This is a genomic window from Streptomyces sp. NPDC023723, assembly GCF_040639815.1.
In the GTDB taxonomy this organism is placed as follows: domain Bacteria; phylum Actinomycetota; class Actinomycetes; order Streptomycetales; family Streptomycetaceae; genus Streptomyces.
This window is the reverse complement of the sequence record NZ_JBFAAP010000005.1, coordinates 1-57,671: the sequence shown is the minus strand read 5'-3', so window position 1 is coordinate 57,671 and position 57,671 is coordinate 1. Positions and strand designations below refer to the sequence as shown.

The 57,671-nt window shown below is 72.1% G+C and carries 18 protein-coding genes (1 of these 18 running past the window's edge); 1 reads left to right on the top strand and 17 read right to left on the bottom strand.

The features are described 5' to 3' along the window. The 17 genes from AB0G32_RS08470 to AB0G32_RS08390 all read right to left on the bottom strand — a co-directional run. Positions 1 to 9,397 carry the 5' portion of an amino acid adenylation domain-containing protein gene (locus AB0G32_RS08470; protein WP_361160032.1) on the bottom strand. Its footprint begins 3,389 nt before the window's first position, so the window shows 9,397 of its 12,786 coding nt (coding positions 1-9,397); it begins with the start codon at positions 9,395 to 9,397; its stop codon lies off the left edge, out of view. Between the two features lie 156 nt (positions 9,398 to 9,553). Continuing rightward, a complete protein-coding gene (locus tag AB0G32_RS08465; RefSeq protein ID WP_361160029.1) occupies positions 9,554 to 14,101 on the bottom strand; it encodes an amino acid adenylation domain-containing protein in 4,548 nt (1,515 codons plus the stop codon). Beyond that, entirely contained in the window at positions 14,098 to 35,520 is a 21,423-nt protein-coding gene (locus AB0G32_RS08460; RefSeq protein ID WP_361160026.1) for a non-ribosomal peptide synthase/polyketide synthase, read from the bottom strand. Before AB0G32_RS08460 ends, AB0G32_RS08465 begins: the two co-directional genes overlap by 4 nt. A gap of 180 nt (positions 35,521 to 35,700) precedes the next feature. Then, positions 35,701 to 37,959 (bottom strand): ABC transporter ATP-binding protein, encoded by a 2,259-nt coding sequence (locus AB0G32_RS08455; RefSeq protein ID WP_361160534.1) that lies wholly within the window; start codon positions 37,957 to 37,959, stop codon positions 35,701 to 35,703. A gap of 48 nt (positions 37,960 to 38,007) precedes the next feature. Further along, positions 38,008 to 38,229 (bottom strand): MbtH family protein, encoded by a 222-nt coding sequence (locus AB0G32_RS08450; RefSeq protein WP_361160023.1) that lies wholly within the window; start codon positions 38,227 to 38,229, stop codon positions 38,008 to 38,010. A gap of 136 nt (positions 38,230 to 38,365) precedes the next feature. Next, positions 38,366 to 39,655, bottom strand: coding sequence for an ATP-binding protein (locus AB0G32_RS08445; protein WP_361160020.1), 1,290 nt, complete (start codon positions 39,653 to 39,655; stop codon positions 38,366 to 38,368). Between the two features lies 1 nt (position 39,656). Further along, complete coding sequence (locus AB0G32_RS08440; RefSeq protein WP_361160017.1) at positions 39,657 to 40,310, bottom strand: response regulator transcription factor; 654 nt, start codon at positions 40,308 to 40,310, stop codon at positions 39,657 to 39,659. 130 nt (positions 40,311 to 40,440) lie between these two features. Beyond that, on the bottom strand, positions 40,441 to 41,244 hold the full coding sequence (locus AB0G32_RS08435; protein WP_361160014.1) for an alpha/beta fold hydrolase: 804 nt from the start codon (positions 41,242 to 41,244) through the stop codon (positions 40,441 to 40,443). Between the two features lie 13 nt (positions 41,245 to 41,257). Beyond that, complete coding sequence (locus AB0G32_RS08430) at positions 41,258 to 42,136, bottom strand: hypothetical protein (protein WP_361160011.1); 879 nt, start codon at positions 42,134 to 42,136, stop codon at positions 41,258 to 41,260. Then, positions 42,133 to 43,419 (bottom strand): (3,5-dihydroxyphenyl)acetyl-CoA 1,2-dioxygenase DpgC, encoded by a 1,287-nt coding sequence (gene dpgC / locus AB0G32_RS08425; protein WP_361160008.1) that lies wholly within the window; start codon positions 43,417 to 43,419, stop codon positions 42,133 to 42,135. Before dpgC ends, AB0G32_RS08430 begins: the two co-directional genes overlap by 4 nt. Further along, positions 43,416 to 44,087: an enoyl-CoA-hydratase DpgB gene (gene dpgB / locus AB0G32_RS08420; RefSeq protein ID WP_361160006.1), complete on the bottom strand. Its 672-nt coding sequence runs from the start codon at positions 44,085 to 44,087 to the stop codon at positions 43,416 to 43,418. The genes dpgC and dpgB overlap by 4 nt, the downstream gene beginning before the upstream one ends. A gap of 5 nt (positions 44,088 to 44,092) precedes the next feature. After that, positions 44,093 to 45,211: a 3,5-dihydroxyphenylacetyl-CoA synthase DpgA gene (dpgA, locus tag AB0G32_RS08415; protein ID WP_361160004.1), complete on the bottom strand. Its 1,119-nt coding sequence runs from the start codon at positions 45,209 to 45,211 to the stop codon at positions 44,093 to 44,095. Between the two features lie 55 nt (positions 45,212 to 45,266). Then, on the bottom strand, positions 45,267 to 47,609 hold the full coding sequence (locus tag AB0G32_RS08410; protein ID WP_361160001.1) for an aminotransferase class I/II-fold pyridoxal phosphate-dependent enzyme: 2,343 nt from the start codon (positions 47,607 to 47,609) through the stop codon (positions 45,267 to 45,269). A gap of 289 nt (positions 47,610 to 47,898) precedes the next feature. Further along, a complete protein-coding gene (locus AB0G32_RS08405; RefSeq protein WP_361159999.1) occupies positions 47,899 to 48,891 on the bottom strand; it encodes a ParB N-terminal domain-containing protein in 993 nt (330 codons plus the stop codon). A 641-nt stretch (positions 48,892 to 49,532) separates the two neighbouring features. Beyond that, positions 49,533 to 50,180 carry an LmbU family transcriptional regulator gene (locus AB0G32_RS08400; RefSeq protein WP_361159996.1) on the bottom strand — a complete coding sequence of 216 codons (648 nt, stop codon included), beginning with the start codon at positions 50,178 to 50,180 and terminating at the stop codon, positions 49,533 to 49,535. A 694-nt stretch (positions 50,181 to 50,874) separates the two neighbouring features. Further along, positions 50,875 to 53,178 carry a peroxidase family protein gene (locus AB0G32_RS08395; protein ID WP_361159994.1) on the bottom strand — a complete coding sequence of 768 codons (2,304 nt, stop codon included), beginning with the start codon at positions 53,176 to 53,178 and terminating at the stop codon, positions 50,875 to 50,877. A 625-nt stretch (positions 53,179 to 53,803) separates the two neighbouring features. After that, positions 53,804 to 54,754, bottom strand: a complete 951-nt coding sequence (locus tag AB0G32_RS08390) for a LysR family transcriptional regulator (protein ID WP_361159991.1) — start codon at positions 54,752 to 54,754, stop codon at positions 53,804 to 53,806. A 204-nt stretch (positions 54,755 to 54,958) separates the two neighbouring features. Between AB0G32_RS08390 and AB0G32_RS08385 the strand changes: the two genes are divergently transcribed. Next, positions 54,959 to 57,295 carry an FdhF/YdeP family oxidoreductase gene (locus AB0G32_RS08385; RefSeq protein WP_361159989.1) on the top strand — a complete coding sequence of 779 codons (2,337 nt, stop codon included), beginning with the start codon at positions 54,959 to 54,961 and terminating at the stop codon, positions 57,293 to 57,295. The last annotated feature ends 376 nt before the right edge of the window (positions 57,296 to 57,671 follow it).

The following is a 57,671-nucleotide window of genomic DNA, read 5'->3' as shown; positions in this document are numbered from 1 at the left end:
CCGGGCTGCGGCCGGGCTGCTGTTCGGCGGCCCAGATCCGCTGCTGGCGCACGGAGGCCGGGATCTCGTCGGGCCGTTGCTCCACCGCCCGCAGCGGCGGGCGCAGCTTGGCGCCCAGCAGCCGTTCCACACCGACCGGTGTGGCGGAGCCGAAGAACTGCCGGATGCTCAGCTCGGCGCCCAGCTCGGTGCGGATGCGGCCCGCGAGCCGCATGGCCAGGGCCGAGTTGCCGCCCAGGTCGAAGAAGTTGTCGTCGGGGCCGACCCGGGTCAGGCCGAGCACCTCGGCGAACAGCGCGCACAGGGTCTTCTGGAGCTCTCCGTGCGCCGCCTTCGCCGAGACCAGGTCGGCGTAGTTCGGCGCGGGCAGCGCGGACCTGTGCAGCTTCCCGTTGGGGGTGAGCGGCAGTTCGTCCAGGACCATCATGGTGGCCGGGACCATGTACTCGGGCAGCCGCTCGGCGGCGAAGGCACGCAGCGCAGCGGTGTCCAGCCCGTCGGAGGCGGCGGTGGGAACGGTGTAGGCGACGATACGGGGATCGCCGGGCCGGTCCTCACGGACGACGACCGCGGCCTGGGCAACGTCGGGGTGGGCGGCGACTACGGACTCCACCTCGCCGAGTTCGATCCGGAACCCGCGGATTTTCACCTGCTCGTCGGCGCGGCCCGCGAAGTGCAGCAACCCGTCGTCCGACCACCGCGCCAGGTCACCGGTCCGGTACATCCGCTGCCCGGACAGGAACGGGCAGGCCACGAACCTCTCAGCGGTCAGGTCCGCGCGGCCCAGATACCCACGCGCCAGACCGGGACCGGCCAGATACACCTCACCGACCGCACCGACCGGCGCAGGGCGCAGGAACTCGTCCAGCACGAAGACACGGCAGTTGGGCAGAGGCCGGCCGATCGCCGGCGGCGCGTCCTCCGGCGTAACGCCCTCCGCGATCTCCACCGCCGTCGCCATCACCGTGGCCTCGGTCGGACCGTACGTGTTCCACACGCCGGCCCGCGCCCGCCAGCGCGCCGCGAGATCCGCGTTCAGCCGCTCCGCACCCAGCACCCAGGTCTTCACGCCCGGCACCGCCTCCGGGTCCAGGACCCCCAGCAGAGAAGGCACCACACTGGCCACCGTCACCCCGGCATCACGGACCATCCCCGCCAACGCCTGCGCGTCCCTACGCTCCTCGGCCGTCGCGATCGCCAGCGTGCCACCACCGGCCAACGTCACCGCCACATCCAGCACCGACGCATCGAAACTGAACGACGCGAACTGCAACGTCACCTCACCCGGCCCCGCACCCAGCACCGGCCCCATCGCCGCCACCAGATTCGCCAGACCACCATGCGCGACCGCCACACCCTTCGGCCGACCCGTCGACCCCGACGTGTAGATCACATACGCCAACCGGCGCGCGTCGTGAGACACATCGAGTCGCTCACCGGACTCGGCGGCGATCGACTCGGAAGCGTCGGCCAGCCACTCCTCGTCGATAACCAACGCGGCCGCACTGGAGGCGATCATGAATGTCAGCCGGTCGTCCGGGTACTCCGGGTCCAGCGGTACGTACGCCGCCCCGGCCTTCCACACACCAAGCATCGCCACGACCATGTCGACGCCCCGGGGCAACCGCAGCCCCACCCGCGACTCCACACCCACCCCGTGCGTGCGCAGGAACCGGGCCAACCGATTCGCCCGCGCCTCCAACTCCCCGTACGACAGCTCCACCGCGCCACACCGCACCGCCGCGCTCTCCGGCGCCCGCACCGCCCACTCCGCGAACAGTTCCGGCACCAACCCGGCACCCACCGGACGCCCGGTGTCGTTCCACTCCTCGACCACCCGCACCCGCTCATCGGCATCGAGTACGTCGATGTCGCTGAGCCGGGTCTCCGGGTCGGCCGCGATCTGCTCCAGCACCCGCACCAGCCGGTCCCCCAGCGACCGTACGGTCGCCGCGCCGAACAGGTCCGCCGCGTACAGGATGCCGCCGCCCAGACCGTCCGGGGAGCCATCGGCCGCACGCCGCTCCGCCAAGGAGAAGGACAGGTCGAAACGGGCGGGGGGTTCGGCGATCGGGGGCAGCGGGGCGACCCGCAGGCCGGGCAACTCCCACTCCGCCTCGGGTACGTTCTGCAAGGCCAGCATCACCTGGAACAACGGGTTGCGCGACAGCGACCGCGCCGGGTTCAGCTCCTCGACCAGCCGCTCGAACGGCACGTCCTGATGCGCGTACGCCGCCAGATCCGCCTCCCGCACCCGCCGCAGCACCTCGGCGAACGACGGATCACCGGTCAAGTCGGCACGCAGCACGAGCGTGTTGACGAAGAACCCGGACAGTCCCTCCAACTGGGCATCACCACGACCGGCGATACCCGTGCCCACCGGAATGTCGGACCCGGCCCCCATCCGCGACAGCAGCACCGACAGCGCCGCGTGCACCACCATGAACATCGTCGCCCGGCCGCGGCCGGCCACCTCGACGAGCCGCTCGTGCGTCCGCGCGTCGACCTCGACGTCGACCGTGCCGCTGCGGAAGGACGGTTCGGCGGTGCGGGGGCGGTCCACCGGCAGCCGCAGCTCCGGCGGAGCGTCCGCCAACGCGCCACGCCAGTAATCCAGTTGGGCGCTCATCAGGCTTGCTGGGTCGTCCGGGTCACCGAGCGTCTCCCGCTGCCACAGCGCGTAATCCGCGTACTGCACCGGCAACGGCTCCCACTCCGGCGCCCGACCCGCACACCGCGCCGCGTACGCCACCCGCAGATCGCCCGCCAGCACCCCCATCGACCAACCGTCGGAAGCGATGTGATGCACCACCAGCAACAGCACGGCTTCCGTCGGCGCCAGCGTCAACAGGGCCACGCGCCAGGGGAGTTCCGTACTCAGGTCGAAGCCACGGCCGCAGAGTCCGTCCATGGTGGCGTGCAGGTGTTCCGGGTCGGTGTCCCTCAGGAGGAGTTCCGGGTGTCCGGCCGGTCCGGTCAGCACGTCCTGCCGCGGTTTGCCCTCGTGGGCGGGGAACACCGTGCGCAGGCTCTCGTGCCGGTCCGCGAGGTCGCCGAGCGCCTGCTCCAGCGCGCTCCGGTCCAGGTCACCGGTCAGGCGCAGGGCCAACGGCAGGTTGTACGCCCCCGCCGCGTCCGAGTCCGTTCCGTCCATCCGGTTCAGGAACCACATCCGCTGCTGCCCGAAGGAGAGCGGCACCTCCGCCGGCCTCGTCGTCGGCCGGAGCGGCACCGCCCGGCTGTCGGCAGCCGCGTCGTCCAGGAGCCGTGCGACACCCTCGACGGTCGGCGCGCCGAAGAGCTGCCGGATGCTCAGGTCCGCGTCGAGCACCGCCCGGACCCGGGCGACGAGCCGCATCCCGAGCAGGGAGTCACCGCCCGACTCGAAGAAGTCGTCGTCGACGCCCACCCGCTCTGTTCCCAGTACTTCGGCGAAGAGGCCGCACAGGACTTCCTCGACCGGTGTCGAGGGTGGCCGGCCCAGTTCGCGTCCGGCCTCGGGGGCGGGCAGGGCGGCCTGGTCGATCTTGCCGTTGGGGGTGAGGGGCAGTTCGTCGAGGAGTACGACGGTGGCGGGGACCATGTACTCGGGCAGCCGCTCGGCGGCGAACGCCCGGATGGCCGACGCTTCACCGCGAGCGACGACGTATGCGGTGAGCCGGTTGTCGCGGACCGTGACGGTGGCCTGGGCGACGCCGGGGTGGGCGGCGAGGACGGATTCCACCTCGCCGGGTTCCACCCGGAAGCCGCGGATCTTGACCTGCTCGTCGGCGCGGCCGGCGAAGTGCAGCAGTCCGTCGTCCGACCACCGGGCCAGGTCGCCGGTCCGGTACATGCGGGTGCCGGTATCGAAGGGACTGGCCACGAAGCGTTCGGCGGTCAGGTCCGCGCGGCCCAGGTAGCCGCGGGCCAGACCGGGACCGGCGAGATACACCTCGCCGACCGCTCCGACCGGCGCCGGGCGCAGGAACTCGTCCAGCACGAAGACACGGGTGTTCGCCAGAGGGCGGCCGATGGCCGGTGGCGCGTCCTCGGCTGTGATGCCCTCCGCGATCTCCACCGCCGTCGCCATCACCGTGGCCTCGGTCGGACCGTACGTGTTCCACACGCCGGCCTGCGCCCGCCAGCGCGCCGCGAGATCGGCGTTGAGCCGCTCGGCACCCAGCACCCAGTTCCGTACCCCCGGCACCGCCTGCGGATCCAGGACCCCCAGCAGGGACGGAACCACACTGGCCACCGTCACCCCGGCCTCGCGGATCATCTCCGCCAGCGCCTGCGGGTCCGTACGCTCCTCACTCGTCGCGATCGCCAGCGTGCCGCCGTGGGCGAGCGTGGCGGTCACATCCAGCACCGACGCGTCGAAGCTGAACGACGCGAACTGAAGCACCGTCACACCTTCCGCCGCCCCCAGCACCGGCCCCATCGCCTCGACCAGGTCCACCACGCCGCGATGCGCGACCGCCACGCCCTTGGGCCGCCCCGTCGACCCCGACGTGTAGATCACGTAGGCCAGTTGATCGGGGCCGACCTCGTACCCGAGCGGGGCGTCCGACTGTGCCGCGATGCCGGTCCGGGCCTCCGTCAGCCAGTTCCCGTCGATCACCAATACCGCACCGCTGTCGGCTGCCATGAACGCCAGCCGGTCGTCCGGGTACTCCGGATCCAGCGGTACGTACGCCGCCCCGGCCTTCCACACGCCCAGGATCGCCACGACCATGTCGACACTTCGCGCGAGCCGCAGCCCCACCCGTGACTCGTCGCCGACGCCATGTCCGCGCAGGTACCGGGCCAGCCGGTTCGCCCGTGCGTCCAGTTCCGCGTACGACACCGTCTCGGGCCCGCAGCGCGCCGCGGGAGCGTTCGGTGTCAGACCGGCCCAGGCGTCGAACAGCTCCAGCCATGAGCCGGCCGACGCGGGCCGGGCCTCGCCGTTCCACTCCTCGACCAGCCGCGCCCGCTCGTCGGCATCGAGTACGTCGATCTCACTGAGCCGGGTCCCCGGGTCGGCCGCGATCTGCTCCAGCACCCGCACCAGCCGGTCCCCCAGCGACCGTACGGTCGCCGCGTCGAAGAGGTCCGCCGCGTACAGGATGCCGCCCCCGAGACCGTCCGGGGAGCCATCGGCCGCACGCCGCTCGGCCAGGGAGAAGGACAGGTCGAAGCGGGCCGGCAGCTCCGTCACCGCGGGCAGCGGCGTGACGCGCAGGCCCGGCAGCCTCCACTCCGCCTCGGGCAGGTTCTGCATGGCCAGCATCACCTGGAACAACGGGTTGCGTGACAGCGACCGCGCCGGGTTCAGCTCCTCGACCAGCCGCTCGAACGGCACGTCCTGATGCGCGTACGCCGCCAGATCCGCCTCCCGCACCCGTCGCAACACCTCGGCGAACGACGGATCACCGGTCAAGTCGGCGCGCAGCACGAGCGTGTTGACGAAGAACCCGGACAGTCCCTCCAACTGGGCATCGCCACGACCGGCGATACCCGTGCCCACCGGGATGTCGGACCCGGCGCCCATCCGCGACAGCAGCACCGACAGCGCCGCGTGCGCCACCATGAACATCGTGGCCCGGCCGCGGGCCGCGAGGGCCACCAGGCGGGCATGGGTGTCGGCGTCCACCTCCACCGGGACGCTGCCGCCCCGGAAGGACGGTTCGGCGGTGCGGGGGCGGTCCACCGGCAGCCGCAGCTCCGGCGGAGCATCCGCCAACGCGCCACGCCAGTAATCCAGTTGGGCGCCCATCAGGCTTGCCGGGTCGTCCGGGTCACCGAGCGTCTCCCGCTGCCACAGCGCATAGTCCGCGTACTGCACCGGCAACGGCTCCCACTCCGGCGCCCGACCCGCACACCGCGCCGCGTACGCCACCCGCAGATCGCCCGCCAGCACCCCCATCGACCAACCGTCGGAAGCGATGTGATGCACCACAAGCAACAGCACGGCGTCCGCCGGCCCCAGCGTCAACAGGGTCGACCGCCAGGGGAGCTCCGTGCTCAGGTCGAAGGCGTGCTGCGACTGCCGGGCGAGGTCGTCCGTCAGTCGGGACTCGTCGGTCTCGATCAACGTCAGCGGAGGCCGGGCGGTGTCACCGGTCAGGATTCGCTGCCACGGTTCGCCGTCCGTGTCGGGGAACACCGTGCGCAGGCTCTCGTGCCGGTCCGCGAGGTCGCCGAGCGCCTGCTCCAGCGCGCTCCGGTCCAGGTCACCGGTCAGACGCAGCGCCAACGGCAGGTTGTAGGCCCCGGTCGCGTCCGCGCCGGTGCCGGCCATCCGGTTCAGGAACCACATGCGTCGCTGTGCGTACGACAGCGGCACGCGGTCGGGCCGGTCGGCCGGGCGCAGGGGAGCCCGGGAGCCGTCCGCCGCGTCCGCCAGCCGGCGGGCGAGACCGGCGGGCGACGGGTTGGCGAACAGGTCACGGACGCTCAGGTCCGCGTCGAGCACCGCGCGGATCCGGGCGGTGAGCCGCATGCCGAGCAGGGAGTCGCCGCCGGACTCGAAGAAGCCGTCGTCGGGGCCGACCCGTTCCAGGCCCAGTACGTCGGCGAAGAGGCCGCACAGGATCTCCTCGGCGGGCGTCGCGGGCGCCCGCCCGGGGCCGCCGACGGCCTCGGGGGCGGGCAGGGCCGCCTTGTCGACCTTGCCGTTGACCGTCAGGGGCAGTCGGTCGAGGACCGTCACCACCGCCGGGACCATGTACGCCGGGAGCCGGGTGGCGGCGTACGCGCGTACGGTGGCCGGGTCCAGGACGTTGTCCGCGACCACGTAGGCCAGTAGCCGCTGGTCGCGGACCACGACGGTGGCCTGGGTGACGTCCGGACGGGCGGCGAGGACGGACTCCACCTCGCCGGGTTCCACCCGGAAGCCGCGGATCTTCACCTGCTCGTCGGCGCGTCCGGCGAAGTGCAGCAGCCCGTCGTCCGACCACCGGGCCAGGTCACCGGTCCGGTACATCCGCTGCCCGGGGGCGAACGGGCAGGCCACGAACCGCTCGGCGGTCAGGTCCGCGCGGCCCGCGTACCCGCGCGCCAGCCCGGCTCCCGCGATGTACGCCTCGCCCACCGTTCCGGGTGCGACGGGCCGCAGGAACGCGTCCAGGACATACACGGCGGCGTGCGCGAGGGGGCGGCCGATGGCCGGTGGCGCGTCCTCGGCACGGACACCCGGGGCGAGTTCGACGGCCGTCGTGATCACGGTCGCCTCGGTCGGGCCGTAGGTGTTCCACACCCCGGCTCCGGCCCGCCACCGCGCCGCCAGGCCGGCGGTGAGGCGTTCGGCGCCCAGCACCCAGTTCCGTACGACCGGCACGTCCTCGGGGTCGAGGACGGAGAGCAGTGACGGCACCACGCTGGCCACGGTGACCCCGGCGTCGCGGATCATCCGCGCGAGTGCCCGCGGGTCGGTGCGCTCCTCGTCCGACGCGATCGCCAGCGTGCCGCCGTGGGCCAGCGTCACGGCCACGTCCAGCACCGCCGCGTCGAAGCTGAACGAGGCGAACTGGAGACTCGTCTCCCCTTCGGCGGCACCCAGCACCGGTCGCATCGTCTCCGCGAGGGCGGCCACCGCGCGGTGTGCGACCGCCACGCCCTTGGGCCGTCCGGTGGAGCCGGAGGTGTGGATGACGTACGCCAGCCGGTCGGCGTCCGTGGTCACGTCGAGCGGGGCGTCCGACTCGGCGGCGACGGCCCCGGCGGCCGCGGCCAGCGAGGCGTCGTCGAGGGTCAGTACCGCGCCGCTGTCCCGCGTCATGAAGGCCAGTCGGTCGGCGGGGTGCTCCGGGTCCAGCGGCACGTACGCGGCCCCGGCCTTCCACACCCCCAGGATCGCCACGATCATGTCGGTGCCACGCGCGAGCCGCAGGGCGACCCGCGTCTCCGCGCCGGCACCGCGCCGGCGCAGATACCTGGCGAGGCGGTTGGCCCGCCGGTCCAGCTCCGCGTACGACAGTCGCACGGTCCCGCAGCGCACCGCCACCGCGTCCGGGGTCCGTGCCGCGTGGGCCGCGAACAGTTCGGGCACCGTTGCCGCAACGGCCGCACGACCGGTGTCGTTCCACTCCTCGATCACCCGCGCCCGCTCGTCCGCGCCCAGCAGGTCGATGTCCGCGACGCGGGTCCGCGGATCCGCCGCGAACTGTTCCAGCACCCGCACCAGCCGCGCCACCACGGACGCGGCCGTTCCCCGGTCGAACAGGTCCTGCTGGTAGTCGAGTTTGAGGTGCGTCCGCGCGTCGGGCACGACGACCAGGGCGAGCGGGTAGTGGGAGGCGTCCGTCACCTCCCTGGTGCGGCGGATCTCGATGGCCTCGGCGCTCCGGTCCGGCTGCTCCTGCGGAGGGCTGGGGTAGTTCTCGTACACCACGATCGTGTCGAAGACCCCGCCGGGCCCGGCCAGCCGCTGCACCTCGGGCAGTCCCAGGTGCTGGTGCGGCATGAGCGCGGACTGCCGCTGCTGGAGGTCGGTGAGCAGCCGGCTCACCGGCAGCGCGCCGTCCAGTCGCACCCGCACCGGAAGGGTGTTCATGAACAGGCCGACCATGGACTCCACGCCCGGCAGCTCCGGGGGCCGCCCGGCGGCGGTCGCGCCGAAGACCACGTCGGTACGGCCCGACAGCTGTGCCAGGACCAGCGCCCAGGCACCCTGGAGCACGGTGTTGAGCGTCACGCCCTGGCTCCGGGCGAAGCCTGCCAGGGCCTGGCTCAGCGCCTCCGGCAGCTCGGTGATCACATGTGCCGTCTTCCCGGGCCGCCGTCCCGGGTCGGCGGGGGCGACCAGGGTCGGTTCCTCGGCGCCGGCCAGTTCGGCCTGCCAGGCGGCCCGCGCGGCCGGCTTGTCCTGACGCGTCAGCCAGGCCAGGTACTCCCGGTAGGAGGTGGTGCGGGGCAGGACCCGCGGGTCACCGCCCGCCGCGTAGACGGCGGTCAGTTCGTCGAACAGGACGGGCAGGGACCAGCCGTCCATGAGCAGGTGGTGGCTGGTGAGCACGAGCCGGTGCCGGTCCGGCGCGACCCGGATGAGCAGCAGCCGCAGCAGCGGTGGCACCGCCGGGTCGAAACGCCGGTCCCGCTCCGCCGCGCAGAGCCGGCCGATCTCTGCGTCGGCCTCGGTCCCGGGCAGTCCACTGACATCCGCGTGCTGCCAGGGCAGCGTCACCGCACGGACGATGACCTGCACCGACTCGCCGGTACCGCGCCTGCGGAAACTCGCCCGCAGCGCGGCATGGCGGTCCAGCAGCGCCTGCCACGAGGCGCGCAGCACCTGCGCGTCGAGCGGACCGAGCACGTCCAGGCTGCGCTGGCCCTGGTACACGTCGGTGCCCCGGCCGTCGAAGGACGCGTGGAAGAGCAGTCCCTCCTGAAGCGGCGACAAAGGCCATACGTCCTCGACACGAGCTCGGGCCATCGGGGTGTCTCCTCACCATTACCTGGGTGGTGCCGCCAACACGTGATCGTTGTTCTCGCGTGCGTGGTGCGTGGTGCGTGGTGCGTGGTGCGTGGTGCGCGGTGCGTCGTGCCTCGTAGGTCGTGCTGCTGCTTACGTCATGCGTGTGCCGCTCGGTCAGGCGTGGTCGTCGGCGAACTCGGCCTCGAGGTCGTCCACTTCGTCCTGGGCGAGCGCCAGCAGGGAGAAGTCGGAGGGGGTGTGGCCGCCGGCGCCCGGGTCCGCGTCGGTGTGGGCGGCGAGCCCGGCCAGCATCTCCAGCCAGAGCCGACCGAGCCGCTCGGCGTCGCTGTTCTCGATCAGCGTGCCGGGCCAGGCCAGCGAGACCGTCAGTGCCGGCCCGGCCGGGGTGTCCTCGACCAGCGCCACGGCCTCCAGCGCGTGCCGGGCGGGCGTCTGCGGATCGGCTGCCCCGCCCAGCCCCGACCCGCTTGCGGGCTCCCAGGCACCGCCCGGTCCGTCCGCCCGGCCGACCGGGAACCGCCCCAGGTAGTTGAAGCCGAGCTGCGGACCGGGCAACGCCGCCAGCACCGGGCCGGTCTCGGCGTTGAGGTGACGCAGCAGCTCGTACCCGAGCCCGTCGCCCGGAACGGCCTGCGCCTGTTCCTTCACCGTCTTCAGCAACGCACCGGCCGCCGGGCCGCCGGTGCGCGCCCGGCCCAGCCGTACGCCCCCGAGCCGCAGCCGCACCGGATGGGTGCTGGCGAACCAGCCCACCGTCCGGGACAGGTCCACCCCGTCGGCCGTCGTCTCGCGTCCGTGTCCCTCCACGTCCACCAGCAGCCCGGCGGCACATTCCGGCCGCCAGACGCCCACGGCACCGGCCAGCGTCGCCAGCAACACCTCGTGCACACCGCAGTGGAAGGCGGCGGGGGTACGGGTGACCAGGGTGTCGGCCTGCGCGGCCGGTACCCGCCAGGGCCGGCGCACGGTGTCCGCCTCCGTGTCCCGGGCCGGGTCCAGGGGACGCCGGCCGAGCAGCGGCTCGCGGTCCGCGAGGAGGTTCGTCCACGGCTCCAGCTCCGCCGTGCGTCGCGCGCTGACGGCTTCCGCGGCCAGCACCTGCGACCAGCGCCGGAAGGACGTACCGACCGGGGCCGGCGCGGGTGTCCGTCCGGCGAGCACCGCTTCGCAGGCCGCGCGCAGGTCCGGGACGAGGATGCGCCAGGACACCCCGTCGACGACCAGGTGATGCACCACCAGTAGCACCCGGCCCGGTGCGTCGGCTCCCGCGTCCACCCAGACCGCCTGCACCATCACACCGGCCGCCGGATCCAGCCGCTCGACGGCCGCCCGCGCCGCCGCCTCCACGACACGGTCCAGCCCAGCACCATCCTGCCCACCGGCATCCACCCGCGACACCAACACCGCACCATCGACCGACCCCGGAGCCCCGACCACCAACCGGCCCTCGCCGGCCACCAGACGGGCCCGCAGCATGTCGTGCGTGTCCAGCAGCGCCCGCACCCCGGCCGACAGCACGTCCAGCCCGAAGCGGACCGGGGCGCGTACGACCATCCACTGCGCGAACGCCGACCGCGCCGCCGCATCGCCCACCGACTTCATCACCGGCGTGAACGCGACCTCACCGGTCCCCACATCCCGCACACGGGCGCTGCCGGCCCCGACCGGCTCCACCACCTGCGCCAGCCGCGCCGGGGTCCGCTCCTCGAACACCTGCCGGGGCGAGACCACCCAACCCGCGCGCCGCGCCCTCGACGCCAACTGCATCGACATGATCGAATCCCCGCCCAGCGTGAAGAAGTCGTCGTCGACCCAGGCTTCCGGCGCACTGAGCACCTCGGCGAAGAGGCCGCACAGCGCCTCCTCCGCCGGGGTCGTCGGTGCCCGTCCCGGGCCGCCTGCCACATCCGGGGCGGGCAGGGCGGTTTGGTCGATCTTGCCGTTGGGGGTGAGGGGCAGCTCGTCGAGGAGTACTACGGCGGCGGGGACCATGTACTCGGGCAGCCGCTCGGCGGCGAACGCCCCGATGGCCGACGCTTCACCGCGAGCGACGACGTACGCGATGAGCCGGTCGTCGCGAACCGTGACGGTGGCCTGGGCGACGTCGGGGTGGGCGGCGACGACGGACTCGACCTCGCCGAGTTCGATCCGGAAGCCGCGGATCTTCACCTGCTCGTCGGCGCGGCCCGCGAAGTGCAGCAACCCGTCGTCCGACCACCGGGCCAGGTCACCCGTCCGGTACATCCGCTGCCCGGGCAGGAACGGACAGGCCACGAACCTCTCAGCGGTCAGATCCGCGCGCCCCAGATACCCGCGTGCCAGACCGGGACCGGCCAGATACACCTCTCCCACCATGTCGGGGGCTATCGGGCGCAGGAAGTCGTCCAGCACGAAGACGCTCGTGTTCGCCAGGGGCCGGCCGATGGCCGGCGGCGCGTCCTCCGGCGTAACGCCCTCCGCGATCTCCACCGCCGTCGCCATCACCGTGGCCTCGGTCGGACCGTACGTGTTCCACACGCCGCCCTGCGCCCGCCAGCGCGCCGCGAGATCGGCGTTGAGCCGCTCCGCACCCAGCACCCAGTTCCGTACCCCCGGCACCGCCTGCGGGTCCAGGACCCCCAGCAGAGAAGGCACCACACTGGCCACCGTCACCCCAGCCTCGCGGATCATTACCGCCAACGCCTGCGCGTCCCTACGCTCCTCGGCCGTCGCGATCGCCAGCGTGCCGCCGTGGGCGAGCGTGGCGGTCACATCCAGCACCGACGCGTCAAAACTGAACGAGGCGAACTGCAACGTCACCTCACCCGGCCCCGCACCCAGCACCGGCCCCATCGCCGCCACCAGATTCGCCAGACCAGCATGCGCGACCGCCACACCCTTGGGTCGTCCCGTCGACCCCGACGTGTAGATCACGTAGGCCAGACGATCTGGATCGAAGGGCACGTTCAGCGGCTCCGCAGACTCCGCAGCCACCGCGTCACGAGCCTCGGACAACCATTCCCCGTCGAGCACCAACGCCGCACCGCTGTCGGCCACCATGAACGCCAGCCGGTCCGCCGGATACTCCGGATCCAGCGGTACGTACGCCGCCCCGGCCTTCCACACGCCGAGTATCGCCACGACCATGTCCACGCCCCGGGACAACCGCAGCCCCACCCGCGACTCCGCACCCACCCCGTGCCTGCGCAGGAACCGGGCCAACCGATTCGCCCGCGCCTCCAACTCCCCGTACGACACCGACTCGGTACCGCAGCGCACCGCCGCATTCCCCGGCGCCCGCACCGCCCACTCCGCGAACAGCTCGGGTACCGTCGCCGAGCCGATCGGGCGGTTGGTGTCGTTCCACTCCCCCACCACCAACGCCCGTTCGCCGGCGATCAGCACATCGATGTCGCTGAGCCGTACCCGCGGGTCGGCCGCGATCTGTTCCAGCACCCGTACCAGTCGGCGCCCGATGCGGTCGGCCTGCTCCTGGTCGAAGAGGTCGGGCCGGTAGGCCAGTTCGATGCGGAGGCGGTCGTGCGGGGTGACGCCCACGGTCAGCGGGTAGTTGGTCGCCTGCTGGGTCGCGCCGCCGGAGATGGTGTACGTCTCCTTGCGGTCCGGCTTCTCGGGAGCCCGGGGGAAGCTTTCGTAGACCACCAGGGTGTCGAAGCCCGCGCCGGGCCCGGCGACTCGCTGTACCTCCGCCAGCCCGAGGTGCTGATGGGCCAGCAGCGCGGTCTGCCGTTCCTGGAGCGCGCCGAGCATGTCCAGCACCGACTGCTCCGGCTGGAGGCGGACCCGGACGGGCAGGGTGTTGATGAGGAGGCCGACCATGGTCTCCACCCCCGGCAGCTCCGGTGGACGGCCCGCCACCGTCGCGCCGAACACCACGTCGGCACGCCTGGTGAGGCGGGCGAGCACCAGCGCCCAGGCGCCCTGTACCACCGTGTTGACGGTCAGGCCGTGTTCCCTGGCCAGTCCGGTGAGGGTGGCGGTGGCCGTCTCGGGCAGTTCCAGGGTGTGTTCGCGTGGCAGTACGGCGGCGCGCCGCCGGTCCTCGGCGACGACCAGTGTCGGCCCGTCCGTTCCGGCCATCTCGCGCTGCCAGGCGGCGCGTGCCTCGTCCTTGTCCTGGCGGCTCAGCCAGGCCAGGTAGTCGCGGTACGCGGCGGCGGGCGGGAGCGTGCGGGCGTCGCCGCCGGCCGCGTAGATCTCGGCCAGTTCGGCCAGCAGGACCGGCATCGACCAGCCGTCGAGCAGGATGTGATGTGTCGTCAGGACCAGTTGGTGGCGTTCGTCGGCGAGCCGGATCAGCAGCAGACGGAGCAGGGGTGCGACGGCCACGTCCAGCCGGTGGGCGCTTTCGCGTGCGGCGAGTGCGGCCGCTTCGGCCGTCTGCTCGGTTTCCGCCAGGCCGGACAGGTCGGTCGCCTGCCAGGGCAGGTCCACCTCGTGGGCGATGAGCTGGACCGGTGCGCCGGACTTGCGCTGGTGGAAGCTGGCGCGCAGCGCGGCGTGGCGGTTGAGCAGTGCCTGCCAGGAGGCCCGGAAGCGGTCGGGGTCCAGTGGTCCGTCGATGGAAATGACGGTCTGAAGGGCGTAGACGTCCGGGCCGCCGGTGTCGAAGGAGGTGTGGAAGAGCAGCCCTTCCTGGAGCGGTGACAGCGGCCAGACCTCCGCGAGAGCAGCCGCCTTGACCGGGGTTGTCTTCTTCACTGGGACTGCCCACCTTCGCGTTCTGCGGCTATCGCTTCGAACTCTTCGACTTCGTCCTGGGTGAGTGCGAGCAGGGGGAAGTCGGAGGGGGTGTGGCCACCCGCCCCGGTGTCGGCCTCGGTGTGGGCGGCGAGTCCGGCCAGCATCTCCAGCCAGAGCCGGCCGAGCCGCTCGGCGTCCGCGTCCTCGATGAGGGTGCCGGGCCAGGCCAGCGAGACCGTCAGCTCCGGCCCGTCCGGGGTGTCCCGCACCACCGCTCCGGCGTCCAGCAGGTGCAGTACGGGTGCCTCCGGGTCGGCGGCGCCTCCGGGTCCCGCCTCGGCCGCCGGTTCCCAGGCGCCGCCGGTGGAGTCAGTGGTGGCAGCGGCGGCGAACCGGCCCAGGTAGTTGAAGCCGATCTGCGGGACAGGCAATGCTGCCAGCACGGGAGCGGTCTCGGCGTTCAGGTGACGCAGCAAGCCGTAACCGAGGCCGTCCCCGGGCACATTCTGCACCTGCTCCTTCACCGCCTTCAGCAGCACACCGGCCGCCGGACCCCCGGCCCGCACCTGCTCCAGATCCGTCCCACCCACGGCCAGCCGCACCGGATGCACACTGGTGAACCACCCCACCGTCCGCGACAGATCCACCCCCTCCACCGTCACCTCACGCCCATGCCCCTCCACATCCACCAGCACGTCATCACCAAGGCCGGGCCGCCAGGCAGCCACCGCCCCGGCAAGCGTCGCCAGCAGCACTTCATGCACCCCACAGTGGAACGCCGCCGCGGTACGCCCCACGAGCGTCTCGACCACCCCCACCGGCAACCCCCACTCACACCGCCGCAACACCGCCACCGTGTCCCGGACCGGATCCAACAGCCGCCCACCCAGCAACGACCCCCCACCGGCCAGAACCCGCTCCCACCCCGAAAGCTCCGCCCGACGCCGCGCACTCACCGCATCCAGGGCCAGGAGGCCGGACCAACGCCGGAAGGACGTACCCACCGCGTCCAGCACGGGCCGGCGCCCCGCCGCCACCGCCTCGCAGGCCGCACGCAGGTCCGGGACGAGGATGCGCCAGGACACCCCGTCGACGACCAGGTGATGCACCACCAGCAGCACCCGTCCCGGTGCGTCGGCCCCCGCGTCCACCCACACCGCCTGCACCATCACACCGGCCACCGGATCCAGCCGCTCGACGGCCGCCCGCGCCGCCGCCTCCACAACACGATCCAGCCCAGCACCATCCTGCCCACCGGCATCCACCCGCGACACCAACACCGCACCATCGACCGACCCCGAAGCACCGACCACCAACCGGCCCTCGCCGGCCACCAGACGCGCCCGCAGCATGTCGTGCGCGTCCAGCAACGCCCCCACCCCGGCCGACAACACCTCCACACCGAGCTGCGGCGGGGCCACTACGGCCATCCACTGCGCGAACGCCGACCGCGCCGCCGTGTCACCCACCGACTTCATGACCGGCGTGAACGCGACCTCGCCCACGCCGGACACTTCCCCGGCCGGTGTCCGTTCGGCCGACTGATGGGCGACCAGTGCCAGCCGCGCCGGGGTTCGCTCCTCGAACACCTGCCGGGGCGAGACCACCCAACCCGCGCGCCGCGCCCTCGACGCCAACTGCATCGACATGATCGAATCCCCGCCCAGTACGAAGAAGTCGTCGTCGACGCCGACTTCCTCCGCGCCCAGTACCTCGGTGAAGAGGCCGCACAGCGCCTGCTCCGCCGGGGTCGACGGGGCTCGGCCCGTGCCCGCCGGGGCCCGCTCGGGGGCCGGCAGGGCGGCGCGGTCGATCTTGCCGTTCACCGTCAGGGGCAGCGCGTCCAGCACGACCAGCGCGGTCGGGACCATGTACTCCGGCAGCCTGGCGGCCGCGAACTCCCGAACCGCGTCGCGGTCGAGCGGCTCGCCGGACACCGGGACCAGGTAGCCGACGAGCCGTTTCTCGCCCGGCTGGTCCTCGCGTACGGCGATGGTGGCGTGGGCGACCCCGGGGTGCGCGCCGATCACCGACTCCACTTCCCCGGGCTCAATGCGGAAGCCGCGGATCTTCACCTGCTCGTCCGCCCGGCCCTGGAAGAGGAGCTGTCCCTCCGGGGTCCACCGGGCGAGGTCGCCCGAGCGGTACATGCGGGCGCCCTCGACGTAGGGGCAGGCCACGAACCGTTCCGCCGACAGGCCCGGGTGTCCGGTGTAGCCGCGGGCCAGGCCCGGGCCGACGATGTACAGCTCGCCGCTGGACCCGGCGGGCACGGGTTGCAGGAAGGCGTCGAGGACGAAGACGCGTACGTTCGTCATCGGCTGTCCGATGGGCACCGTGTCCCCGCCCCCCGCGGACAGCGGTGGGCTCATGGCGGCGCACACGGTCGTCTCCGTCGGCCCGTAGGCGTTGACCAGCCGCCGCCCCGACGACCACCGGTCCGCGATCCCCGCCGGGCACACCTCACCGGCCACCGCGACCGTCTCCAGCGTGTCCGGCAGCGTGTCCGCGACGGCCAGCAGGCTCGGCGGCACGGTGACGTGGGTGGCCCGGGTCCTGCGCAGCGCCTCGGCCAGCGACACGTTCGGCGGCAGCTGCTCGGTGCCGGCCACCACCAGTGTGCTGCCGGACAGCAGGGCCATGCACAGCTCCGACACGGCCGCGTCGAAGCTCAGCGAGGCGAACTGGAGGACCCGGGAACCGGGGTGGACGGCGAACCGTTCGATCTGCGCCTGCGCGAGGTTCGCCAGCCCGGCGTGCAGCACCTCCACGCCCTTGGGGCGGCCCGTCGAGCCCGAGGTGTAGATGACGTACGCCGCGTGCTCCGGCTCCAGCGGACCGAGCCGCTCCGCGTCCGCGACCGCACCGGGCCGGCGGCCCGCCACGGCCTCGGCGACGGCCGGGTCGTCCACGACCAGCGCACGGTCGGCGAACTCTTCCGGCACGCTGCCACGCGACCGCGCGGAGCACACCACCAGGGCGGGGTCGGAGTCCCGCAGCATGTACTCCACCCGGTCCGGCGGGTAGCCCGGGTCCACGGGGACGAAGACCCCGCCCGCCATGGAGACCGCGAGCAGCGTCAGCACCGTCGTCACCGAGCGCTCGGCGACCACCGCGACCCGGCACTCGGGTCCCACGCCGCCCGTCGCGATCAGGTGCCGTGCCAGCCGGCCGGCCTCGGCCTCCACCTCGGCGTACGACAGTGTCCGGCCGGACTCGGCCGATGTCAGCGCCGGAGCGTCGGGGGTCTGGCGCACCTGCCGTCGGAACAGCACCGGCAGTGGGGCGGCGGCCACCGGCCGGGCGGTGTCGTTCCACTGCGCGAGTCGCGCGCGCTCGTCCTCGGCCAGCAGACTGACCCGGCCCACCGGGACGGTCGCGTCCGCTGCCAGTTGTTCCAGGACGCACAGCAGCCGCGCCTGCTGCCGTGCCGCCCAGTCCCGGGTGAACAGGTCGGGGCGGTAGACGACCTCGCCGGCCAGCCGGTCGCCGGGAGCCATGATGAGGGCGAGCGCGTAGTGACTCGCGTCCTGCGACTTGCCGTCCGGCCGGATGGCCAGGGCATCGGCGGAGTCGGCGGCCGAATCGTCGGCGGTGCGAGGGTAGTTCTCGTAGACCACCAGTGTGTCGAACTCCGCGCCGGAACCGGCCGTCCGCTGGATCTCCGCCAGCCCCAGGTGCTGATGGCCCATCGTCGCCACCTGACGTCGTTGCAGGTCGGTGAGCATGTCCACGGCCGGCTGCGCCGGGTCCAGGCGGACCCGCACCGGGAGGGTGTTGATGAACAGGCCGACCGCGCTGTCCAGGCCCGGCACGTCGGCAGGCCGTCCGGCCACCGTGCTGCCGAACACCACGTCGGTACGCCCGGTCAGCCGCGCCAGCAACAGTGCCCACGCTCCCTGGACCACCGTGTTCATGGTCAGGCCACGGGTACGGGCCAGGTCGGCCAGTCCGTCCGTCAGCTCGCGGGAGCACTCGAACTCCAGCGGGACCGGCCGCGCCGGAGCCCGGGTGGACTCCGCCGCCGCCACCCGCGAGGGTCCTTCGGCACCGGCCAGTTCGGCCCGCCACATGGCGCGTGCCGCTTCCTTGTCCTGCCGGTCCAGCCAGGCCAGGTACTCCCGGTAGGAGGTCGCGGGCGGCAGGGCCCGCGCCTCGCCGTCCGCCTCGTAGGCTGCCGACAGTTCGTCGAACAGGACCGGCAGCGACCAGCCGTCCACCACGACATGGTGGGTCGTGACCACCATGCGGTGCCGGTCCGCACCGAGCCGGATCAGCAGGACGCGCAGCAGCGGGGGTTCGGTCAGGTCGAACCGCGTCGCCATCTCCGCGGCGCACAGCCGCTCCACCTCGGCGTCCGCCCGCGCCGCCGGCAGCCCGCTCACGTCGGCCTCCCGCCACGGCACCGTGACGTGTCCGGCGATCACCTGCACGGCCTCGTCCGCGACACCCCGATGGAAGCCCGCCCGCAGCACGGGGTGCCGGGCCACGACGGCCTGCCACGCCCCGCGCAACCGCGCCGCGTCCAGCGGTCCGGTCAGCAGCAGCGCCCGCTGCCCCTCGTAGACGTCGGGCCCCTGCTCGGCGAGGGTGGTGTGGAAGAGCAGCCCCTGCTGGAGCGGCGACAGCGGCCATACGTCGACCAGGTCCGGGACCGCCGCCTCGAGTTCCTGGACGGTGTCCTGGGTGAGTGCGAGCAGGGGGAAGTCGGAGGGGGTGTGGCCACCGGCCCCGGTGTCGGCGTCGGTGTGGGTGGCGAGTCCGGCCAGCATCTCCAGCCAGAGCCGGCCGAGCCGCTCGGCGTCCGCGTCCTCGATGAGGGTGCCGGGCCAGGCCAGCGAGACCGTCAGCTCCGGCCCGTCCGGGGTGTCCCGCACCACCGCTCCGGCGTCCAGCACATGTGCGGCGGGCGCATGCGGGTCGGCCGCACCCACCGGCCCGGCGCCGGCCGCCGGTTCCCAGGCGCCGCCGGTGGAGTCCGTGGCGGGAGCGGCGGCGAACCGGCCCAGGTAGTTGAAGCCGATCTGCGGGACAGGCAACGCTGCCAGCACGGGAGCGGTCTCGGCGTTCAGGTGACGCAGCAAGCCGTAACCAAGGCCGTCCCCGGGCACATCCTGCACCTGCTCCTTCACCGCCTTCAGCAGCACACCGGCCGCCGGACCCCCGGCCCGCACCTGCTCCAGATCCGTCCCACCCACGGCCAGCCGCACCGGATGCACACTGGTGAACCACCCCACCGTCCGCGACAGATCCACCCCCTCCACCGTCACCTCACGCCCATGCCCCTCCACATCCACCAGCACCTCGTCACCAAGGCCGGGCCGCCAGGCAGCCACCGCCCCGGCAAGCGTCGCCAGCAACACTTCATGCACCCCACAGTGGAACGCCGCCGCGGTACGCCCCACGAGCGTCTCGACCACCCCCACCGGCAACCCCCACTCACACCGCCGCAACACCGCCACCGTGTCCCGGACCGGATCCAACAGCCGCCCACCCAGCAACGACCCCCCACCGGCCAGGACCCGCTCCCACCCCGAAAGCTCCGCCCGCCGCCGCGCACTCACCGCATCCTGGTTGAGGAGATCGGACCAGCGCCGGAAGGAGGTACCCACCGCGTCGAGTGCGGGTGTCCGTCCGGCGAGCACCGCTTCGCAGGCCGCGCGCAGGTCCGGCACGAGGATGCGCCAGGACACCCCGTCGACGACCAGGTGATGCACCACGAGCACCACCCGGCCCGGTGTGTCGGCCCCCGCGTCCACCCAGACCGCCTGCACCATCACACCGGCCGCCGGATCCAGCCGCTCGACGGCCGCCCGCGCCGCCGCCTCCACAACACGGTCCAGCCCAGCACCGTCCTGCCCACCGGCATCCACCCGCGACACCAACACCGCACCATCGACCGACCCCGAAGCACCGACCACCAACCGGCCCTCGCCGGCCACCAACCGCGCCCGCAGCATGTCGTGCGTGTCCAGCAGCGCCCCCACCCCGGCCGACAACACCTCCACACCGAGCTGCGGCGGGGCCACTACGGCCATCCACTGCGCGAAACCGTTGCTGGCCGCCGTGTCACCCACCGACTGCATCACCGGCGTGAACGCGACCTCGCCGGTACCGACGTCCCGCACACGGGCGCCGCCGGCCCCGACCGGCTCCACCACTCGCGCCAGTCGCGCCGGGGTCCGCTCCTCGAACACCTGCCGGGGCGAGACCACCCAACCCGCGCGCCGTGCCCCCGACGCCAACTGCATCGACATGATCGAGTCGCCGCCCGAACTGAAGAAATCGTCGTCGACTCCGACTTCCTCCTTGTCCAGTACGTCGGCGAAGAGGTCGCACAGGACTTCCTCGACCTGGGTCGTGGGTGCCCGTCCCGGGCCGCCTGCCACATCCGGGGCGGGCAGGGCGGCCTGGTCGATCTTGCCGTTGGGGGTGAGAGGCAGCTCGTCGAGGAGTACGACGGCGGCGGGGACCATGTACTCGGGCAGCCGCTCGGCGGCGAACGCCCGGATCGATGACGGTTCGCTGTCGCGGGACACGACATATGCGATCAGTCGCTCGTCGCGGACCGCGACGGTGACCTGGGCGACGTCGGGGTGGGCGGCGACGACGGACTCGACCTCGCCGAGTTCGATCCGGAAGCCGCGGATCTTCACCTGCTCGTCGGCCCGGCCCACGAAGTGCAGCAGCCCGTCGTCCGACCATCGCGCCAGGTCACCGGTCCGGTACATGCGGGTGCCGGTGTCGAAGGGACTGGCCACGAACCGCTCTGCCGTCAGGTCCGCGCGGCCCAGATACCCACGCGCCAGACCGGGACCGGCCAGATACACCTCACCGACCGCACCGACCGGCGCCGGCCGCAGGAACTCGTCCAGCACGAAGACGCTCGTGTTCGCCAGGGGCCGGCCAATCGCCGGCGGCGCATCCTCCGGCGTAACACCCTCCGCGATCTCCACCGCCGTCGCCATCACCGTGGCCTCGGTCGGACCATACGTGTTCCACACGCCGGCCCGCGCCCGCCAGCGCGCCGCGAGATCGGCGTTCAGCCGCTCCGCACCCAGCACCCAGTTCCGTACCCCCGGCACCGCCTCCGGGTCCAGGACCCCCAGCAGGGACGGCACCACACTGGCCACCGTCACCCCGGCATCACGGATCATCCCCGCCAACGCCTGCGCGTCCCTACGCTCCTCACTCGTCGCGATCGCCAGCGTGCCGCCGTGGGCGAGCGTGGCGGTCACATCCAGCACCGACGCGTCAAAACTGAACGACGCGAACTGCAACGTCACCTCACCCGGCCCCGCACCCAGCACCGGCCCCATCGCCGCCACCAGATTCGCCAGACCACCATGCGCGACCGCCACACCCTTCGGCCGACCCGTCGACCCCGACGTATAAATCACATACGCCAGACGATCCGGATCGAAGGACACATTCAGCGGCCCCTCGGACTCAACCGCGATCGCCTCTGCCGCACCCGACAGCCAGCCGTCATCGATCACCAACGCCGCACCGCTGTCGGCTGCCATGAACGCCAGCCGGTCCGCCGGGTACTCCGGATCCAGCGGCACATACGCCGCCCCGGCCTTCCACACACCGAGTATCGCCACGACCATGTCCACGCCCCGGGACAACCGCAGCCCCACCCGAGACTCCACACCCACCCCGTGCCTGCACAGGAACCGGGCCAACCGATTCGCCCGCGCCTCCAGCTCCCCGTACGACAGCTCCACCGCGCCACACCGCACCGCCGCGCTCTCCGGCGCCCGCACCGCCCACTCCGCGAACAGCTCCGGCACCAACCCGGCACCCACCGCACGCCCGGTGTCATTCCACTCCTCGACCACCCGCACCCGCTCACCAGCATCGAGTACGTCGATGTCGCTGAGCCGGGTCCCCGGGTCGGCCGCGATCTGCTCCAGCACCCGCACCAGCCGCCGCACGACCTGCTCCGCCTGACCCGCGTCGAACAGATCGGGCCGGTAGTCCAGCCGCAGCCTCAACTCCGCCGGGTCCACCCCGAGCGCCAGCACGAAGTTGGTCGACTCCCGCATCCCCGCACCCGTCACCACCACCGAACCCAACGACGACGGCACATCCGGATCACCCGGAAAATTCTCGAACGCCAGCAGACTGTCGAACCCCGCCCCAGGCCCCACCAGCCGCTGAATCTCACTCAGCCCAAGATGCTGATGATCCAGCAACCCCGACTGCTCCCCCTGCACCACACCCAACAACTCCACCACCGACCGGGAACCATCCAAACGCACCCGAACCGGCACCGTGTTAATGAACAACCCCAGCATGCTCTCCATACCAGGCAACTCCGCCGGACGACCCGCCACCGTCGCCCCGAACACCACATCACGCCGCCCCGCCAGCGCACCCACCACCACAGCCCACGCCACCTGCACCACCGTGTTCACCGTGACACCCGAGCCACGGGCCAATCGCTCGAGGTCACGAACGTGCTGGGGCATGAGCTGGGCGCTGACGTTCGCGGTCTCACCGGGTGAGCGCGCCGGGTCAGCCGGCGCTACTAGCGTCGGTTCCTCGACGCCGGCCAGCGCCCGACGCCAAGCGTCCCGTGCCGCATCCCCGTCCTGCCGGGCCAACCACGCCGCATACTCCCGATACGGCGTCACCACCGGCAGCCCCACCCCACTGCCACCCGCCGCATAAGCAGTCCAGACCTCACGCAGGAGAATGGGCAGGGACCAGCCGTCCAGCACCAGGTGGTGCAGGGTGACCGCCAGCCGCCAGCGGTCCTCGCCCACCTTCACCAGCAGCACCCGCAGCAACGGAGGCCGGGCGAGGTCGAAGCGCCGGGCCCGCTCCTCGACCGCGATCCGCTCGGACTCCGTCCACGCCACCTCGTCCGGTGCCTGCGACAGGTCCATCTCGCGCCAGGGCAGTTCGACGCCCTCGGCGATCACCTGTACCGGCTGCTCAAGGCCCGAGGGCTGCCAGAACCCCGCCCGCAGACCAGCGTGCCGGTCCACCACCGTCTGCCACGACGCCCGCAACACCCCGGCGTCCACGGGCCCCCGCACATCCAGCACCAACTGCTCGACATAGACATCCACGGACTCGACGTCGAACAGCGAGTGGAAGAGCAGGCCCTCCTGCAACGGCGAGACCGGCAGCACCTCCACCAGCCCCGCCACAGCCGTCTCCGCCTCCTCCACCTGACTCTGGTCCAACGCCACCAACGGGAAGTCCGACGGCGTAAACCCACCACCACCGCACTCCTCCACATGCGCCACCAGACCCGACAGCATCGCCGCCCAGCCCTCGACCAACGCCCGCGCCGACTCCTCCCCCAACAACCGCTCCGGCCACGACACCGACAACACCAACTCCGGCCCCCCGGCCAGATCCCGCACTACACCCATGACCTCCAACGCATGCAACACCGGAAAGTCCCCACCCACACCCCCACCGATCACGTCCTCACCGACGGGCAGCCAGTCCCGGTCTCGTCCCGCCTCGGAGGTTCGGGCGTCGACGCGTCCGAGATAGTTGAAGCCGATCTGCGGGGTCGGCAGTCCTGCCAGCACCCCCGCCGTCTCCGCATTCAGATACCGCAACACCCCGAAACCGAGACCATCCCCAGGGACCGCCCGCACCTGCTCCTTCACCCGCTTGACCAACACCCCCGCGGCCCCACCACCACACCGCACCGCACCACCATCAACATCACCCGCGTCCACCCGCACCGGACGCACACCCGTGAACCAGCCCACCGTCCGCGACAGATCACCACCGTCACCCAACGGCACCCGCCCATGCCCCTCCACATCCACCAAAAAACCCGACAGCCGCCCGCCACCAGCCGCCGCCCACTCCGACACCGCCCCCACCAGACCGGCCAGCAACACATCCTCAACACCCGCACCAAACGCTGCCGGCACACCCCCCAACAACCCCACCGACACACCCACCGGCACCCGCACCGACACCCGACGCACCGACGACTCCACATCCCGCACCGGATCCAGCACCCCACCCAGAACCGGCCCAGCCCCCTCCAACAACCCCCTCCACACCCCAAGCTCACCCAACCGCTCACCACTGTCCGCCTGCGCCGCCAGCCCTCGCGCCCAATGCCGGAACGACGTCACCACCGGCTCCAGACCGGCACCACGACCCGCGGCCAACTCCCCGTACGCCAACGCCAGATCCGCCAACAACACCCGCCAGGAAACGGTGTCCATCACCAAGTGGTTCGCCACCAGCAGGAGCCGTCCGCTATTCCCGGGTCCGGCGTCGAACCAGACCGCATCGAGCATCACACCGGCCAGCGGGTCCAACCGACCCACCGCCTCACCGGCATGTACCCCCACCAACGCCTCCAGCTCACCCCCGCCCAAACCAGCCGCATCAACCCGCCGCACCCACACCCGCTCCGGCACCTCCACCGGCACCACCAACCGCAACCCCGCCACATCCGACACCAACCGCGCCCGCAACACCTCATGCCGCACCACCAACGCCCGCACCGCAGACGCCAACACCTCAACATCCACACCCACCGGCGTCGCCACCACGCTGGACTGCACGGCTTGGCCGAGGGCGCCGAGCCCGACCCGCTCTATCAGTTCATGCATCACCGGCGTCAGCGGCACGTCACCCACGCCGGGCTCCCCGCTAGCGACCGAGCTGTCGGCCACCGCTTCAGCGATCAGGGCCAGCCTGGCCGGTGTCTGCTCCTCGAACACCTGCCGCGGTGAGAGGGCCCATCCAGCGCGCCGCACACCGGACACCAGAAGCATCGACAGGATCGAGTCGCCGCCCAACGCGAAGAAGGAGTCGTCGACGCTCACCCGCTCCAGCCCCAGCACCTGGGCGAAGAGGTCACAGAGCACCGCTTCGACCGGAGTCGCCGGGGCCCGGCCCAGTTCGCGTCCGGCCTCGGGAGCGGGCAGGGCGGCCTGGTCGATCTTGCCGTTGGGGGTGAGAGGCAGTTCGTCGAGGAGTACGACGGTGGCGGGGACCATGTACTCGGGCAGCCGCTCGGCGGCGAACGCCCCGATGGCCGACGCTTCACCGCGAGAGACGACGTACGCGATGAGCCGGTCGTCGCGAACCGTGACGGTGGCCTGAGCCACATCCGGATGGGCGGCGACGACGGACTCCACCTCGCCGAGCTCGATCCGAAAGCCGCGGATCTTCACCTGGGCGTCGGCCCGGCCCGCGAAGTGCAGCAACCCGTCGTCCGACCACCGCGCCAGGTCACCCGTCCGGTACATCCGCTGCCCGGGAACGAACGGACTGGCCACGAACCGCTCCGCCGTCAGCTCCACCCGCCCCAGATACCCACGCGCCAGACCGGGACCGGCCAGATACACCTCACCGACCGCTCCGACCGGTGCCGGCCGCAGGAACTCGTCCAGCACGAACACCCTTGTACCGGCAAGCGGCCGGCCTATTGCGGGCGGCGCATCCTCCGCTGTGACGTCCTCCGCGATCTCCACCGCCGTCGCCATCACCGTGGCCTCGGTCGGACCGTACGTGTTCCACACGTCCGCCTGCGCCCGCCAGCGCGCCGCGAGATCGGTGTTCAGCCGCTCCGCACCCAGCACCCAGTTCCGTACCCCCGGCACCGCCTCCGGGTCCAGGACCCCCAGCAGGGACGGCACCACACTGGCCACCGACACTCCGGCATCACGGATCATCCCCGCCAACGCCTGCGCGTCCCTACGCTCCTCACTCGTCGCGATCGCCAGCGTGCCACCACTGGCCAGCGTCACCGCCACATCCACTACGGACGCGTCAAAACTGAACGAGGCGAACTGCAACGTCACCTCGCCCGGCCCCGCACCCAGCACCGGCGCGACTGCCTCGACCAGGTTCACCAAGCCACGGTGCGCGACCGCCACACCCTTCGGCCGACCCGTCGACCCCGACGTATAAATCACATACGCCAGACGATCTGGATCGAAGGACACATTCAGCGGCCCCTCGGACTCAACCGCGATCGCCTCTGCCGCACCCGACAGCCAGTCGTCATCGATCACCAATACCGCACCACTGTCGGCCACCATGAACGCCAGCCGGTCCGCCGGATACTCCGGATCCAGCGGCACATACGCCGCCCCGGCCCGCCACACACCAAGCATCGCCACGACCATGTCCACGCCCCGGGACAACCGCAGCCCCACCCGGCTCTCGGCACCGACACCCGAGCGTTGCAGGTACCGCCCCAGTTGATTCGACCGCTCGCGCAACGCTGCGTACGACAGCGTCTCGGAACCGCACCGCACCGCCACGGCGCTCGGCGCCGCGACAACCCGGTCGTCGAACAGCTCCCACCACGAAGCCGTCGCTGCCGACCGAGCAGGGCCGTTCCACGCCTCCACCACTCGCGTCCGCTCGCCGGCGACCAGTACGTCGATGTCGCTGAGCCGGGTCCCCGGGTCGGCCGCGATCTGCTCCAGCACCCGCACCAGCCGCCACACGACCTGCTCCGCCTGATCCGCGTCGAACAGATCGGGCCGGTAGTCCAGCCGCAGCCTCAACTCCGCCGGATCCACCCCGAGCGCCAGCACGAAGTTGGTCGACTCCCGCATCCCCGCACCCGTCACCACCACCGAACCCAACGACGACGGCACATCCGGATCACCCGGAAAATTCTCGAACGCCAACAGGGAGTCAAACCCCGCCCCAGGCCCCACCAGCCGCTGAATCTCACTCAGCCCAAGATGCTGGTGATCCAGCAACCCCAACTGCTCCCCCTGCACCACACCCAACAACTCCACCACCGACCGGGAACCATCCAAACGCACCCGAACCGGCACCGTGTTGATGAACAACCCCAGCATGCTCTCCATACCAGGCAACTCCGCCGGACGACCCGCCACCGTCGCCCCGAACACCACATCACGCCGCCCCGCCAGCGCACCCACCACCACAGCCCACGCCACCTGCACCACCGTGTTCACCGTGACACCCGACCGGCGAGCGAGTTCACCCAGTGCCTCGGCCACCTCGGCGCCCGGTGCGATCGTCAGTTGGCGGGGTTCGACCACGGCGACCCGCGGCACGGTCGGTGCTACTAGCGTCGGTTCCTCGACGCCGGCCAGCGCCCGACGCCAAGCGTCCCGTGCCGCGTCCCCGTCCTGCCGGGCCAACCACGCCGCATACTCCCGATACGGCGTCACCACCGGCAGCCCCACCCCACTGCCACCCGCCGCATAAGCAGTCCAGACCTCACGCAGGAGAATGGGCAGGGACCAGCCGTCCAGCACCAGGTGGTGCAGGGTGACCGCCAACCGCCAGCGGTCCTCGCCCACCTTCACCAACAGCACCCGCAGCAACGGGGGCCGGGCGAGGTCGAAGCGCCGGGCCCGCTCCTCGACCGCGATCCGCTCGGACTCCGTCCACGCCACCTCATCCGACGCGCTCGACAGGTCCACCTCGCGCCACGGCAGTTCGACACCCTCGGCGATCACCTGCACCGGCTGCTCAAGACCCGACGGCTGCCAGAACCCCGCCCGCAGACCAGCATGCCGGTCCACCACCGTCTGCCACGACGCCCGCAACACCCCGGCGTCCACAGGCCCCCGCACCTCCAGGAGCAGCTGCTCCACGTACACGTCGGTGCCGCCCTGATCGAACAGCGAGTGGAAGAGCAGGCCCTCCTGCAACGGCGAGACCGGCAGCACCTCCACCAACCCCGCAACAGCCGCCTCCGCCTCCTCCACCTGACTCTGGTCCAACGCCACCAACGGGAAGTCCGACGGCGTAAACCCACCACCACCGAACTCCTCCACATGCGCCACCAGACCCGACAGCATCGCCGCCCAGCCCTCGACCAACGCCCGCGCCGACTCCTCCCCCAACAACCGCTCCGGCCACGACACCGACAACACCAACTCCGGCCCCCCGGCCAGATCCCGCACTACACCCATGACCTCCAGCGCATGCAACACCGGAAAGTCCCCACCCACACCCCCGCCGACACTTCCGCCGAAGTCATCACCGATGAGGTGCCATGCCTCGTCGCGGCTGCTGAAACGCCCGAGATAGTTGAAGCCGATCTGCGGGGCCGGCAGCCCCGCCAGCACCCCGGCCGTCTCCGCATTCAGATACCGCAACACCCCGAAACCGAGACCATCCCCAGGGACCGCCCGCACCTGCTCCTTCACCCGCTTGACCAACACCCCCGCAGCCCCACCACCACACCGCACCGCACCACCATCAACATCACCCGCATCCACCCGCACCGGACGCACACCCGTAAACCAGCCCACCGTCCGCGACAGATCACCACCCTCACCCAACGGCACCCGCCCATGCCCCTCCACATCCACCAAAAAACCCGACAGCCCCCCGCCACCAGCCACCGCCCACTCCGACACCGCCCCCACCAGACCAGCCAGCAACACATCCTCAACACCCGCACCAAACGCCGCCGGCACACCCCCCAACAACCCCACCGACACACCCACCGGCACCCGCACCGACACCCGACGCACCGACGACTCCACATCCCGCACCGGATCCAGCACCCCACCCAGAACCGGCCCAGCCCCCTCCCACAACCCCCTCCACACCCCAAGCTCACCCAACCGCTCACCACTGTCCGCCTGCGCCACCAACCCCCGCGCCCAATGCCGGAACGACGTCACCACCGGCTCCAGACCGGCACCACGACCCGCGGCCAACTCCCCGTACGCCAACGCCAGATCCGACAGCAACACCCGCCACGACACCCCGTCGACCACCAGATGACTGGCCACCAACAGCAACTGCCCCTCAGCCCCCGGCCCACCGTCGAACCACACCACATCCAGCATCACACCGGCCAACGGGTCCAACCGACCCACCGCCTCACCGGCATGCACCCCCACCAACGCCTCCAACTCACCCCCACCCACACCAGCCACATCAACCCGCCGCACCCACACCCGCTCCGGCACCTCCACCGGCACCACCAACCGCAACCCCGCCACATCCGACACCAACCGCGCCCGCAACACCTCATGCCGCACCACCAACGCCCGCACCGCAGACGCCAACACCTCAACATCCACACCCACGGGTGTCCTGACTCGGTTGGACTGGACGACCTCGCCCAACCGGCCGAGCCCGACCCGCTCGATCAGTTCACACATCACCGGCGTCAGCGGCACGTCACCCACACCGGGCTCTCCATCCCCGGCCGGACCGTCGCCCAGTACGTCCGCCACTCCCGCCAGCCCGGCCGGTGTCCGCTTCTCGAACACTTGCCGGGACGAGATGGCCAAACCCGCGCGCCGGGCCCCGGACACCAAGAGCATCGACAGGATCGAGTCGCCGCCCAGGAGGAAGAAGTCGTCGTCGACCCCGACTTCCTCAGCGCTCAGTACGTCGGCGAAGAGGCCGCAGAGCACTGCCTCGACCGGGGTCGACGGCGCCCGGCCCGCCCCGCTTTCCGCCTCGGGGGCCGGCAGGGCCGTTTGATCGACCTTGCCGTTCGGCGTCAGCGGCAGCCCGTCCAGCACCATCACCGCAGACGGCACCATGTATTCCGGCAACCTCGCGGCAGCGAACTCCCGCACTGCCGAAGGCTCACCGCGCGACACCACGTACGCGACAAGCCGCCCATCCCGCGCCACGACGGTGGCCTGAGCCACATCCGGATGGGCGGCGACGACCGACTCGACCTCGCCGAGTTCGATCCGGAAGCCGCGGATCTTCACCTGCTCGTCGGCGCGGCCCGCGAAGTGCAGCAACCCGTCGTCCGACCACCGCGCCAGGTCACCAGTCCGGTACATCCGCTGCCCGGGCAGGAACGGACAGGCCACGAACCGCTCAGCGGTCAGGTCAGCGCGGCCCAGATACCCGCGTGCCAGCCCAGGACCGGCCAGATACACCTCTCCCACCATGTCGGGGGCTACCGGGCGCAGGAACTCGTCCAGCACGAAGACGCTCGTGTTCGCCAGGGGGCGGCCGATGGCCGGCGGCGCATCCTCCGCTGTGACGTCCTCCGCGATTTCCACCGCCGTCGCCATCACCGTGGCCTCGGTCGGACCGTACGTGTTCCACACGCCGGCCCGCGCCCGCCAGCGCGCCGCGAGATCCGCGTTCAGCCGCTCCGCACCCAGCACCCAGGTCTTCACGCCCGGCACCGCCTCCGGGTCCAGGACCCCCAGCAGAGAAGGCACCACACTGGCCACCGTCACCCCGGCATCACGGATCATCCCCGCCAACGCCTGCGCGTCCCTACGCTCCTCGGCCGTCGCGATCGCCAGCGTGCCACCACCGGCCAGCGTCACCGCCACATCCAGCACCGACGCATCGAAACTGAACGACGCGAACTGCAACGTCACCTCACCCGGCCCCGCACCCAGCACCGGCCCCATCGCCGCCACCAGATTCGCCAGACCACCATGCGCGACCGCCACACCCTTCGGCCGACCCGTCGACCCCGACGTATAAATCACATACGCCAGACGATCCGGATCGAAGGACACATTCAGCGGCCCCTCGGACTCGGCCGCGATCTCCTCTGCCGCACCCGACAGCCAGCCGTCATCGATCACCAACGCCGCACCGCTGTCGGCCACCATGAACGCCAGCCGGTCCGCCGGATACTCCGGATCCAGCGGTACGTACGCCGCCCCGGCCCGCCACACACCAAGCATCGCCACGACCATGTCCACGCCCCGGGACAACCGCAGCCCCACCCGGCTCTCCGCTCCGATGCCGAGCCGGAGCACATACCGCGCCAGCCGGTTCGCCCGCGCCTCCAGTTCGGCGTACGTCAGTGCCGCGGACCCGCACCGAACCGCCGCGCTTTCCGGCGCCCGCGTTGCCCATTCCGCGATCAGCTCCGGCACCGTCGCCGGCCCGACGGGTCGCCCGGTGTCGTTCCACCGTTCGACCACGAGTGCCCGTTCCCCCTGGTCCAGGAGGGTCAGCGCGCCGACACGGGTCTCCGGGTCGGCCGCCATCTGCTCCAGAACGCGGACCAGCCGCCCCGAGAGCACCTCGGCCGCGGCCGTGTCGAAAAGGTCCAGCCGGTGGTCGATCCGCAGTTCCAGACCGTTGATCGGGTTGACGCCGAGCGTCAGGGCGTAGTGGGTCGATTCGCGTACGCCGGACCCGATGAGGCGCAGAGGGGCGGGCGGGCCGCTTTCGCCCGCACGGTAGTTCTCGAACGCCAGCAGGGTGTCGAAGGCCGCTCCGGGTCCCGCCAGCCGCTGAATCTCGCTCAGTCCGAGATGCTGATGTTCCAGCAGCCCGGACTGCTCCGTCTGCACCGTGGCCAGCAACTCCGCGACCGAGCACGCCCCGTCCAGGCGCACCCGTACCGGCACCGTGTTGATGAACAGTCCCAGCATGTGCTCCATGCCGGGCAGCTCGGCCGGTCGACCCGCCACCGTCGACCCGAACACCACATCACGCCGGCCGGCCAGCGCACCGACCAGCACCGCCCACGCCACCTGCACCACGGTGTTCAACGTGACGCCGGACCGACGAGCGAGCTCGCGCACTGCTGCGGCCAGCTCTGTGCTCGGGGCGAAGACGTACTGGTCCGTCACGGCCGGTTCGAGCTCGCCGGTGGTGGGAGCGATCAGGGTCGGCTCCTCGGCGCCGGCCAGGGCCCGGCTCCATGCCTCCCGTGCCGCGGGCCGGTCCTGGGCCTGGAGCCAGGCGTAGTACGCACGGGACGGGAGGGCCGGTGCAAAGGCGTCGGTGGTGCCGCCGGCCGCGTAGGCTGCCCAGACTTCGCGCAGGAGAATGGGCAGGGACCAGCCGTCCAGCACCAGGTGGTGCAGGGTGACCGCCAACCGCCAGCGGTCCTGGCCCACCTTCATCAGCAGCACGCGCAGCAACGGAGGCCGGGCGAGGTCGAAGCGCCGGGCCCGTTCCTCGACCGTGATCCGCTCGGACTCCGTCCACGCCACCTCGTCCGGTGCCTGCGACAGGTCCATCTCGCGCCAGGGCAGTTCGACGCCCTCGGCGATCACCTGCATCGGCTGCTCAAGACCCGACGGCTGCCAGAACCCCGCCCGCAGACCAGCATGCCGGTCCACCACCGCCTGCCACGACGCCCGCAACACCCCGGCGTCCACAGGCCCCCGCACCTCCAGGAGCAGCTGCTCCACGTACACGTCGGTGCCGTCCTGGTCGAACAGCGAGTGGAAGAGCAGGCCCTCCTGCAACGGCGAGACCGGCAGCACCTCCACCAACCCCGCAACAGCCGCCTCCGCCTCCTCCACCTGGCCCTGGTCCAACGCCACCAACGGGAAGTCCGACGGCGTAAACCCACCACCACCGAACTCCTCCACATGCGCCACCAGACCCGACAGCATCGCCGCCCAGCCCTCGACCAACGCCCGCGCCGACTCCTCCCCCAACAACCGCTCCGGCCACGACACCGACAACACCAACTCCGGCCCCCCGGCCAGATCCCTGACCAGCCCTTCCACTTCGAGGGCGTGCATCACGGGTGCGTGGCCGGCGATTCCCTCGCCCAGACCGTCGCCGATGAGGTGCCATGCCTCGTCGCGGCTGCTGAAACGCCCGAGATAGTTGAAGCCGATCTGCGGGGTCGGCAGTCCTGCCAGCACCCCCGCCGTCTCCTCATTCAGATACCGCAACACCCCGAAACCGAGACCGTCCCCAGGGACCGCCCGCACCTGCTCCTTCACCCGCTTGACCAACACCCCCGCGGCCCCACCACCACACCGCACCGCACCACCATCAACATCACCCGCGTCCACCCGCACCGGACGCACACCCGTAAACCAGCCCACCGTCCGCGACAGATCACCACCGTCACCCAACGGCACCCGCCCATGCCCCTCCACATCCACCAGAAAACCCGACAGCCCCCCGCCACCAGCCGCCGCCCACTCCGACACCGCCCCCACCAGACCGGCCAGCAACACATCCTCAACACCCGCACCAAACGCCGCCGGCACACCCCCCAACAACCCCACCGACACACCCACCGGCACCCGCACCGACACCCGACGCACACTGGTCCCGAGCCACTGAGGACGGTCCGCCGGCCGGGCCGGCAGCACCGCCTGGGCGTCCCGCAGGAGTTCGGTCCACTCGGGGAGCTCGCTCAGCCGTTCGTCGCTGTCCGCCTGCGCCACCAACCCCCGCGCCCAATGCCGGAACGACGTCACCACCGGCTCCAGACCGGCACCACGACCCGCGGCCAACTCCCCGTACGCCAACGCCAGATCCGCCAGCAACACCCGCCACGACACCCCGTCGACCACCAGATGACTGGCCACCAGCAGCAGCTGCCCCTCAGCCCCCGGCCCACCGTCGAACCACACCACATCCAGCATCACACCGGCCAACGGGTCCAACCGACCCACCGCCTCACCGGCATGCACCCCCACCAACGCCTCCAACTCACCCCCACCCAAACCAGCCGCATCAACCCGCCGCACCCACACCCGCTCCGGCACCTCCACCGGCACCACCAACCGCAACCCCGCCACATCCGACACCAACCGCGCCCGCAACACCTCATGCCGCACCACCAACGCCCGCACCGCAGACGCCAACACCCCACCATCCACACCCACGGGTGTCGCGACACGTGCCGACTGGTAGACCTCGCGGACGTCCTGGGGTTCGACCCGGGCGAGCAGTTCCCGCATGACGGGGGTCAGCGGGATCTCGCCGGTGGCATCGGCCGCGCCGTCCTCGGCCGGGCCGGCGGTGAGCGGGCGGGCCAGGGCGGCCAGGCGGGCCGGGGTGCGGTGCTCGAAGACCTCGCGGGTGGTGATGACGTAACCGGCCCGGCGGGCTCCGGAGACGACCGTCATCGACAGGATCGAGTCGCCGCCCAGAGCGAAGAAGTCGTCGTCGGCGCCGGTGGTCTCCTGTCCCAGGACGTCCGCGAAGAGGCCGCAGAGCAGTTCTTCGACGGGCGTGGACGGTGCGCGGCCCGGCCGGCGCGCCGGCTCCGGGGTGGGCAGGGCGGCCGTGTCCACCTTGCCGTTCACCGTGAGCGGCAGGGTGTCCAGCACGGTCACCGTCGCCGGGACCATGTAGTCGGGCAGCCGCTCGGCGGCGAACGCGCGCAGGTCCACCGGGGCGGGGGCGCCGTCGGCGGCGACGTACGCCGTGAGGCGGCCGTCCCGAACCAGGACCACCGGCTGGGTGACCGCCGGGTGGGCGGCGAGGACCGACTCGACCTCGCCGAGTTCGATCCGGAAGCCGCGGATCTTCACCTGGGCGTCGGCCCGGCCCGCGAAGTGCAGCAGCCCGTCGTCCGACCACCGGGCCAGGTCACCGGTCCGGTACATGCGCTGCCCGGGCAGGAAGGGGCAGGCCACGAACCGCTCGGCGGTCAGGTCCGCGCGGCCCAGGTAGCCGCGGGCCAGCCCGGTACCGGCCAGATACACCTCACCGACCGCACCGGCCGGCGCCGGGCGCAGTGACTCGTCCAGCACGAAGGCGTGCGTGCCGTCGAGGGGGCGGCCGATCGGCGGCGGCGCGTCCTCGGCGGTGGCGGTCCGGGGGATCTGCACGGCGGTGGCCATCACGGTGGCCTCGGTGGGACCGTAGGTGTTCCACAGACCGGTGCGGGCCCGCCAGCGGGCCGCGAGACCGGCGTTGAGCCGCTCCGCGCCCAGCAGCCAGTTCCGTACGCCGGGCACCGACTGCGGGTCGAGGGTCGACAGCAGGGACGGGACGACGCTGGCGACGGTGACACCGCTGTCGCGGATCATCCGGGCGAGCGCCGCGGGGTCCGAGCGCTCCTCGCTCCTCGCGACGGCCAGGGTGCCGCCCGCGGCCAGGGTGGCGGCCAGGTCGAGCACCGACGCGTCGAAGCTGAACGACGCGAACTGCAGGGTCGTTTCGCCCGGTCCGGTGCCCAGGATCGGTGTCATGGCGTCCACCAGGTCCACCACGGCGCGGTGTGCGACCGCGACGCCCTTGGGGCGGCCGGTGGAGCCCGAGGTGTGGATCACGTAGGCGAGTTGGTCGGGGTCCAGTGGTACGTCGAGGGGGGTGTCCGGCTCGGCCGCGATCGCCTGGCCGGCCGCCGTCAGCCAGTCGCCGTCGATGACCGGTGCGGCCCCGCTGCTGGTGATCATGTGGTGCAGGCGGTCCGCCGGGTACGCGGGGTCGAGGGGTACGTACGCGGCGCCGGCCCGCCAGACGCCCAGGACGGCCACCACCAGGTCGGCGCCGCGGGCGAAGCCGAGCCCCACCCGGGACTCGGCCCCCACCCCGGACCGGCGCAGATGGCGTGCCAGTCGGTTCGCCCGGCGGTCCAGCTCCGCGTACGACACCGTCTCGGTCCCGCAGCGCACCGCCACCGCCCGGGGAGTCCGGGCCGCCCACTGTGCGATGCGGGCGGGCACGGACGACCAGGCCGCCGGGGTCGCCGACGGGGCGGACGTGGGTGCCGTGGTCCGCGGCTGGTCCGAGTGGTCCGCGTGGTCCGGGCGAAGCGGGCGAGAGTCAGGCATCGCAGGGTCTCCACTGGCTGATTCGAGAGGCTTCCACGGCAGCGGCGGGCGGCACGCCCCGGCACCTCGCGCCGGGGCGTGTCGGGACACAGTGCCCGGCCCCGGCGGTCGGTCGCGCGGGGCGGAGCGCTGCGTCGTGAGAGCGTGCGGGTCGGAGCCCGTAGGGCCCTGAGCGGGGGCCTAGGCGGGGCCCTGGCGGTCCTGCGGGGGCGGGCCTCCGTTCGGGCCTCCGTTCGGGCCTCCACGACGGAAGCGGGGTCCGCCTCGCGGGCCGCCGGGGCCCTGCCTCGGTACCGGTCCCGGACCGCCGCCCGGCACTGGTCCCGGGCCCATGCCCGGCATCGGTCCCTGCGGCATTCCGGGTACCGGATGCGGTCCCGGTCCCATGCCGGGTATCGGACCGCCGACGTGCACCGGACCTCCCGGACCTCCCGGGCCTCCCGGACCCTGAGGTCCACCCGGTCCACCCGGTCCGCCCGGACCTCCCGGTCCACCCGGACCGACGTGGCCGGCGAATTCGACCGGTTCGGCCGGCCGGGTGGGCTCGTCCCGTTCGGGAGCGGAGCCGTTCTTCGACTGCCCCGCGAACTGGGTGCGGTACAGCTCGGCGTAGAGACCGCCCGCGGCGAGCAGTTCCTCGTGCGTGCCGCTCTCCTGGACCTGTCCCTCGTCGATGACAAGGATCTGGTCGGCGTCGCGGATGGTGGACAGCCGGTGGGCGATGACCAGGGATGTCCGGCCCTTCAGCGCGGTGCGCAGGGCGAGCTGGACGGCTGCCTCCGACTCGGAGTCGAGGTGGGCGGTGGCCTCGTCGAGCACGACGACGGGCGGGGCCTTGAGCAGCAGCCGGGCCATCGCGATCCGTTGCTTCTCGCCGCCGGAGAGCCGGTAGCCGCGGTCTCCGACCACCGTGTCGAAGCCGTCGGGCAGCGACTCGACGAGGTCCCAGATCTGGGCGGCCCGGCAGGCGTCGATCAGGTCCTGCTCAACGGCGTCCGGGCGGGCGTACATGAGGTTCTGGCGGATCGTCGTGTGGAAGAGGTGGGCGTCCTGGGTGACCATGCCGACGGTGTCGAGCAGGGACTCCAGGGTGACGTCCCGCAGGTCCTGGCCGCCGATCCGGACGGTTCCCTCGACCGGGTCGTACAGCCGCGGGACCAGGTGGGTGATGGTCGTCTTGCCCGCGCCGGAGCGGCCGACCAGCGCGGTGAGTTTCCCGGCCGGTGCGGTGAAGCTAAGGTTGCGCAGCGTCCAGGCGTCGCCCGCGCGTTCGGGCATCGGCAGGGCGATCGATTCGAGTGAGGCCAGGGAGACGTCGGCCGCGTTCGGGTAGCGGAACCACACGTTGTCGAACTCGATGTCCGTGGCCGTGCCGATCGGTGCCGCGCCCGGCTTCTCCGCGATGAGCGGTTCGAGGTCCAGCACCTCGAACAGCCGGTCGAAGCTGACCAGGGTGTTCATCACGTCCGCCTGGGCGTTGGACAGCTGGCCGATCGGCTGCATGAGGCGGGTCAGGAGGGTGGCCAGGGCCACCAGGGTGCCCAGTTGGATCGTGGCCTCGATGACCAGGTGGCCGCCGACTCCGTACACCGCGGCGGTGGCGAGTGAGCTGACCAGCATGGTGGACAGGAAGAGCAGCTTCATGTGGACGGAGGTGCGGACACCTACGTCGCGGCTGCGGTCCGCCAGTCCGGAGAACTCGGCGGATTCGCGGTCGGGCCGGCCGTAGAGCTTCGCGAGCAGCGCGCCGGTGACGTTAAACCGCTCATGCATCATCGAGCCCATTTCGGCGTTGATCTGCATGTGCCGGCGCATGAGGCGCTGCATCCGCCGTCCGATGATCCTGCCGGGCAGGATGAAGAACGGGGCGAGCAGCAGCGAGACGAGCGTGATGAGCCACGACAGGTAGACCATCGTGACCAGGACGAACGTCAGTGTGAGTGCGGCGGAGACGACGGTGGAGAGCAGGGAGGTGAGTGCCGCCTGTGCTCCCATCACGTCGGTGTTCAGCCGGCTGACGAGGGCTCCGGTCTGGGCGCGGGTGAAGAACGCCAGCGGCTGGCGCTGGACGTGGTCGAACACCTCGGTGCGCAGGTCGTAGATGAGGCCCTCGCTGACGCGGGCGGAGAGCCATGCCTCCACGAGTCCGAGGAGTCCGGCCACCACCGACAGTGCGGCCACCGCCACGGCTATCCATACGACGACGGAGGTGTCGCCCTTCATGATGCCGTTGTCGATGAGGTATTTGAACAGCAGTGGAATGGCCACCGCACTGCCCGCGTTCAGCGTCGTGGCGGCCAGCAGGATTCCGATGCGGCGGCGGTGCCGCTTGGCGTACGGGATGATTCGCTTTGCCGTGCCGGGCCTTACGTCCTGCTTGGAAAGGGAGGGGTCAGGTCCGTCCCCCCGTACGATCACCGGTCCTGGGCCACCCATCATGGCCACAGCTACCACCTCTGTCCCGTTGTCTCGCCCGACGGCCTTCGGTCAGTTCACGGCTTGGGCGGCGGCCATCCGGTCGGCGAGGCTCTTCGGGCGCATGTCCGTCCAGTTCTTCTCGATGTACGAAATGCACGCCGCCCGGGTGTCCTCGCCGAACACGGCTTTCCAGCCGTCCGGCACCTCGGCGAATGCGGGCCAGAGAGAATGCTGGTTCTCGTCATTGACGAGAACGAGGAAGGACGCGTTTTCATCGTCGAAAGGATTCACTGTGACCACTCCCGTCAGTGGGGTTCACCGAGTGCGTTTCCCACGATAGTGAGCCCCTTCCGGGGCGACAAGCGACGGAATTGCGGGCCGGCGTCCAACCATTCATTATCGGCACTTGGACACGTGCGGCGACGATTTACCGCAGGAGGATGTGCGTTGTTCCGCCGGCCTGACGGCGCTCGGGGAAGAGGATGTCCACGACGAGTCCGCCGTCGGTGCCGGCGCGGGCGGTGAGTTCGGCCCCGTGGGCGTCGACGATGGAGCGGACGATGGACAGGCCGAGGCCGTGGTGGCCGTCGTCCGCGCTGCGGCTGAGCCGCTGGAAGGGGTGGAAGAGCCGGTCGACCTGGTCGTCGGGGACGCGTTGCCCGGTGTTGGTCGCGGTCAGGAAGGCGCGTCCGGCGCGGGTGCCGACGGTGAGCTGCACCCGGCCGGCCGGGACGTTGTAGGACAGGGCGTTGTCGAGCAGGTTGGCCACCAGTCGTCCGACGAGCACCGGGTCGCCTTCGAGGGAGGCCGGCGCGATACGGGCGTCGAGCCGCAGCCCGCGTCTGCCGGCCGCCGGGCGGACGGCGTCCACGGCCTCGTCGGCGAGGTCCGCGAGGTCCACCGGTTCCGGCCGGTCCAGGCCGCGTTCGCTGGTGGACAGGAAGAGCAGCGCCTCCAGCAGGCGTCCCTGCTGTTTGCTGATGGTCAGCAGGCGTTCGAAGTTCGTCCGGAAGGTGTCGACGGTGGGGTCCCGGTCGATGAGGGACTCCTCCAGCAGCGCGTGTTCCAGCGTCAGCGGGGTGCGCAGTTCGTGCGCGGCGTTGGCGACGAACCGTTTGTGGGAGTCGAGCGTGGTCTCCAGCCGGCCGAGGAGTCCGTCCACCGTGTCGGCGAGGTCCTTCAGTTCGTCGCGGGGGCCTTCGACGGCCAGCCGTTCGTGCACGTTGCGGGCGGTGATCCGCTGGATGGTGGTGGTCATGGAGCGCAGCGGGCGCAGCACGCGTCCGGCGACCACCCAGCCCAGCCAGATGGAGATGACGGAGGTGATGGCCAGGGCGATCACCGCGTTGAACATGAGGTTGTCGATCATCTCCTGGTGGGTGTGCTGTGCCTGCTCGTTCAGTGCCTCGGCCTGTTGGTCGATGTCTCCCGGGCCGCCGCCGGCGGCGGCCCCGGCACCGTCCACGCCGATCGAGCGGTGGATCCGCGGTGGCCGGTCGGCGCCGGGTGAGGCCTGGACGCCGTCGATCAGGACCAGGCTGGTGGTGGTGCCCGCGACCAGCAGGTAGGTGACGGTGAGGAGCACCGCGCCGGAGAGGACGAACAGCCCTCCGTAGAGCAGCGTGAGACGCATGCGCACCCGGCGCGGTTTCAGCAGTGCGGCGACCCTGGCGCGGTCGAGGAAGTCTGCGGAGCGCGGGAACGGCCGCACGGGCACCTCAAATCCGGTACCCGCCGCGGGGCACCGTCTCGATCACGGGCGGGGAACCGAGTTTGGACCGCAGGCGGTTGATGGTGGTCTTCACCGTGTTGGTGAAGGGGTCCGTGGCTTCGTCCCACACCCGTTCGAGGAGTTCCTCGGTGGGGACCGGCCTGCCCTGGGCGGCCAGCAGGTATTCCAGGACCGCCAGTTCCTTGGGGTTGAGCGGCAGTCGCTCGCCGGCCCGGCTGGCGGTCCGCTTCGCCGGGTCGAGGCGCAGGTCGCCGTGGACCAGGACGGGCGCCAGTGCCCGCTGCGGGCGGCGGCCGATGGCCCGGATCCGGGCGATCAGCTCCGGGTAGGCGAACGGCTTGGGGAGGTAGTCGTCGGCTCCGAGGTTGAGCCCCTCGACCCGTTCGGCCATGGTGCCGGACGCGGTGAGCATCAGTACGCGTGGCTGGACCGGTTGTTCGGCCAGGGTGCCGCACACCTCGTCGCCGTGGATGCCGGGCAGGTCCCGGTCGAGCACGATCACGTCGTAGTCGACGACCGAGGTGCTCTCCAGGGCGCGTTCCCCGTCGTGGACGACGTCGACGGCCATGCCCTCGCGGCGCAGCACGCGTGCCACCGAGTCCGCCAGCACGGCATGGTCCTCGACCACCAGTACTCTCATCGTCCACCCCTCGCGAAGAACTCTGCCGACCGCGACTCTCGCCCTGAGACTGTGACCCTGGCACCCGGCCCGACAACTGGCCCTTGAGTCCCGGGAGTTGTGCGCAAAAGGTCAGGGTATGCCGCAGTGCTCAGTTCCGCGCGAAGAACGCGGTGATGATCTCGTTGACGGCGTCGGGTCTTTCGAGGCAGCCGTAATGGCCACAGCCCGGTATTTCCGCGTAGGCGGCCCCGGGTATGTGCTGGGCGAGTTCCCGTACCAGTGCGGGGCGGGCGACGAGGTCGTCCCGGAAGCCGATGACCTGGCAGGGCACGGTGATCCGGCGGTAGGCGGGCAGCCGGTCGCCGATCAGCTGGAGGCCGAGCTGGCCGCGGACCGCGGCGGGCGAGGCGGGGGACAGTTCGAGGACGGACAGCCAGTCCTGGAGTTGTTCCTCGTCGTTGAGGGTGTCCGGGGAGAGGTTCTGGAGGGCCTGCACATAGGCGGCGTACCGCGGCGGGAGGGTGATCCCGCTGTCCGCGAGGGCGAGGTCGGCGGCGGACATGGCGGTGATCAGCGCGTCCGCGCGTCCGCAGGAGGCGATGAGCACCGCCTGGCGGACCAGGTCGGGCCGGGCCAGGAGCAGTTCCTGCACGATGATCCCGCCGAGGGAGAAGCCGACGACCCGGCACGGGCCGGCGTCCAGGTGGCTGATGAGCGCGGCGACGTCGGCCGCCATGTCGTCGAGGGTGAACCCCTCTTCGCACAGGTCGGTCGGCGGGATGCCGCGGTTGTCGACGGTGACGACGCGGTAGCCGGCGGCTTTCAGGGCGGGCACCTGGTGGGCGCGCCAGATCCGGCCGGGGGCCGCGGTCCCGGTGACCATGACCACGGGCTCGCCCGAGCCGTGGTCGTCGTAGCCGAGGTTGATTCCGTTGACGTGTACCACCGGCATCGGGCGGTCCCCCTCACCTTCGGGTCCGGTCCGGAGCGCGGTGCTCCGGGTACGCCCGGACGGCCTCGGCGGCGTCGTGGCCGCGCCGCCGGCACTCCGCCCAGGGTTCGACGGCGGTGAACGCCGCCGCGAGCAGCGTGCCGACCGAGGCGAGGGCCGGCTGTTCGACCGTGCGGAACGGGCGCGGGGCGCCGCGCGCCGGGTCACCGGCCGGCTCCTCGGCGAACGGTCCGGCCGCCCCGGCCGGACCGGGCCGTGCCTCGGGCAGGCCGCGCACGGCGCGTTCCGCGGCGGTGGCGAGACCGCGGGCGAGGACCCGCTCGAAGCCACCGCCGGGCGCGCGGTCCCGGACCCGGGCGATGACCGGTCCGGAGGCCGGCGGGCAGGTGTGGATGGAGCGGTGCATGGGCTGGTCCAGGGCATTCCCGGAGGAGGTGGCGGGGTCAGCGTGCCGGTCCCGGCCGCTCCCGGGCCGGGTGGAGCCGCCCGCGGGCCGGTCCCGGCCGCTCTCGGACGAGGTGGCGAGGCCCGTGGACCAGTCCCGGCCGCTCTCGGACGAGGTGGCGAGGCCCGTGGACCGGTCCCGGCCGCTCTCGGACGAGGTGGCGAGGCCCGTGGACCGGTCCCGGCCGCTCGATGCCGTCGGACGTGCGACCGGCGTGTCGAGGCGGGCGACCGGCGGGTCAGGGCGGGCGCCCGGCGTCTCGAGGCGGGCGCGCGGCTTCGTGTCCGGTCCGGTGGAGCGGGCGTGGTCGCCGGGTCCGGCCGGTACGGCGTCGGGCGCCTCGTGGGCGGCCCCGGTGCGGTCCCGGGCGGCGGACGGCGGCTGGCACCGGCCGAGGTCCGTCGCGCCGGGCGCCCCGTACCGCGCCCGGGTGCCGGCCGGGCTCATGCCGTGCGTCCCGCGAACCGGCCGACCTTGGTGATGACGTCCTCGCCGTACAGCCGCAGGGCCTGCTGGAGGGCGAACTCCGCGATGTAGCGGCGGAACTCCTCCGGTGGTTCCTCGGCGGTGTTCAGCATGTGCCGGTTGGTGACGACGGCGGGGCTCTGCAGCCGCCGCGCGGCGCGCTCGACGGCCGCGTCGAGTTCGCCGGGTTCGACGACCTCGTCGATCAGGTGCCGGGCGTCCGGTTCGGCCGCCCACAGGCGACGGCCGCCGAGGATGACCTGGCGGGAGATCCGCGGACCGGTGTGCCGGCCGAGGCGGAAGTTGCCGGCGCCGGGCACGATGCCCTCGCGGGCGGCCGGCAGCGTCAGGTAGGCGTCCGACGCGGCCAGTACGAGGTCGCAGGCGAGCAGCACCTGCATGCCGCCGCCGATGGCGAAGGTGTCGACCGCCGCGATCCACGGTTTCTCGACGGTACGGGAGTGCCAGGAGCCGTCGTGGTCGACGAGCAGACCGGCGATCATCTTGCGCAGGTAGCCCGTCTCGCGGCGGAGCAGGAACCCGGCCAGCGAGATGTCGCCGGCGTGCAGCCGCTTGAGGTTGATGCCGGCGCTGAACACCCGTTTCCCGCGGTAGCGGGGGTGGGTCATCTCGCCGCCGCGCAGCACGGCCACGCGGACCCCGGGGTCCAGCAGGGCGAGGTCGACGGCGGTCTCCATGTCGTCGACCTGTTCTTCGTCCTCGGCGTTCAGGCAGTCGTCCCGGCACATGGTCAGGTACGCGGTGCCGTCCCGTCGTTCGAGGAGGACCGAGCGGGTGCGCAGCACGCCGGTGCGCAGGAACTCGGGCAGCAGGTGCCGGGCCCGGTCGGTGGGCCGCAGCATCGCGTCGAGCAGGTGCGGCCCGGCCTGCGGTGACCGCAGCACCGCGCGCAGGAAGAGGCCCTGGTCGATCTCCCAGCCCTCCTTGTCGGCCTGGCGCCGGGCGCGGTCGGCGGCGATCCGCTCGGGGCCCGGTACCAGTCCGGGGAACCGGTCCGCCGCGGCGTCCAGGAGCTCCCCGATGCGCAGGCCCGCGGTGTCCTCGGTGAGCCGCCGGTACACGGACTCGGCGTGCCGGTCCAGGTGGGCGGCGCGCAGGGCGCGGGCGGCGTGTTTGGCGGCGCCGATCTCGGCGCGCTGCTCCGCGGTGCGTGCGGCGGGCTCCGGCAGCGTCGCGACGAGTTTGTCGACGAGGGTGTCCGCCTCCTGCGCCCGCGCCCAGAGATCCGGGGCGCCGGCCGTCATGAGGCCGCCTCCCGCTCGGTGGTCCGCAGCGCCCGGTCGCAGGCGGCCAGGTGCGGGCCGAGGGCGTCCTCGAAGGAGGTGGTCGCGGCGTCGAAGAGCAGCTGCCGCCGGATCGCCAGCTCCTTGCCGGCCAGACCGCTGGTGAGGCCGGCCACGGCGGCGACGGCCGCGGCCGGGTCGTCGACCAGTTCGTCGGCGAGTCCGAGGCGCAGCGCCTCGGGGCTCTCGACGGGCAGTCCGAACAGCACCGCCCTGCGGACGCCCGCCGGGCCGGCCAGCTGGACCAGCCGGTAGCCGGCCATCCCGGGCCAGGTGCCGGACGCGTCCCGGGCCACCAGCAGCCGGGTACCGGGGGTCACCGCGCGCACGTCGGCGGCGAGGAACACGTCGAGTGCCGTTCCGCCGCAGTCGCCGTCGGCCACCGCGACGGTGGCCAGCGGCAGCCGTTCCAGGCGGCGCAGCGCCCGCTCCCACTTGCTGACCAGCAGCACGTCGAGCCCGCCGGTCCAGTCGCCGCGCGGGGTGCCCGTCGCGTGCACGGCGAGCGGGCCGTGACCGGCCCGGTCCTCGGCCCGGTCGCAGATCTCCTGGACGGCCTTGACGGTGGCCGCCGTCAGCGGCTCGCTGCCATCGACCGTCAGCGTCAGCGCCTGGCTCGGCGCGCTCACCGGCCTCACCACTGGACCAGCGCCGTCTCAAGGGTGGAGCCGGGCCCCATGGTCATCAGCACGCCGTACTCCCCTGGTTCGGTGACGTCCTCGTCGAGCAGGCGCTCGTACGAGAAGAGGAACGATCCGCTGGACACGTTTCCGTAGTCGCGCAGCACGCCGGTGGTGTGCCGTACGTCGTGCCGGGTCAGCCCGAGGTTGACGCCGACGGCGTCGATGACCTTCTTGCCGCCCGAGTGCACCAGCCAGTGCGCGATGTCGCTGCGGCGCAGGCCCGTGCCCGCCAGCAGCCGGTCCACGACGATCTCGGCGTGGGCGCCGACTACGTACGGGATCTGCGGGTCGAGGAAGAAGCTGAACCTGCCGAGGTCGCGGTCCCAGTCGTAGCGCATGGCGTCGAGGGCCTCGGGGATGATGCAGCTGGCGAACTTGAGCAGCCGCGGGCCCTCGGTGGCGATCGTGCCGGGGTGGGGGCCGGCGAGCAGCGCCACGGCGGCGGCGCCGTCCCCGAACAGGCTGTTGACGACGGCGGTGCGCATCGAGGAGTCCATCGCGTACGCGGCGGAGCAGGCCTCCGCGCACAGCACGACGGCGAGTTCGCCGGGGTGCGCCACGGACCATCCGGTGACGACGTTCAGGGCGTTCAGCCCGGCGTTGCAGCCCATGCCGACCAGGTCGGAGCGGCTGCAGTGCCGGTCGATGCCGAGTTCCCGGATCAGCAGGGCGCTGAGGCCCGGGGTGAGGAAGCCGGTGGAGGTGACGCAGCACAGGTGGCGCAGGTCCGCGAGGTCGGCGCCGGCCCGCTTGAGGCAGGCGCGCAGTGCCTCGGCGCCCATCTCGACGGCCAGCGACTTGTGCTTGTCGAGCAGGTCGCCCTGGGCTTCGGGGTGCCGTTCGCCGGTGTGGTCCGGCGCGGGCAGCACCAGGTGGCGCCGTTCGATGGCGCTGTTGAGGAAGACCGAACGGATCCGGGGATCGCTGATCCCGAAGGCGTCGAGCACCTCTTGCTGGGAGTACGAGGTCGGCGTCGCCGCCGTGCCCACTCCCACGATCCGCGGGCGGATGAGTCCTCCGGGGAGGGCGCCCGGCTCCGCGGTGCCGGGCCGTTCGACGGTCGTGGTCATCGGTAGGTCCACCCCCACCTGCGCGGTGTGCTGCGCAGTGTCCGTACAACACGATTCATGTGCCTGACCTTTCGTTGGCGGCGCATTCCGCCTGGATGAAGCGGGTGAGCCGGGCGATTCCCTCCTGGATCTCGGTGGGCGTCAGATAGCTGATGGACAGCCGGATTCCGTTCTCTCCGCCGCCCATGGGATGGAAGTGCGCCATCGGCGTCCAGATGACGCCGAATTCCTGGGCCGAGCGGGCAAGCGCCGCCTCGTCCGCGCGGAAGGGCACCCGTACGCTGAGGAAGAAGCCGCCGGCCGGTTCGTTCCACCGGACCCCGAGTTCGGCCCGGCGGCCGGCGGGCAGGCAGCGGTCCAGGTGGAGCAGTACGGACCGCATCGCCTCGCCGTAGTACGCGGCGGCCTCGCTGTTCATCTCCGAGACGCGGCCCTGCGCGGCCAGCAGCGCGCCCGCCACCACGGCCTGGCTCAGGGACGGCGTGTTCACCGTGATCATGCTCTTGATCCTGGCGAGTTCGGCGGCGAGCAGGGTGCTGCCGCCCGCGCCGTCGGCCACCGGCTGGTCGGCGACGACGTAGCCCACCCGGGCGCCCGGGAAGACGGTTTTGGAGAAGGAGCCGAGGTGCACGACCGTACGGGTGCGGTCGAGGGCCTTCAGGGTCGGGAGCCGCAGCCCCGGGCTGACCATGCGGTAGGGGCTGTCCTCCAGGATCAGCAGACCCTGGCGCGCGGCCGTGCGCAGCAGGTCGGTGCGGGTGCGCAGGTCCAGGGTGTTGCCGGAGGGGTTGGCGTGGTCGGGCAGGACGTACAGGACTCGGGGGTGTTTGCCGCGGGCCCGCAGTGCGCGGACCGCCGCCTCGACGTCGGCGGGGGCCAGCCCGTCGTCCCGTTCCTCCACCGGGTGCACCTCGATGTCCAGCAGCCGGGCGGCCCCGATGATCCCCACGTAGCAGGGGCTGGAGACCAGCAGCACGTCGTCGGGTCCGCGGACGAGGGCCCGCAGGGCCAGCAGCATGGCCTCCTGGGCGCCGAGGGTGACGACCAGTGACTCGGCGGGCACGTCGATGTCCTCGTCCGCCCGCAGCGAGTCGGCGATGATCTCGCGGATCAGGCCGGCGGTGGGCCCGTACTGGTAGAGCGCGGTCCGGATCTGCCGGGGAGTGCTTCCCTGGTCGGCGAGATGGCCGAGGTAGCGGCGGGCGTGGCTGAAGATCTGCTCGGTGTCGAAGAAGCCGTCGTAGGGCCGGCCCGGGGCGAAGGAGATGGCGTCGGGGTAGCGGAAGGTGATCTCGTTGAGGAAGTTCATCGTGTCCAGCACGGGATCGGACAGCGCGCTGTGCAGGTCTGTCCGGCGCAGTCCGGGCGTGGTGGCTGCCGGTGCGGGCGCCGCGGGTGCCGGTGCGGGCGCGGCCTGGACGCGGATCACCTCGCGTCCGAGGTCGGTCACCTCGCCGGCACCGGTGAACTCCATGGCGCGGGCGAACTCCCGGATCAGGCCCGGCAGATCGGGCAGTCCGAGCCCGGTGCGCGCGGTCCCGTTCGCAGTCTCGTTCGCGGTCCCGTACGGGGTCTCGTTCACGGTCCCGTACGGGGTCCCGCGCGCGGTCCCGTACGCGGTCCCGTCCGGGTCCTCACCGGTGCCCCCGTCGCCGTCGGTCGCGGCCGTGGGCGGGCGGTGCGGCGGGGTCGGTTCGAGGACCACCGCGTCGGCGCCCGAGGCCAGCGCCACCACGATGTCGGCGCCCCGGCGGATGCCGCCGCCGAGCAGGACGAGTCCGCCCCCGGCCACCGCGTCCGCGATCACCGGCAGCTCCCGGAGGCTGGAGGTCACCACGCCGTCGGCGCCCGCCTCGAGCGCGCGCAGCGCGTCCCGCGCCGTGTCCGTCCCGGCGACCAGCAGCGGGAGCGAGGTCAGCGAGCACAGCGCGGAGAGGGCCGGCCAGTCCACGGGGGGCCGGGGGCCGGGGGCCGGCGCGAGCCGGAGGGTGAGTGCGCCGAACCCGGCGTCCTGCGCGCGCAGGGCGAGTTCGTGCGCGGCTCGCCGGTCCGGCACGGCGGTGATGTCCAGCCACCGCGGTACGTCGCCGTCGGCGGCGGAATGCGCGGGCCACGGTGCGGTGAGCACGGCGGGGAGCCCGGCCGCGGCGCCGGCGCGGACCACGGCCCGGGCCCGGCCGGGACGGGCCCGGTCGGGGTGCGGGCCGACGACGACCGGCGCGCTCCACATACGGCCGAAGACCTTCACCCCGGTATCCGGCGGCCCCGCGAGTCCGTGGCTTCCCTGGACCAGACCGGTGCGGTCGAACAATGCGCGATTGGCGACGGCCGCGGCCCGTTCGGCCGGGGCGGGGGAATTACCGGAGCGGGCACCTATTCGAGCGGGCTGCGCTGCCATGGATTCCCTCCAAAAGCCGTCGGCGCGATCTCTGCAACTGAATTCGCGGCCTCAGCATCACACGCCTCCGATGATTCGACAACGCCGTCCAACTGCGCGCATCGCACGCTTGGACGCAAGAAAGCAGAACGAACGGAAGGGAGAGAATGGCGAGGGAAAACGCGGGAATACAAGAATGCGGACGCATTCGGCCGGGCCTTGACGTGAGGTGCCACGAAAAGGCCCGGCCGGTGTCCAACCGCCGGATGCGGACGCTTGGACGATGCTGCCGTTGTGCTGCCGTTGTGTCCTACCCGTGCCGCACCGTCTGGTGTTCCATCCGCACGGCGACCTCTCCCCACACTCCCGCGCAGGCGTGGGCGAGATCGGCGACCACCGAAGTGCAGTGCGGCGGAACGCTGTCGATGATCGCCTGCCATTCGGCGCCGGTCAGGGTATGCAGGTTCAAAAGCCGCAGCAGCATGCGGCCGGTTTCGCTGAACCGTAGCGCGGGATCGGATTTCAGCCGGTCCACGGCCGCCGCGCGGGCCGCTATCCGGGCCGAGCCGATCGCCTGTTCCGCGGCGACGGCCCGGCTGCGGCCGGTGTCCTCGGCCGGCTCCTTCGGCTGCGGGCGGACCCGGGCCCGCGGCTTGGGCAGCGGGTCCTCACCCCGGTGGATCCGGTTCCTGACGTCCCGGGCCGTCTCCGGCGATATCCGGGCGGCACGGGCGATCTGCCGCAGGGACAGCCCCGGGTTCTCCCTGATGAGTTTTCCGGCCAGTTCGCGCCCCGCGGCGCTGTTGACCGGACGGACCCGGCCGTCCTGGCCGATCCGGCTGCCCTCCACCAGCGTGTCCCCGGCCGCCCGCCGGCGGATCTCGGAGACCGTGCCGGGCGAGAGGCCGGTGGCCGAGGCGATCATCCGGTCCGACCACTGCGGGTGCGAGGTGATGATCCGGCTCGCCGCACGCTTGCGGTCCGCCATGGAGAGCGGCAGTCCGTGCGTGATGTTCGACTCCACCGCGAGCACGAAGGCGTCGGACTCGCTGCCGTCGAAGTACGCCACGGCGATCTTGTCGTCACCGCGCAGCGCCGCCGCCCGCAGCCGGTGCACACCGTCTATCACCCGCATGGTCTGCCGGTGCACCAGCACCGGCGGAAGCGGAGCCCTTACCTCCACCAGTGCCTGGATGTGGTCCTGGTCCTCTCCGGTACTGCGCGGCGACCCTTCCACGACCAAGGAATCGATCTCGACTTCGACGACGAGCCCTTGTTCGAATTGCGCCTGGTCAAGCTGCACCACAAACTCCCCCCGAGGCTCTTTCTGCACACAAGTTCGCGTTCCGCGACGAACGACAGATTTCTCGGTCATGACGCGCATCGGCGCGCCCGACGAGATCAGCCACCTGTTGAGAATCCCGCCGGACAGGGGGTCAGGTGTCCTGGCCAGGAAGGTCCGGATACGGGCGGCGACGCCTCATCCGCACCATCGGTCCCTTGACGCACTTCGGCCGCCGGAACACCCGGTCGGCACACGCTTGTCCCTCTAGGAATTGTGCCCATGCTTGAACTCATTCGACTTCCCCCGTAATGCCACCACATGAGCCGCATCAACGAAGACCGCGGCCCTGTTGGCCGACGGCGGCCTGAAACCGCGCGCCGAGTTGGACACCAGAACAGCAGACGCCTTACTGCCCCGTCCAGAGTCCACCGTCCCAGCATGTGGACCGTACGGTGTCACGCGTACCGGACCCGACCCATCGACTTCCGGAGAACCGCAGGTCCGGCGGGCATTACGGCATTTCGCCACGAGGGATCGACGGCGCCGTGAATATGACGAAAAAGCGGAGACGCACCACCGAAATAAGCCGGTCCGGTCGCCGGTGAGCGGTGTCCCGCCGGCGGGACACCGCTGGGCTCCCGGCACGGGGAAGCGGAGACTCAGGCTCCGATATCGCCCGTCAGGGGATCGGTGTGCGCCGGTTCGGCCGCCGCTTCGTCGAGGCGGGACACGATCCAGTCCAGCAGGTCGAGGCCGGCGGCCTCCGCCGCTTGCTGCCAGCGGACCCGGCGGTCGGAGGCGACCTGGAGGCGCACCAGCGGGTGCAGCAGCGTCCGGTCGTCATGGCGATGCGCCCGGAGCCGCCGGCGCAGCTCGTTGCGGGACCAGCCGCCCCGCTCGGCGCGGGCGAGCCACTCGTCCTGCTCCTGCGCGGGGATGCCGGCCACCTCGGCGTGGTGCTGGAAGCTGAGCCGCGCTCGACGCCGGGCCGGTTCGAACTTGCCTGCGACCCACGCATAGTTGCGCAGGGTCTGGTAGTCGAGGCCGCTGTCGGTCAGGGCCTTGCGGTAGCGGTCGGGGTACTCCCTGCGGCCGTAGACCAGCCAGTCCCCCAGCCACCAGGCCGACGAGTCCGTGACCACGAACATCTGCCGGCCGAGGTGGCGCCACTGCGTCAGCGGCAGTCCGGGGGACAGCATCAGGGCGGTGCGCCGGGTCGCCGCTCGTACGTCCAGCGCGACGTGTTCCCGCTCGCGCACCACCGGTTCCGTCGGCCGACCGGTCCCCCGTGCCGCTTCGCCTGCCATCCTCCGCACCTCACCGCCCCCTTGTCCGCACGCACTCATCCTTCCCGGCGCGACGTCTCGGCCAGGTAACAGCGCGGATCCGGCGGGCCGGGCGGGCCGGGAGCCGGGAGCGTGGCTCTGTGTTACGGCGGAGTTACCTGTTCCGGGGTCTACTTGGGCGCGCGGAGCAAGCAGCCCCGCGAGCGGAAGAGGAGGCCCCATGGTCACCGCGACCCGGTGTTGCGCCGAGTGCGGCACGGAGTTCGCCTGGACGAGCCGGAATCCGACCCGCAGGTTCTGCGGTCCCAGATGCCGGTCCCGGTGGTGGCGAGCGGGTCGCGGCCGGCCGGCCGAGCGGGATGGCGCGGCGGGCGATCCCGGCGGCCCGGCCGCGGCCCGCCTGGGAGCCCTCCACGCCTGTCCGCACTGCGGGCAGCACCTCACGGTCATCAACCTCCTCGTCGACGGCGAGTCGGGGCCCGAGGCGGTTGTTCCCGGGGCGGCTGCCCCCGGTGGCGCCGGTACTTCCCCGTAAGGCGGCGCTCCTCCTGGCGCGCCGCTTCCCCTGGCGCGGCACGGCCCCGGGGACCGGCCAGTGTGGCGGCACGGCCGGTCCCCGGGGCCGCTGCGTGATGGACGGCGAGCCCGCTGAGTGATGGCGGGCCCGCTGAGTGGTGACGGCGGGCAACGGGCAGCAGGTGGTGACGGGCGGCGGCTAACCGGCCGAGCACCGGGTGGTGTTCAGGGTGAAGCCGGCCGGGTCGGCGTTGCCGCCCGTCGCGGTGCCGGTGAACGACACGCGCCGGGTGTGGCCGGGCCGGATGGTGCCGCCGGAGTCCGGGCTGTGGACGGTCACGTCGGTGCCGTTCTGCGACACCACGGCGCCGTTCGCCGCCACGGCCTTCTGCCCGTCGGCGTAGCGGTAGCGCAACGCCCACGCGCTGAGCGGCGTACGTCCCGTGTTCTTGATCTCGATGGTGCCGGTGAACGCGCCGCCGGCGTCGGGGGCACCCGCCTCGTACTCCACCCGGCAGCTTCCGGCGGGGACTTCGCCGTGCGAGTAGAACACGTTGTCGGGCAGGGCGGAGCGTTCGATGTCCGTGTTGGCGGCGATGACATCGGCGAGGTCGTGGCGGAAGCCGATGCCGTACGTCTTGGCGATCGCCTTCAGCGTGGTGCTCTGGTTGCCGTAGAAGAACCGGTCGCCGTCACGCAGTCGCTGGAACTCCCGGACCCACATCGCCTGCTGGAGTTCCCCGAACTCCGAGCCCTTCAAGTGTGGTTCGGCCTGCATGCCGACATAGGCGTCGACCCGGTCGACGGATCCGTAGATCGCCTTGAGCCGGGCGGCGAGCGGGGTGCGCCGGGTGTAGGTGGTGGCGGAGGTGTCGCCCGGCAGCGCCTGGAAGCCGACCTTGCTGCCGAAGAGGTTCCGCATGTCGAGGAAGTCGACGCTGTCCGGGTCGTCCACCTCGGCGCCGGGCGTCAGCTCGGCGTCCGACGGGAACGCCTCGGTGGCCTCACCGGTGATGCCGGTGAAGGACTTCACCGGGGCGAGCCCGTAGGCCTTGCGCAGGTCGTTGTAGCTCGGTATGCCGTGGTCGCGGCTGCGGGCCAGGTCGGTGGCGGCGAGGTCGAAGACGCACTTGGGGTCCGCGTTCGGCGCCGAGCACAGCACGCTGCGCAGCAGGTGGTCGGTCATCTCCTCGTTGCGGTACTGCGCCTTGTCGCCGAGGGACTGGAGGACGGGGCCCAGGCCCAGGTCCTTGAGCAGTTCGGGGTTGTCCCGCATGAACTCCAGGCTGACCTCGACGCTCACCGGGCCGTCCGGAGCGCCCATGACGAGGAGTCCGGCGGCCCGGAACGCCTCCAGTTGCTCTTCGGTGTAGCGTCCGGCCGGCTGGTTGAGCGAGGTGGCGCCGTGGATCATGCTGTGCGCGCGGTAGCCGGTGGTGGCGAACTCATTGGTCAGGGTGGCGTCGGTCCGCGGGTCGTAACCCCGGTAGCCGGGCAGCGTGATCCCCACCGCGGGCAGGAACTCGGTGTAGGTGATGTACTGGATCTCGCTGATCACGACCCGCCGGGCGATCTGGAACTTCTGCTCCTCGGTGAGGTTGGCGGGCAGCGCGTCCACGATCCGGTTGTGCTCCCGGGCGAACAGCGTCTGCACCCCGGTCACCGCGATGTTGTTGTTGACCCGTACGTCCCCGGCGACGACCGCGCTGTCGGGGTCGGCCCGCAGACGGCCGTCGATGTCGGTCGCCGGGGCGGCCGACACATCGCCCCGCGCGTCCCGCCGCGGCAGGTAGTCGTCCGGCAGCAGGAGTTTGGCGCCGTTGTCGGACAGGTCGCCGTCGACCTGACCCTGCCGGAGCCACTCCAGCCGGTCGCTGTCACTGCCGTAGACGGCCGAGGCGTCGAGGTAGGAACTGTCCATGTTGACCTGCTGACGCGCCGAGGTCACACCGGTGCCCCGGGCGGGCGTGGACCGGGTGAACGGCAGGTAGTGCTTCCCGTCGATCAGCTCCAGCGGGTCGCTGTCGTCGCCCGCCATGTCGGCGGACTCGCCCTGCGGATCGGTGGCCTGCTCCCCGAGCCGCAGGGCGAAGGTGTGGTCGAGGAACTGGGCCCAGGTCCAGGCCCATTGGCTGACCTGGCGCTCGGAGAAGATGTTCGCCGGCATCACCTGGCCGCCCTGGACCTCCTCGTCGGCGAAGACCCGGTTGCTCACGTAGCGCGGGTCCGGTCCGGCGGCCGGCTCGCTGTGTCCGTCGGCGTAGTTGGCGGCCGCCAGCCGGGCGTAAGCGGTACCGGCCCGCCCCCAGTCCGGGTGTGCGCGGTTGTTGCCGCCGCCGTCCAGCGACTGAGTCTCCGGACGTACTCCGCCCTGCCCTCCCGCCGCGCCGGACGGCGCCGCCAGGGCGGTCACCAGCGTGGCCAACACCGCGGTGACGACACCCGCTCGGGTACGCGTGAGCGAACGTCTGGAAGCCGAGCCGTGCCGGATCACGTGCCTCATGCCATGTCCCTTCTCTGCTGTCCTGACCGGACGGTTCCGTCCTGGGGGATGTGAGCAACTCCCGGCGTTCTCGGGCGAGATGACGAGAGGGCGAGCGCGGGACCGCCGACCGCACCGCCGGGTGCGGACGCCGACAGGGGTCGGTCCGCGCGACGTGACACGGACGCGGGGCCGGGGTGCGGGGCCGGACAGTGACGGGTGGGGACGGAGCGTCCGCCGCGTCGCCAAGGATGCACGAAGGCACGTCCAAGCGACAGATCCGGGCGCTTGGACAGAGACGGTCCCGGTCGGTGCCGGGGCGCGCCCGTCACCGACCGGTAGCCGTCGCATGGCAGTCACCGTTCACCCGCGTCGGCAACCCGGCCGATACCCGTACGGGCGTACGGCCGGCCGGTCGAAGGCTGGGCTGCTGTCGGGGCGGTGCCATAGCGGTGATGGTGTCCGGCGAATCCGGGGCCCGTGGCGGCGGCCCAGGTGCGGAGCCGGGCCCGGGTCTCCTCCGACGGCCCGGCCGCGGTGCCGGGCCGGGTCCGGGTCGCCCAGACGCGCCCGGCGTCGCCGCCGCCGGGGCCGGCCCGGCGAGCGCGCCCCGAAGTGAACCGGCCGGCGGCGGCCGGTCCGCCGGCTACTCCTCGACCGCCCCGGCGGCCGTGGTTCCCGGCACTCGTTCCAGTTCACCGGCCATGTCCGTCCGGCTCGCGGCCGCGAGCAGTGCCTGCGCGGCGACGGCGGCGGGTTCGCGCCGCAACAGCAGCACGCCGATCTGCTCGGTGTGCACGGGGTTCACCAGCGGCAGCGCCCGCATGCCCGCCGGGACCCCGAAGACATGCAGCCAGGCGTGCGGCACCACGCTGGCGAAGTGCCCGGTGCGCACGTGCGCGAAGAGCGAGGCCACCGAGTCCGTCTCCACGCGCGGCCGCACGGCGGTGCCGGCCCGGGCGAACACCGCGTCCAGCACCCGGCGTCCGAACATCCTGGAGTGCAGCAGGCACAACGGCTGCCGGGCCGCCTCCTCCCAGGTCGCCTGCGCCCGCTGCCCCTGACCGACGCCGGAGCCGGCCCGGACGAGCAGCACGAAACGCTCGCGGTACAGCGGTACGAACCTGAAGGCGCCCGCGTCGTCCCCGGCCGGCCGGTAGGTGACCGCCGCGTCCAGCTCGTACGCCTTCAGCCGGGCCGTGATGTCGTCGGTCTGGAGGTCGGCGAGCACCTCCACCCGGGCCAGCGGGTTCTCCGCGCAGAACACCTGGGTCAGCAGGGAGACGGCGGTCGACGCGGTCGGCACCGAGCCGAGGCGCAGCTGCCCGGTCATGCCGCCGCGCAGGGCCCGGACCTCCTCCTCCAGCGCCTCGCGGTCGGCGAGGATGCGCTTGGCCCACAGGACGATCCGCTCGCCCTCCGGGGTGAGCCCCTCGTACTTGCGGCTGCGGCGCACCAACGGCACCCGCAGTTCCTCCTCCAGCTTGCGGATCGCGCCCGACAGGGCGGGCTGCGAGACGTAGCACTCCTCGGCGGCCCTGGCGAAATGGCGGGTGCGGGAGAGGGCGACCAGGTATTCCAGTTGGCGAAACAGCACGTCTCATTGTGGCGGCACGCTCGGCGGGCGGATAAGCCGCGCTTATCAAGTGATCGGCAAGAGGTCTTTGACCGCCGGGCCGGACCGGCCGGAAGGTGGTACGTCGGGTGACGGCGGCACGCCCTCCCGGCGATCCGGTGGCCGCCACGTCCCCGCCCGGGCGGGCCCCGTTCTGCATGGGCGACCGAAGCACTGAGGGGAATCATGGGCACGATCGAGGAGCCGACCGAGGACGACCTGTCGGTGTCGTCCCCGAAGACCTGGGCCACCGGTGCGCCCGCCGTCGCCCACGCCCTGCGGTACGCGCTGGGGCAGACCTCGCCGCGCCGCACGGCGCTCACCCTGCTCAACATCAACCAGCCCAAGGGCTTCGACTGCCCCGGCTGCGCCTGGCCGGAGCCGGCGCCGGGCCGGCGGCACGCCAACGAGTACTGCGAGAACGGCGCCAAGCACATCAGCGACGAGGCCACCTCGCGGCGGGTGACGGCGGACTTCTTCCGTGCGCACCCGGTGTCCGAGCTGGCCGGCCGGTCGGACTACTGGCTGAACCAGCAGGGGCGGCTGACCGAGCCCATGGTCAAGCGGCCCGGCAGCGATCACTACGAGCCGATCGGCTGGGACGAGGCGCTCGGTCTGCTGGCGGACGGGCTGCGCGCCCTCGACCACCCCGACGAGGCCCTCTTCTACACCTCCGGCCGGCTGGCCAACGAACCGGCGTTCCTGCTCCAGCTCTTCGCCCGCGCCTTCGGCACCAACAACCTGCCGGACTGCTCGAACATGTGCCACGAGTCGAGCGGCTCGGCGCTCGGCGAGACACTGGGCATCGGCAAGGGCAGCGTCAGCCTGGACGACCTCTACGACGCCGATCTGGTCTTCGTCGTCGGCCAGAACCCGGGCACCAACCACCCGCGGATGCTGTCCGCGCTGGAGGAGACCAAGCGGCGCGGCGGACAGGTGGTCGCGGTCAATCCGCTGCCGGAGGCCGGGCTGCTACGGTTCAAGCATCCGCAGAAGGCGCGCGGCATCGTGGGCCGCGGCACGGCCATCGCCGACCAGTTCCTCCAGATCCGCCCCGGCGGCGACCTGGCCCTGTTCCAGGCCCTGAACCGGCTGCTGCTGGAGGCGGAGGACGCGGCGCCCGGCACCGTGCTGGACCGCGAGTTCATCGCCGCGCACACCACCGGTTTCGACGCCTTCGCCGCGCACGCCCGGACCATCGGCTGGGCGGAGGTGGCGGAGGCCACCGGACTGACCCGCGAGGAGATCGAGCAGGTGCACCGGCGCGTGCTCGGCGCCGGGCGGATCATCGTGTGCTGGGCGATGGGTCTGACCCAGCACAAGCACGGGGTGCCCACCATCCGCGAGGTGGTCAACTTCCTGCTGTCGCGCGGCAACATCGGCCGCCCGGGCGCGGGTGTCTGCCCGGTGCGCGGACACAGCAACGTGCAGGGCGACCGCACCATGGGCATCTGGGAGCGGATGCCGCAGGCGTTCCTCGACGCGCTGGAGAAGGAGTTCTCCTTCACTCCGCCCAGCGCTCCCGGCCTGGACTCGGTGGACGCGATCCGGGCCATGCGGGACGGCCGGGCGAGGGTCTTCCTCGGCGTGGCCGGCAACTTCGTGCGGGCCACCCCCGACAGTGAGGTCACCGAGCGGGCGATGCGCAACTGCCGTCTCACCGCTCACATCTCCACCAAGCTGAACCGCTCCCACACCGTGTGCGGCGAGACGGCGCTCATCCTGCCGACGCTGGGCCGCAGCGACCGCGACGTCCAGGCGGGCGGGGAGCAGTTCATGTCGGTGGAGGACTCGATGAGCGAGGTGCACGCCACCCGCGGCCGGCTGGCCCCGGCCGCCCCGCGGCTCCTGAGCGAGGTGGCCGTCATCAGCCGGCTGGCCCGCCTCACCCTCGGCGACAAACCGGACATCCCGTGGGAGGAGTTCACCCGCGACTACGACACCGTGCGCGACCGTATCGCCCGCGTCGTGCCCGGCTTCGAGGACTACAACGCCCGGGTACGCCGGCCCGGCGGGTTCCGCCTGCCCAACCCGGTCAACCGGCGCGAGTTCCGCACGGCCGGCGGCAAGGCGGTCTTCACCCGCAACGACTTCACGGCCCTGCGCGCCCCGGACGGCCATCTGATCCTCCAGACGCTCCGCTCCCACGACCAGTGGAACACCGTCCCCTACGCCATGGACGACCGCTACCGCGGCATCACCGGCGGGCGGCGCGTGGTGCTGGTCAACGGCGCCGACCTGGCCCGGCTGGGTCTGGCGGAGCGGGACCTGGTCGACCTGGTGAGTGTCTGGGAGGACGGAAGGGAGCGGCGGGCCCCCGGCTTCCGGGTCGTGTCCTATCCGACCCCGGTGGGGTCGGCCGCCGCGTACTACCCGGAGACCAACGTCCTGGTGCCCCTGGACAGTGTCGCCGACATCAGCAACACCCCGACCTCCAAGTCGGTCGTGGTACGGCTGGAGCCGGTCCGGGACAGGACGGCCGACGGGCGACGCACGGTCCCCGGCCCGCAGCAGGAGAGCTGAACGCCACCTTCCACCGCGGGCCCTTCGGCACCGGCGAACACTGACGACCGCGCCCCCGGTCGAAGCGGGGCGGGCCCGGCCCGACCGGCGAACTCGGCCATGCCGAGCCGGCCCTGAACCCCGGTCCGGACGCCACGCCACGAGGTGGGGCACAGCCGCGCTCGACCCGATCCCGACCGGCTCCCGACGACGGGACCGCAAGGTGGGACGCATGACCGACACCAGCGCGGACATCCCGCCGGGCCGCCCGCCGCGGCGCTCGCCTCCTGACACGGTCCCGGACGGGCGCCGGCCGGTCCGGGCGGGCGGCGCCGGGCATGCCCTGACCCTGGCCGTCTTCGCCGTCAACGACTGGGCGACCCGGTTCGTACGCGGT

Excerpts from the sequence above, each read along its gene's own strand:
- dpgC (WP_361160008.1), bottom strand. The coding sequence starts at position 43,419 with ATGACGGCCGGCGCCCCGGATCTCTGGGCGCGGGCGCAGGAGGCGGAC.
- AB0G32_RS08455 (WP_361160534.1), bottom strand. The coding sequence starts at position 37,959 with ATGATGGGTGGCCCAGGACCGGTGATCGTACGGGGGGACGGACCTGAC.
- AB0G32_RS08385 (WP_361159989.1), top strand. The coding sequence starts at position 54,959 with ATGGGCACGATCGAGGAGCCGACCGAGGACGACCTGTCGGTGTCGTCC.
- AB0G32_RS08435 (WP_361160014.1), bottom strand. The coding sequence starts at position 41,244 with ATGCCGGTGGTACACGTCAACGGAATCAACCTCGGCTACGACGACCAC.
- AB0G32_RS08430 (WP_361160011.1), bottom strand. The coding sequence starts at position 42,136 with ATGAGCCCGGCCGGCACCCGGGCGCGGTACGGGGCGCCCGGCGCGACG.
- dpgA (WP_361160004.1), bottom strand. The coding sequence starts at position 45,211 with ATGACCACGACCGTCGAACGGCCCGGCACCGCGGAGCCGGGCGCCCTC.
- AB0G32_RS08400 (WP_361159996.1), bottom strand. The coding sequence starts at position 50,180 with ATGGCAGGCGAAGCGGCACGGGGGACCGGTCGGCCGACGGAACCGGTG.
- AB0G32_RS08410 (WP_361160001.1), bottom strand. The coding sequence starts at position 47,609 with ATGGCAGCGCAGCCCGCTCGAATAGGTGCCCGCTCCGGTAATTCCCCC.
- AB0G32_RS08440 (WP_361160017.1), bottom strand. The coding sequence starts at position 40,310 with ATGAGAGTACTGGTGGTCGAGGACCATGCCGTGCTGGCGGACTCGGTG.
- AB0G32_RS08395 (WP_361159994.1), bottom strand. The coding sequence starts at position 53,178 with ATGAGGCACGTGATCCGGCACGGCTCGGCTTCCAGACGTTCGCTCACG.
- AB0G32_RS08460 (WP_361160026.1), bottom strand. The coding sequence starts at position 35,520 with ATGCCTGACTCTCGCCCGCTTCGCCCGGACCACGCGGACCACTCGGAC.